The 57,671-nt window shown below is 64.3% G+C and carries 48 protein-coding genes and 1 riboswitch (1 of these 49 only partly in view); of the genes, 26 read left to right on the plus strand and 22 right to left on the minus strand.

The genetic code is table 11. From position 1 onward, the window contains the following. On the minus strand, positions 1-2,087 hold the 5' portion of the coding sequence (locus ACIGGF_RS05500) for a bifunctional lysylphosphatidylglycerol flippase/synthetase MprF (protein ID WP_397520461.1). It extends 436 nt beyond the left edge of the window; only the first 2,087 of its 2,523 coding nucleotides appear in the window; the start codon lies at positions 2,085-2,087; its stop codon lies beyond the left edge, outside the window. Between the two features lie 128 nt (positions 2,088-2,215). Further along, positions 2,216-3,517, minus strand: a complete 1,302-nt coding sequence (locus tag ACIGGF_RS05505; protein WP_397520462.1) for an alpha/beta hydrolase — start codon at positions 3,515-3,517, stop codon at positions 2,216-2,218. Positions 3,518-3,718: 201 nt separating this feature from the next. Between ACIGGF_RS05505 and ACIGGF_RS05510 the strand changes: the two genes are divergently transcribed. The 4 genes from ACIGGF_RS05510 to gndA all read left to right on the plus strand — a co-directional run bounded on the left by ACIGGF_RS05510 (position 3,719) and on the right by gndA (position 8,814). Further along, the gene (locus tag ACIGGF_RS05510) at positions 3,719-4,135 is read left to right on the plus strand and encodes a BlaI/MecI/CopY family transcriptional regulator (protein ID WP_397520353.1); all 417 of its coding nucleotides are present in this window, start codon (positions 3,719-3,721) and stop codon (positions 4,133-4,135) included. 23 nt (positions 4,136-4,158) lie between these two features. Then, positions 4,159-5,115 carry a M56 family metallopeptidase gene (locus ACIGGF_RS05515; RefSeq protein ID WP_397520354.1) on the plus strand — a complete coding sequence of 319 codons (957 nt, stop codon included), beginning with the start codon at positions 4,159-4,161 and terminating at the stop codon, positions 5,113-5,115. Positions 5,116-5,394: 279 nt separating this feature from the next. Then, positions 5,395-7,161 carry a DEAD/DEAH box helicase gene (locus ACIGGF_RS05520; protein ID WP_397520355.1) on the plus strand — a complete coding sequence of 589 codons (1,767 nt, stop codon included), beginning with the start codon at positions 5,395-5,397 and terminating at the stop codon, positions 7,159-7,161. A gap of 201 nt (positions 7,162-7,362) precedes the next feature. Continuing rightward, complete coding sequence (gndA, locus tag ACIGGF_RS05525) at positions 7,363-8,814, plus strand: NADP-dependent phosphogluconate dehydrogenase (protein ID WP_397520356.1); 1,452 nt, start codon at positions 7,363-7,365, stop codon at positions 8,812-8,814. A gap of 66 nt (positions 8,815-8,880) precedes the next feature. Here the strand turns inward: gndA and ACIGGF_RS05530 are convergent, their stop codons facing one another. Further along, complete coding sequence (locus ACIGGF_RS05530) at positions 8,881-9,342, minus strand: DUF4262 domain-containing protein (RefSeq protein WP_397520357.1); 462 nt, start codon at positions 9,340-9,342, stop codon at positions 8,881-8,883. 151 nt (positions 9,343-9,493) lie between these two features. On the opposite strand from ACIGGF_RS05530, the gene ACIGGF_RS05535 reads away from it, so the two are divergent. The 9 genes from ACIGGF_RS05535 (at position 9,494) to ACIGGF_RS05575 (ending at position 22,090) form a co-directional block, all read left to right on the plus strand. Continuing rightward, positions 9,494-10,849 carry a DEAD/DEAH box helicase gene (locus ACIGGF_RS05535; RefSeq protein WP_397520358.1) on the plus strand — a complete coding sequence of 452 codons (1,356 nt, stop codon included), beginning with the start codon at positions 9,494-9,496 and terminating at the stop codon, positions 10,847-10,849. Beyond that, on the plus strand, positions 10,846-11,745 hold the full coding sequence (locus tag ACIGGF_RS05540; RefSeq protein ID WP_397520359.1) for a DMT family transporter: 900 nt from the start codon (positions 10,846-10,848) through the stop codon (positions 11,743-11,745). Before ACIGGF_RS05535 ends, ACIGGF_RS05540 begins: the two co-directional genes overlap by 4 nt. A gap of 11 nt (positions 11,746-11,756) precedes the next feature. Beyond that, positions 11,757-13,193, plus strand: a complete 1,437-nt coding sequence (locus tag ACIGGF_RS05545; protein WP_397520360.1) for a GuaB1 family IMP dehydrogenase-related protein — start codon at positions 11,757-11,759, stop codon at positions 13,191-13,193. Positions 13,194-13,558: 365 nt separating this feature from the next. After that, positions 13,559-14,938 (plus strand): hemolysin family protein, encoded by a 1,380-nt coding sequence (locus tag ACIGGF_RS05550; protein WP_397520361.1) that lies wholly within the window; start codon positions 13,559-13,561, stop codon positions 14,936-14,938. After that, positions 14,931-16,061 (plus strand): hemolysin family protein, encoded by a 1,131-nt coding sequence (locus tag ACIGGF_RS05555; RefSeq protein ID WP_397520362.1) that lies wholly within the window; start codon positions 14,931-14,933, stop codon positions 16,059-16,061. Before ACIGGF_RS05550 ends, ACIGGF_RS05555 begins: the two co-directional genes overlap by 8 nt. Then, positions 16,062-16,976 carry a 3-methyladenine DNA glycosylase gene (locus ACIGGF_RS05560; RefSeq protein ID WP_397520363.1) on the plus strand — a complete coding sequence of 305 codons (915 nt, stop codon included), beginning with the start codon at positions 16,062-16,064 and terminating at the stop codon, positions 16,974-16,976. Between the two features lie 64 nt (positions 16,977-17,040). Beyond that, positions 17,041-19,215 carry a malate synthase G gene (locus ACIGGF_RS05565; protein WP_397520364.1) on the plus strand — a complete coding sequence of 725 codons (2,175 nt, stop codon included), beginning with the start codon at positions 17,041-17,043 and terminating at the stop codon, positions 19,213-19,215. A 16-nt stretch (positions 19,216-19,231) separates the two neighbouring features. Continuing rightward, positions 19,232-20,947, plus strand: coding sequence for a substrate-binding and VWA domain-containing protein (locus ACIGGF_RS05570; RefSeq protein ID WP_397520365.1), 1,716 nt, complete (start codon positions 19,232-19,234; stop codon positions 20,945-20,947). A gap of 3 nt (positions 20,948-20,950) precedes the next feature. Continuing rightward, positions 20,951-22,090 carry a metallophosphoesterase gene (locus tag ACIGGF_RS05575; RefSeq protein ID WP_397520366.1) on the plus strand — a complete coding sequence of 380 codons (1,140 nt, stop codon included), beginning with the start codon at positions 20,951-20,953 and terminating at the stop codon, positions 22,088-22,090. 55 nt (positions 22,091-22,145) lie between these two features. On the opposite strand, the gene gcvP is transcribed toward ACIGGF_RS05575, so the two are convergent. The 12 genes from gcvP to idi form a co-directional block, all read right to left on the minus strand. Further along, positions 22,146-24,998, minus strand: a complete 2,853-nt coding sequence (gcvP, locus tag ACIGGF_RS05580) for an aminomethyl-transferring glycine dehydrogenase (protein WP_397520367.1) — start codon at positions 24,996-24,998, stop codon at positions 22,146-22,148. 193 nt (positions 24,999-25,191) lie between these two features. Then, positions 25,192-25,289, minus strand: a riboswitch (glycine riboswitch). Positions 25,290-25,300: 11 nt separating this feature from the next. After that, the gene (locus ACIGGF_RS05585; RefSeq protein ID WP_157226114.1) at positions 25,301-25,840 is read right to left on the minus strand and encodes a MerR family transcriptional regulator; all 540 of its coding nucleotides are present in this window, start codon (positions 25,838-25,840) and stop codon (positions 25,301-25,303) included. Positions 25,841-26,251: 411 nt separating this feature from the next. Next, positions 26,252-26,725, minus strand: a complete 474-nt coding sequence (locus ACIGGF_RS05590) for a bifunctional nuclease family protein (protein WP_397520368.1) — start codon at positions 26,723-26,725, stop codon at positions 26,252-26,254. Positions 26,726-26,822: 97 nt separating this feature from the next. Further along, the gene (locus tag ACIGGF_RS05595) at positions 26,823-27,560 is read right to left on the minus strand and encodes a MerR family transcriptional regulator (protein ID WP_397520369.1); all 738 of its coding nucleotides are present in this window, start codon (positions 27,558-27,560) and stop codon (positions 26,823-26,825) included. Continuing rightward, positions 27,557-28,054: a glycogen accumulation regulator GarA gene (gene garA, locus ACIGGF_RS05600; protein WP_397520370.1), complete on the minus strand. Its 498-nt coding sequence runs from the start codon at positions 28,052-28,054 to the stop codon at positions 27,557-27,559. Before garA ends, ACIGGF_RS05595 begins: the two co-directional genes overlap by 4 nt. A 212-nt stretch (positions 28,055-28,266) precedes the next feature. After that, positions 28,267-28,671 carry a glycine cleavage system protein GcvH gene (gene gcvH / locus ACIGGF_RS05605; protein ID WP_397520371.1) on the minus strand — a complete coding sequence of 135 codons (405 nt, stop codon included), beginning with the start codon at positions 28,669-28,671 and terminating at the stop codon, positions 28,267-28,269. A gap of 40 nt (positions 28,672-28,711) precedes the next feature. After that, positions 28,712-29,461 carry a DUF881 domain-containing protein gene (locus ACIGGF_RS05610; RefSeq protein WP_397520372.1) on the minus strand — a complete coding sequence of 250 codons (750 nt, stop codon included), beginning with the start codon at positions 29,459-29,461 and terminating at the stop codon, positions 28,712-28,714. 3 nt (positions 29,462-29,464) lie between these two features. Beyond that, entirely contained in the window at positions 29,465-29,881 is a 417-nt protein-coding gene (locus ACIGGF_RS05615) for a small basic family protein (protein ID WP_397520373.1), read from the minus strand. Next, positions 29,878-30,720, minus strand: coding sequence for a DUF881 domain-containing protein (locus ACIGGF_RS05620; protein ID WP_397520374.1), 843 nt, complete (start codon positions 30,718-30,720; stop codon positions 29,878-29,880). Before ACIGGF_RS05620 ends, ACIGGF_RS05615 begins: the two co-directional genes overlap by 4 nt. Positions 30,721-30,741: 21 nt before the next feature. Further along, entirely contained in the window at positions 30,742-31,344 is a 603-nt protein-coding gene (locus ACIGGF_RS05625; protein ID WP_397520375.1) for a CDP-alcohol phosphatidyltransferase family protein, read from the minus strand. A gap of 69 nt (positions 31,345-31,413) precedes the next feature. Continuing rightward, positions 31,414-32,049: an NUDIX hydrolase gene (locus ACIGGF_RS05630; RefSeq protein ID WP_397520376.1), complete on the minus strand. Its 636-nt coding sequence runs from the start codon at positions 32,047-32,049 to the stop codon at positions 31,414-31,416. A 27-nt stretch (positions 32,050-32,076) separates the two neighbouring features. Then, positions 32,077-32,685: an isopentenyl-diphosphate Delta-isomerase gene (gene idi / locus ACIGGF_RS05635; RefSeq protein ID WP_397520377.1), complete on the minus strand. Its 609-nt coding sequence runs from the start codon at positions 32,683-32,685 to the stop codon at positions 32,077-32,079. 44 nt (positions 32,686-32,729) lie between these two features. Here idi and ACIGGF_RS05640 point away from each other — a divergent pair, with 44 nt between their 5' ends. The 3 genes from ACIGGF_RS05640 to ACIGGF_RS05650 all read left to right on the plus strand — a co-directional run bounded on the left by ACIGGF_RS05640 (position 32,730) and on the right by ACIGGF_RS05650 (position 34,505). Continuing rightward, positions 32,730-32,891: a hypothetical protein gene (locus ACIGGF_RS05640; protein ID WP_397520378.1), complete on the plus strand. Its 162-nt coding sequence runs from the start codon at positions 32,730-32,732 to the stop codon at positions 32,889-32,891. 97 nt (positions 32,892-32,988) lie between these two features. Then, a complete protein-coding gene (locus ACIGGF_RS05645) occupies positions 32,989-33,246 on the plus strand; it encodes a BatC protein (protein ID WP_397520379.1) in 258 nt (85 codons plus the stop codon). Next, complete coding sequence (locus tag ACIGGF_RS05650) at positions 33,243-34,505, plus strand: cupin domain-containing protein (RefSeq protein ID WP_397520380.1); 1,263 nt, start codon at positions 33,243-33,245, stop codon at positions 34,503-34,505. Before ACIGGF_RS05645 ends, ACIGGF_RS05650 begins: the two co-directional genes overlap by 4 nt. Before the next feature lie 3 nt (positions 34,506-34,508). Here ACIGGF_RS05650 and ACIGGF_RS05655 read toward each other — a convergent pair whose 3' ends face one another. After that, entirely contained in the window at positions 34,509-35,270 is a 762-nt protein-coding gene (locus ACIGGF_RS05655) for an SDR family NAD(P)-dependent oxidoreductase (protein ID WP_397520381.1), read from the minus strand. Positions 35,271-35,297: 27 nt separating this feature from the next. Beyond that, positions 35,298-37,094 carry an acyl-CoA dehydrogenase gene (locus ACIGGF_RS05660; protein ID WP_397520382.1) on the minus strand — a complete coding sequence of 599 codons (1,797 nt, stop codon included), beginning with the start codon at positions 37,092-37,094 and terminating at the stop codon, positions 35,298-35,300. A gap of 281 nt (positions 37,095-37,375) precedes the next feature. Here ACIGGF_RS05660 and car point away from each other — a divergent pair, with 281 nt between their 5' ends. Beyond that, the gene (gene car, locus ACIGGF_RS05665) at positions 37,376-40,903 is read left to right on the plus strand and encodes a carboxylic acid reductase (RefSeq protein WP_397520383.1); all 3,528 of its coding nucleotides are present in this window, start codon (positions 37,376-37,378) and stop codon (positions 40,901-40,903) included. A 206-nt stretch (positions 40,904-41,109) separates the two neighbouring features. Next, positions 41,110-41,406 (plus strand): DUF503 domain-containing protein, encoded by a 297-nt coding sequence (locus ACIGGF_RS05670; protein ID WP_397520384.1) that lies wholly within the window; start codon positions 41,110-41,112, stop codon positions 41,404-41,406. A gap of 16 nt (positions 41,407-41,422) precedes the next feature. Here the strand turns inward: ACIGGF_RS05670 and ACIGGF_RS05675 are convergent, their stop codons facing one another. After that, positions 41,423-41,986 (minus strand): dihydrofolate reductase family protein, encoded by a 564-nt coding sequence (locus ACIGGF_RS05675; protein WP_397520385.1) that lies wholly within the window; start codon positions 41,984-41,986, stop codon positions 41,423-41,425. Positions 41,987-42,067: 81 nt separating this feature from the next. Between ACIGGF_RS05675 and ACIGGF_RS05680 the strand changes: the two genes are divergently transcribed. The 3 genes from ACIGGF_RS05680 to ACIGGF_RS05690 all read left to right on the plus strand — a co-directional run bounded on the left by ACIGGF_RS05680 (position 42,068) and on the right by ACIGGF_RS05690 (position 44,056). Next, complete coding sequence (locus ACIGGF_RS05680; protein ID WP_397520386.1) at positions 42,068-43,219, plus strand: NAD(P)/FAD-dependent oxidoreductase; 1,152 nt, start codon at positions 42,068-42,070, stop codon at positions 43,217-43,219. A gap of 19 nt (positions 43,220-43,238) precedes the next feature. Beyond that, positions 43,239-43,541, plus strand: coding sequence for a hypothetical protein (locus tag ACIGGF_RS05685; RefSeq protein WP_397520387.1), 303 nt, complete (start codon positions 43,239-43,241; stop codon positions 43,539-43,541). Between the two features lie 86 nt (positions 43,542-43,627). Continuing rightward, on the plus strand, positions 43,628-44,056 hold the full coding sequence (locus ACIGGF_RS05690; RefSeq protein WP_397520388.1) for a VOC family protein: 429 nt from the start codon (positions 43,628-43,630) through the stop codon (positions 44,054-44,056). Between the two features lie 6 nt (positions 44,057-44,062). Here the strand turns inward: ACIGGF_RS05690 and ACIGGF_RS05695 are convergent, their stop codons facing one another. The 4 genes from ACIGGF_RS05695 to ACIGGF_RS05710 all read right to left on the minus strand — a co-directional run bounded on the left by ACIGGF_RS05695 (position 44,063) and on the right by ACIGGF_RS05710 (position 48,849). Continuing rightward, the gene (locus tag ACIGGF_RS05695; RefSeq protein ID WP_397520389.1) at positions 44,063-45,334 is read right to left on the minus strand and encodes an MFS transporter; all 1,272 of its coding nucleotides are present in this window, start codon (positions 45,332-45,334) and stop codon (positions 44,063-44,065) included. Between the two features lie 25 nt (positions 45,335-45,359). Next, the gene (locus ACIGGF_RS05700; RefSeq protein ID WP_397520390.1) at positions 45,360-45,980 is read right to left on the minus strand and encodes a GyrI-like domain-containing protein; all 621 of its coding nucleotides are present in this window, start codon (positions 45,978-45,980) and stop codon (positions 45,360-45,362) included. A 13-nt stretch (positions 45,981-45,993) separates the two neighbouring features. Beyond that, complete coding sequence (locus ACIGGF_RS05705; RefSeq protein ID WP_397520391.1) at positions 45,994-47,538, minus strand: alanine/glycine:cation symporter family protein; 1,545 nt, start codon at positions 47,536-47,538, stop codon at positions 45,994-45,996. Between the two features lie 93 nt (positions 47,539-47,631). Continuing rightward, the gene (locus tag ACIGGF_RS05710) at positions 47,632-48,849 is read right to left on the minus strand and encodes an EAL domain-containing protein (RefSeq protein ID WP_397520392.1); all 1,218 of its coding nucleotides are present in this window, start codon (positions 48,847-48,849) and stop codon (positions 47,632-47,634) included. 185 nt (positions 48,850-49,034) lie between these two features. Between ACIGGF_RS05710 and ACIGGF_RS05715 the strand changes: the two genes are divergently transcribed. The 5 genes from ACIGGF_RS05715 (at position 49,035) to ACIGGF_RS05735 (ending at position 57,336) form a co-directional block, all read left to right on the plus strand. Next, the gene (locus tag ACIGGF_RS05715; protein WP_397520393.1) at positions 49,035-50,387 is read left to right on the plus strand and encodes a protein kinase; all 1,353 of its coding nucleotides are present in this window, start codon (positions 49,035-49,037) and stop codon (positions 50,385-50,387) included. 28 nt (positions 50,388-50,415) lie between these two features. Next, positions 50,416-51,750, plus strand: a complete 1,335-nt coding sequence (locus ACIGGF_RS05720) for a flavin monoamine oxidase family protein (protein ID WP_397520394.1) — start codon at positions 50,416-50,418, stop codon at positions 51,748-51,750. Between the two features lie 130 nt (positions 51,751-51,880). Next, positions 51,881-53,329 (plus strand): alanine/glycine:cation symporter family protein, encoded by a 1,449-nt coding sequence (locus tag ACIGGF_RS05725; protein ID WP_397520395.1) that lies wholly within the window; start codon positions 51,881-51,883, stop codon positions 53,327-53,329. Positions 53,330-53,473: 144 nt separating this feature from the next. Beyond that, on the plus strand, positions 53,474-55,093 hold the full coding sequence (locus ACIGGF_RS05730) for an SLC13 family permease (protein WP_397520396.1): 1,620 nt from the start codon (positions 53,474-53,476) through the stop codon (positions 55,091-55,093). 179 nt (positions 55,094-55,272) lie between these two features. After that, on the plus strand, positions 55,273-57,336 hold the full coding sequence (locus ACIGGF_RS05735) for an AMP-binding protein (protein WP_397520397.1): 2,064 nt from the start codon (positions 55,273-55,275) through the stop codon (positions 57,334-57,336). Positions 57,337-57,671: the final 335 nt, after the last annotated feature.

Below are 57,671 nucleotides of genomic sequence, written 5' to 3' on the forward strand. Positions count from 1 at the left end.
CCGTCCTCGTACACCGGCATCCACGAGGTCACACCGTGTACGGTCCGCTGCTCGTCGACGGCGATCAGGCAACGCACGTTCTCGTCGTCGACCTCCTCGAGACCGCCGAGGGTGAACCCCATCTCGGGCATGCCCTTGTCCGCAACCCACTCCTCGGAAATGGCCGTGATCTGATCGGTGATGGCCAGTGGTGCCGACGGGAAACGAATCCATTCGGCTACGACACCCGCCTTCTTCGCCCGATTGAGAGCCGTCCGCACGTCCTGGAAACGCTTGCCGGTGAACGCAATCCCGTCCAGGTCCAGTACCGTCTCCTCCCCCACCTGAATACCTCCCCAGCCGAGGGAATCGGTGATGCGGCGAACATCGGGGGTCACGGAGTAGAAGCACGGTATCCAGCCGTTCTTCGACGCGAACTCGGCGAAATCGACGACGTTGTCGCGCAACGACTCTCGCGGACCCACTGGATCGCCCGTCGTCAGAGCCACACCCGAGATGACGCGATAGGCGACGTAACTGCGGCCGTCGGAACCGAACCAATACCTGTTTCCGCGCCAGGTCGTCATCCACGACAGCGCCGACCCACTGCTCGACATGAGCAATCCACGCGCTCGTTCGGTCGCGTCGGTCTCGGTGCCGTACACCGGGGCCAGGAAGGTGCTCGCGGCGAGCACGCAGACCGCAGCCCAGAACACCACGCCGGTCCACTCGAAGAGCAAGGTGGTGGGCACACTCTGCGGCAGCAGCGCGGGTTCGAGCCACTGCAGGTAGACGGGAGGAACCAGGCGCTGCGGGAAGTCCGCTACCAGATCTTCGAACGATGGCGAGTCGGCGAAGCCGTCACGCGCGAGGTAGCCGCCCAACGCGTAGAACGCGCCGAGTCCGGCGCCCACCCCGATCACCGACGCCGCCCACCGCCGGTACGTGCCCGCAGGCGCCGACACGTCGAAGAACCTGCGGGTGAGCAGGAGAATGATCAGCACGATCAGCGGCAACAGGAACGGCACGACGGTGCGATAGGCGGTCGGCGATTCGAGTCCGTAGAACAGTGATCGGTCGTCGCCTGTCTCCAGGAACCGGATGGCGAAGTTGGCGACGGACAGCGCGAGCAGGATCAACTGCGCGACCATGGCCATCGCCCAGGCTGAACGCCTACCGCGCCGTAGGCCATCGCTGATGACGAGCAGGAAAAGGGAGGGCATGATGCTCAGAATGATCGGACCGACACCGCCGAGCCTGAGATCGAGCAGGCCGCGGCGGCACTCCACCGGATCCGTGGTCGCATCGGCGCAGATCTCGCGCACCTCGGCTGCCGTGTAGGGGACTCCTCGAACGACGTCACGAAGGACAGCGAACGGGCCTACCGCGTTGGGGCTCAGGGCTGCCAGCACCGGACCCAACGCGCTCGCAGCAACGATCAGCGCAATCAGGACACGACCTTCGCGTTGCGTACCCGCGAGTCGCGGACCACGAGCCGATCGTCCGACGATCCACGGCCCCACGACGAGGCCGATCACCGCGGCGGCGAGTCGAATGACGTCCTGCAGGTGCCCACCGAACAGCGCCGAAATCAACAGCAAAGCGAGCACACCGACGCGGATCCGCCTGCGCCACAACGTACCCATCTGCGAGGTCGCAACGAGTAGCACGCCGACGATCCAGGTTGTCGGACCTACTGCGGTCCCGACGTGCAATCGGAAACCCCAATCGGCATCGAAGGTCTTGGCCAGCGCGGCCAGACCCAGACCGAGTAGCGAACCGGCTACCTGTGTGACCGAGGCAGCGATAGCGAACCGACCGGATCCCATCCGGCGCTCGATGGGCGCGGCGGCGAGCAGAACCCCGATCGTCGCCACCACACAACCGGCGATGCCGGGTGCCGTCAGTCCAGAGGTCAATGGAGTCCACAGGTGCCAGTGCTCGAACGGCATGATGCCCACGGCGAAATACTTGTTCACCTCGCCGCGGTCGTCGGCAACGGCCGCAGCGATTCCGGTCACCCACACGAGTGCGAGCAGCCCGAAGCTGACGGGGGCTCCGACCGCACCGAACACGACGAGTGACCACAATCGCCGAAGCTGGCGCATCACCGCGGACGAGCCGGATCGCACCTCCTTCGTACGTCTCGATATCCACGACGGTCCGGCGGGGTCACCCGAGCCGGACGCTATCGGCGATGCGTCGGCTGCTGCCGGTGGCTCGGACTCGGTCATGTTCACGAAGTCAACCCTGTTCTCGTCGCCAACCATGGCAGCTCACGTCGGAGGCCTTCCGACCACACCGAAAAGCTGTGTCCGCCCGGTACCTCCACGTATTGCACGTCCATTCCGGCGGCCTTCGCCGCGTCGTACATCTCCTGCTGACCCGGCTTGTAGTCCTTGTCGTCCGACCCCACGACGAAAATACCGGCCGAGTCGGGGTACCGACGTGATTTCAGCAGGTCGAGCGGATTGACTGCAGTGAACGCCGCAGCATTGCCTCCGAAGGCCTGCTGCACCGTTCGATCTCGATCGCCGAGAGTGGGTTCGCGCTGACCGGACAGGTCGAGGAACGTGGGATAGACATCGGGGTGATTGGTCGCCATCTGAATCGAGCACGTACCGCCGTACGACAGTCCACCGATTGCCCAGTGCGCACGATCGGTGTCCACCTGCAGCGCACTGTCGATCCAGTCGGGAACGTCCCGGGACAGATAGGTGTCCACGTTCCCGAGCGGTGAATCGACACAGAGCGGATTGGCGATCGACGAGCCGGTGCCGTCCGCTACGACTACGACCGGCGCGAGACCCGCATGGTCGCGGGCGAAGTTGTCCATCGTCTCGGCGAGTTTGCCGCCGTTGAGCCAGTCTTCGGGCGCGCCGGGTTGGCCGGCGAGCAACACCAGGACCGGTAGCAGTGGACGGGGATCGGCAAAATAGGCCGGCGGGAGATAGATCTGCGCGTCTCGCGCGGAAAAGTTGGACGCGGTGGCCGGAACGGTGGCCGAGGTGACGCGTCCTGCGGTTACCAGATCGGCGGGCGCAGTCCACACCGAATCCAACGGTGTGCCGCTGACGGTCTGCGCCACCGATGCCGGCACATCCGAGAACTGGATTCGGGCCGCGGACTCGACTCCGAGGGCATTGCCCACGGTGGGGTAGGCATCGAATTCCAGGTTGACGTGTAGAGCAGCCGCTGCCACCACCAGAACCGCCGCCCCCACCGTCGTCATTTTGCCCAGCACCCCATGGGATGCGAGCAGGCGGAAAACAACGGCGAACAGAGCGGCCAGACCCACGCCGATCCAGACGTAGATCGCGGTGGCGATCGGATCAGGAAACGGTCGCCAGACCTTCTCGACCACCACGTAGCCGATCGCCGTGGCGGCGATTGCCGTCGTCACGGCGATCGGGAGCCACCGTCTCGAGTAGGTCCGCGACGACGAGACGAGCAACCACAGGCCACCCAGCGCGCCGAGAACGGACACGATCACCGGAATCGGGCCGTCGATCAACGACAGAGAATCGAACCACTCCACGCTTACGTCTCCGCTCACTTCTCGACGAAACGGGCCGCGGGGCGGCACGTTCTCGTGAGAAGCGTATTCGCCCCGAAGTCCACTCGGTCGCAACCCGGATATTCGATGTGACACAACTATGACCGAGCCCACAGGGGAACGACGGACGGTACTACTAGGAGTAGTACGCATCCGCGTCGGAGTACCCGTAGACTGCGAAGAATGGCTGGTCTTGGTGAATTAGAGCGCGCAGTGATGGACCATCTGTGGGAGTCGTCGGATCCCCAGACCGTCCGACAGGTCCACGAGGCACTTGCGACACATCGCGAGCTCGCGTACACGACGGTGATGACGGTGTTGCAGCGCCTGGCGAAGAAGAAACTCGTCGTCCAGCAACGTGACGATCGCGCGCACCGCTACGCGCCGCTGCACGGCCGCGACGAACTGGTTGCCAGCCTCATGGTCGATGCTCTGTCGCAGGCCCCCGCGTCGGGAGGACGTGCTGCGGCGCTCGTGCACTTCGTCGGTCAGGTCGGTGCCGACGAAGCCGCTGCACTGCGTGAAGCACTTGCCGCTCTGGAAGTGGCACAATCGACGAGAGAGTCCCCTTCGGCTGGAGAAAGCCGTCCGACGGACTGACGCTCGCGGCAGTAAGTGAGGACATGAACTCGACGACTGCGCTGGTATTCGCAGTACTCGCGCTGATCCTGGCCGGCCCGGTTCCGGCAGTGCTCGCCCGCGCGAGCTGGCCGTACCGGTCACCGCGCGCGGCTCTCGTGCTGTGGCAAGCAATCGCCCTGGCTGCTGTGCTGTCGGCGTTCAGCTCCGGCCTCGCGATCGGCGGACTGTTGCTCGTCCCCGGTCCGGACGGTCGTCCCACGACGGCACCGACCGACGAGATCGACGCGCTCGGCCTGCCCCTGTGGATCCTGTACGTCGTCGTCCTCGCCATCACGCTGGGCATCGGTGCCAAGCTCATGTTCTCCGTCGTTCAGGTAGCGGTCAGAACCCGTCGTCGACGTTCCAGGCATCGCGTCCTCGTCGACCTTCTGGATCGAAACAATGTGGGTGACAACCCTTTCCGGGGCCTTCGCGATGCAGACATCCGCGTGCTCGACGCTGCCGAACCGATCGCATACTGCCTTCCCGGTCTCCGTCAGCGGGTGGTCCTCAGCCGGGGAACGTTGGCCAATCTGTCCGAGGCGGAAGTCACCGCCATCCTCAGTCACGAGCGGTCACACCTGCGCGCCCGTCACGACCTGGTGCTCGAAGCATTCACTGCCGTCAACGAGGCGTTCCCGCGGATCGTTCGTAGCAAGTCGGCTCTCGGCAGCGTGCAGCTGCTGGTCGAGTTACTTGCAGACGACTCGGCGGTCAAGGTCACCGGACCCACTCCGTTGGCCAGGGCACTGGTCACGTGCGCTGGGTCCACCGCACCCCGTGGCGCGATGGCGGCCGGAGGGCCGCACACCCTGATCCGAGTGCAACGCTTGAGCGGCCCGGGCAGCGATGTGCGTATCGCCGCGGCCGCCTACGCGGCGGCCGTGGTGATCCTCGTTCTTCCGACGATCTATGTGGCCATGCCGTGGCTCGAAGAGCTCAGCAAGCTGATCGGTTGAGTCCGCGCGCGAGCGGGGTCGCACAGGTCACATCGACTCGACTCGAACAAATCGAGATGCGTCCCGTACAGTAGAGACCGGTCGCCATCGCGACCTAGCAATCGAAATGGCACAAACAGCCCCACTTTATGCGGTTCTCATCTGCATTCTGATGGCCAGGTGACAGTGCCCTGGCTCGTATCAATGTGTTCTGGCTGTTCTTCGTGTTCCCCGGGGTTTCTCGGGTGCTCTCAGCTTCGGGCTTATTGGCGTGCCCGTAATCCGGAGAGGCTTTACTGCGTGACCCACGCTGTTTCCAACACACCCGTTTCCACCGCTTCCGACACCACGGCTGTCCCGACGCCCGTAGCGGCACCGGCGTTCACCTTCGCCGAGCTCGGACTGCCCGAGGCAGTCGTCGCCGCATTGGCGCGCAACTCGATCACCGTTCCCTCTCCTATCCAGGAGAAGGCACTTCCCGACGCGATCGCCGGTAAGAACGTCCTCGGCCGCGCGCAGACCGGCTCGGGCAAGACCCTCGCGTTCGGCCTGCCCATACTCCAGCGCCTGTCGCTGCACACCGACCGCCCGGCCGCCAAGCGCCCGCGTTCGCTCGTGCTGGTCCCCACCCGCGAGCTCGCATTCCAGGTTGTCGAGTCGCTCGCGCCGTACGCCAACGCCCAGGGTTTGCGAGTCATGCCCGCTGTCGGCGGCACCCCGTTCAACAAGCAGGTCGAACAGCTCCGACGCGGAGTCGACGTCCTCGTCGCCACTCCAGGCCGTCTCGCCGATCACTTGCGTCAGGGCACCTGCATCCTGGACGCCATCGAGATCACCGCGCTCGACGAGGCTGATCAGATGGCCGACATGGGCTTCCTGCCCGAGGTGCGCGCCGTCCTGGCCGACACCCCGGCAGACGGACAGCGCATGCTGTTCTCGGCCACCCTCGACCGTGAGGTTCAGTCACTGGTGCGCCAGTTCCTGCCCGATCACGTCGAGCACTCCACCCAGGACGGCAAAGCCAGCGTCCGCACCATGGATCACTACGTCCTCATGGTCGACCGGGGTCAGAAGGATCTCGTTCTTTCCGAAATCGGTGCCCGCGAAGGCGGTCGCACCATCATGTTCGCGCGTACCAAGCTGGGCTGCGACGGAATCACCGATCGCCTGCGCGCGCTCGGTATCGCTGCGGAATCACTGCACGGCGGCAAGGCTCAGAATCAGCGCACTCGCGTGCTCGAGCGCTTCAAGAACGGCCGCACCCCCGTACTCGTCGCCACCGACGTCGCGGCTCGCGGAATCCACGTCGACGGGATCGACCTGGTCGTCCACGTCGATCCGCCCGCAGACCACAAGGACTACCTGCACCGCGCAGGACGCACAGCGCGCGCCGGCGAGAAGGGCACCGTCGTCGCCATCGTGCTCCCCAACCAGCGTCGTCAGGTTCTGCGTCTGACCGGTATGGCCGGAGTCAAGGCCACCGCCGTCAACGTCTCCCCCGGTTCGGCCGAGCTCAACAGCATCACCGGAGCGAAGAAGCCCACCGGTGAGCCGTTGCGCGCCGAGTCGGCTCCCCGCGATCGCAACAGCCGTCCCGGCTACCAGGGGTCGAATCCTCGCAGCGGTGGTGGGTACCAGGGCTCCAACCCGCGCAGCGGCGGTGGATACCAGGGCTCCAACCCACGCTCGAGTGGCGGATACCAGGGGTCGAACCCCCGCAGCGAGGGCGGTTACCAGGGTGACCGTCCCCGCACCGGCTACCAGGGCTCCAACCCACGCTCGGGCGGCGGATACCAGGGATCCAACCCGCGCAGCGAGGGCGGCTACCAGGGCGACCGCCCGCGTCGCACCGACTCGAGTTCGTACCGCGGCTCCGAGGTCCGTAGCTATGAAGGCCGGGGCTACGAAGGACGCAGCTCCGACAACCGGGGCTCCGACAACCGGGGCTCCGACAACCGACGTCCGGCATCGGCTCCCCGCCAGGACGAGCATCGGTCGGGTGGCTTCCGCAGCCGCACGGATCGTCGCTCGTACGACGGTTTCGACGGCCCGGCGCGTAGCCACTGATCAGCTGGCAGTCACTGATCGGCTCGCAGCCACTGATCGCTTCGTAACCGTTCGGTCCTGAACCGACCGGAACATATATCGACGACACGAGGTGTCGCATTCTTCACGAATGCGACACCTCGTGTCGTTGTGTACCGGCATGTTTGGGACTTGCTCGGGGGTTGGGTCGCGCTACGTGGCCCGGCAGGGAAAGCTGTCTGTATGACCTCAGCAGCAGAATCGACAGAACTGGCTCAGATCGGAGTCACCGGACTCGCCGTCATGGGCTCCAACATCGCACGCAACTTCGCCCATCACGGTCACACCGTCGCATTGCACAATCGCAGTATCGCCAAGACCGATGCCCTCATCGCCGAGCACGGCAGCGAGGGCGCGTTCGTTCGCACCGAAACCATCGAGGAGTTCGTCGCTGCGCTCGCAAAGCCGCGCCGAGTTCTCATCATGGTCAAGGCGGGCGACCCGACGGACGCTGTGATCGAGGAACTCGCGAGCGCGATGGAAGAGGGCGACATCATCATCGATGGCGGCAACGCGCTCTATACCGACACCATCCGCCGTGAGGCAGCCATGAAGGAGCGTGGCCTGCTCTTCGTCGGTGCTGGTATCTCGGGAGGCGAGGAGGGTGCGCTCAACGGCCCGTCGATCATGCCCGGCGGCCCGGCCGAGTCCTACAAGGCACTCGGTCCGCTGCTCGAGTCCATTGCAGCCCAGGTGGACGGTACGCCGTGCTGCACTCACATCGGACCCGACGGGTCCGGCCACTTCGTCAAGATGGTGCACAACGGCATCGAGTACGCCGACATGCAGCTCATCGGCGAGGCGTACAACCTGTTCCGCGACGCCCTCGGGTACACCCCGTCGCAGGTTGCCGACGTGTTCACCGAATGGAACAACGGCGATCTGGAGAGTTACCTGGTGGAGATCACCGCCGAGGTGCTCCGCCAGGTCGACGCCAAGACAGGTCAGCCGCTGGTGGACGTCATCGTCGACGCTGCCGAGCAGAAGGGCACGGGCCGCTGGACCGTCAAGGCAGCACTCGATCTGGGCGTTCCCGTCACCGGCATCGCCGAAGCGGTGTTCGCCCGGGCCCTGTCGGGATCGCGGGCGCAGCGCAAGGCAGCCGTCGGGCTGGCCTCGGGCACTCTTGCCGACAAGCCCACCGACGAGGAGCAGTTCACCCACGACATCAGTCGGGCGTTGTACGCATCGAAGATCGTGGCCTACGCACAGGGCTTCGACCAGATCGCTGCGGGCAGCGCGGAATACGACTGGAATCTGCATCCCGGCGACTTGGCCACGATCTGGAGAGGCGGCTGCATCATTCGTGCCCGTTTCCTCGACCGCATCAAGGACGCATACGACGACAACGCCGAGCTGCCCAGTTTGATCCTGGCACCGTATTTCCGTGACGCTATCGAGAACGCGATCGACAGCTGGCGTCGCGTTGTCATCACCGCGGCCTCGCTGGGCATTCCCGTTCCCGCGTTCGCGTCCTCGCTCTCGTACTACGACGCTCTGCGGGCCGAACGTCTACCTGCAGCATTGACTCAAGGGCAGCGTGACTTCTTCGGTGCCCACACCTACGAGCGAACCGACTCGGAAGGAAAGTTCCACACTCTCTGGAGCGGCGACCGCTCCGAGATCGAGGCCTGACCGACCCTCGTCCAGCAGTGGTGCCGCGTGTTTCACGCGGCACCACTGCTTTTCGGAGGACGGCGCTCAGCTGGGCAGCGGACCGAGTACCGGCTGGACCACCGTCGAGGGCATCCCCTCCCAGGGCAACGATCCCTCCACGTCCTTCCAGACGGCCTGCACCGCGCTGAAGCATCCCTTGCCGTACACGTCCGAAGCCGCATGGAGAATTTCGGCACAATCCGGCACGTCGATGGTGAACAACTCGAATCCGGCTGCCCAGCAAGCCAATCCAGCTTCGGCCTCCAGAGTCCCAGAAGCCACCGACGCACCGAGCGCATTGAGGATTCGCGAGGATTCGTTCGGATCGCGGCCCGTCACGACGATCTCTGGACTCCCGTAACCCGTGAGGCCGACCGTGTAGCAGAACGCCGGATGAATACCGTCTCGGTCGACCTCCGATTCGACATACTGCAGAGCCCACCCGAATCGATCGATGGCGCTTTCCACTTCTCCGATGTACTCGTAGATGCTGCTGCCCTCACACATCCTGCACATAGCTCCCCCACTCGGCGGGCGGTCGCCCCCTCGGCAACCGCTGAGTCGAACGCATTCGAACGTGCGTTCTATATATGAGTATTGCGCGCGGCACCGACAAGAAACTTCAGTGCTTCCCCGGCGCAGTTGTACAGTCACAGCCATGCCGGGTAAATCACCGAAGGGTCGTTCCGCAGGCTCCACTCCACCCGGTACATCGTTCGCAGACCTGGGGCTTCCGGTGGTTCTCGTTCATTCGCTGAAGAACGCAGGTGTGTCCGAGCCGTTCCCGATCCAGATCGCCGCCGTTCCCGACGCCCTCGCCGGCCGCGACGTACTCGGACGCGCCCCGACGGGATCGGGAAAGACATTGGCGTTCGGACTTCCCCTGCTCGTGCGGCTGGCGGGCCGTCGAAGCGAGCCGGCCGCACCGCGCGGGCTCGTACTGGTGCCCACGCGTGAACTTGCACTCCAGATCCACGAGGTCCTCGACCAGCACGGTGCCACCTTCGGTCTGCGCACGCTCGGGGTCGTGGGCGGAGTCCCCCTCGAACGAAATGTGCGCGAGATCCAACGCGGTGTCGACATCGTGGTCGCCACACCCGGCCGTCTCAACGATCTGCTCGAGCGACGCTCCATCTCGCTCGATCGCATCGAGATGACCGTGATCGACGAAGCGGATCGCATGGTCGACATGGGGTTTCTGCCGCAGATCGAATCGCTTCTGGCGGCGACGCCTCCCGACGGCCAGCGGTTGTTGTTCTCGGCAACCCTCGACCAGGACACCGACCGCCTGGTCCAGAGGTTCATGGACGATCCGGCCGAACACTCCACCGCCGATTCGGTGAGCGTGCCCGACATCGCCCACTACGTGTTCGAGGTGGATCCCGCGCGCAAGACCGCCATAGCTGCTGCGCTGGCCAACCGAGACGGTCGAACCCTGTTGTTCGTACGCACCACTCATGCGGTCGACCGACTCACCGACGAGTGTCGACGACTCGGCGTACCGGTATCTTCCCTGCACGGCAACAAGACTCAGGCACATCGCACCCGCTCATTGGCCGCATTCGCGGACGGGAGTTCGCCCGCGCTGATCGCTACCGACGTCGCCGCTCGCGGTGTTCACGTCGATGACGTCACGCTGGTGGTGCACGTCGATCCGCCGGTCGATTCGAAGGATTACGTGCACCGTGCCGGCCGAACCGCGCGAGCCGGAGCCAGCGGAACCGTCGTGACGCTGGCGACCGGCGATCAGATGGCGCGCGTGCGAGCCATGGCAGAGGAAGCGAAAATTTCCCCCGTCATCGTCGACACCGAAGCGGACCCCACCTCGTGGCACCGCACGACGGGGGCTCGCACTCCCATCGGCAGACCACTGCCGGGTCCGGCCGACGCGTCGAGTTCCGCACACGGCGAACGGCCGGATCGAAAGGCACGCAGAGGAGCCGTGCCCAGTCGTCACGAGCGAGCGGGCCGAACCGGCGGCGGTCGAGGCGGTCACCGAGGTCGACGCGGGTGAACTCGCCCTGGTTGTCGGTTGCGCTCGCGCTGCTCTCGGCATTCCTGTTCGCCTGCGCGGCGGTGGCGCAGCAGAGCGCCGCTGCGTCCGTTCCGGAGGGAACATCGTTGATGTCGGCCCTGATCCGCAATCCCCGATGGTGGATCGGCGTGATCGGAGACGGAGGTGGCTACGCCGTACAGATTGCGGCGCTCTGGGTGGGTTCGGTTCTCGTCGTGCAGCCGCTGCTCGTCACTGCCCTGCTGTTCGCATTGCCGATGTCGGCGAAATTCGTGGGCCGCAGCCTCCCCGGTTCGACGTGGGCACTGGCTGTTCTGCTCGCCGCCGCACTTGCGGTCTTCATCGTGGTCGGTGACCCCAGCCAAGGCGCTACGAACGCACCGACGACCGAGTGGATCGTGCCGTTGATCGTGGCCGCAATCGCCATCGGCGGCGCTGCGGTGGGCGGTCTCGTATCGACCTCCCCCGGTGGACGCGCACTGTTGCTCGGAGCAGCGGGCGGCCTGTTGTTCGGCTTGGCGGCCGCTCTGACCAAGTACGTCACCGACCTCGTCGACGGTGATCCACTCGCGGCGCTGACGGCGTGGCAGACCTACACGCTGATCGGATCCGGTGTCGTGGGTTTCTATCTGCAGCAGCGTGCATTTCAAGTGGGCCCACTGTCTGCGTCGATGCCGGCCGTCACCATTTGCGAACCCCTCGGCGCAGCCTTCATCGGGCTGACAGTCCTCGGCGAGAGACTCAGAACCGAAGGCACCGCTCTGGCAACCATCGTTGTGGCGGTGGCCGTCATGATTGTCACGACCGTCCTTCTGTCGCGCACCCAGGCTGCGAACGCCGTCGATTCGTCATCGACGGACCGGGCGTCGAACACGGGATCTTCTTCGGACCGGTAGTCTCGATCAACGTGCAGTTCCTCGATGGTCACCAGCCGCCCTACGATCTCACCTACGACGATGTCTTCCTCGTTCCCAACCGAACCGATGTCACCTCGCGTTTCGATGTCGACCTGAGCACGGTCGACGGGTCAGGAACGACCATCCCGATCGTGGTCTCCAACATGACGGCAGTATCGGGTCGACGGATGGCCGAGACCGTCGCCCGCCGAGGCGCAATTGCCGTCATCCCACAGGACTTGCCGACCGACGCCGTGGCCGACACCGTCGCGTTCGTCAAGAGCCGCGACCTGGTCGCGGACACACCGGTGGTACTCGGACCCAACGCGTCCGTGTCCGATGCAGTGGCGCTGATACACAAGCGCGCTCACGGGGCGGTCGTGATCGTCGAACACGGCAAGCCCATCGGAGTCGTCACCGAGAGCGCCTGCTCCGATGTCGACAGATTCGCTCGGCTCAGTTCCGTCGCGTCGGCCGATTTCGTGCGCGTTCCTCGCAGTGCGTCGCCCAAGGAAGTGTTCGAGTTGATCGAGGCGGCACATGCCCACCTCGCAGTCGTCGTGGAGGACGACGGGTCGCTGGCGGGTGTCGTGACCAGAACCGGCGCGGTGCGAACGGGCATCTACGCTCCTGCCGTCGATTCGTCGGGACGCCTACGGATCGCCGCCGCTGTCGGCATCAATGGCAACGTGGCGGAAAAGGCGACGGCACTCGTCGAGGCCGGTGCCGACGTTCTGGTGATGGACACCGCACACGGTCATCAAGAGAAGATGCTCGACGCTCTTGCAGCTGTCCGCGCGCTCGATCTCGGAGTGCCCCTCGCTGCCGGGAACGTGGTGTCCGCTCAGGGCACCCGCGATCTGGTGCAGGCCGGCGCGGACATCGTCAAGGTCGGGGTCGGTCCAGGCGCGATGTGCACGACGCGAATGATGACCGGCGTAGGACGCCCCCAGTTCTCGGCTGTCGCCGATTGTTCGGCTGCGGCAGCCGAACTCGGGGCTTCGGTGTGGGCCGACGGCGGCGTGCGGCACCCGCGTGACGTTGCCCTCGCCCTTGCGGCAGGAGCGGCGAACGTGATGATCGGCTCGTGGTTCGCCGGCACCTACGAGTCCCCGGGGGATCTGCGAGTGGACGCGGCGGGCAATCGCTACAAGGAGAGCTTCGGCATGGCGTCCAAGCGAGCGGTGGCCGCTCGTACCGCGACCGACGGTGCATTCGATCGAGCTCGCAAGGCCTTGTTCGAGGAGGGCATCTCGAGTTCGCGGATGCGCCTGGATCCCGATCGCCCCGGTGTCGAGGATCTGATGGATCACATCTGTGCCGGAGTGCGCAGCACCTGTACCTATGCGGGGGCCCGGACGCTGCCGGAGTTGGCCCAGCGGGCGGTTCTCGGTGTTCAGTCCGCCGCCGGATTCGCAGAAGGGCGGCCCCTGCCGTCCGGGTGGTGACGGGCAGGCACGGTTAGACTCTCCGACAGCAGACAAGAAAGTTCGCGCTCGCCACTCGCCCTGAGAACATCGCACTCGATACGTCGACTGCACGGGCGAGTCGTCGGCTCCTCGTACGGAGGAACCGCAGCGCGAACCAGACAGAAGGGAACCAGGTGCCCGAGGCACCCACTATTTCGGTTGTCGATGCGGCAACCGGTGAACAGCACGACGAGAGTTCCACTTCGGAGGGCTCCTCTATCGAGCCGGGAGAGAAACCCGGCGACCCCGACTTCGACAGCGCTGCGCACTCCGGCGGCGCGATGCTCCTGTCCCAGCTGCGACGTCCCCGGCGTCGCCAATCTCAGCCCGGGCGGAGTTGATCCGTGGCCACGCTCATCTCGATCGTCAGTCTGCTCGGCTTCGTAGCCCTGACTGCGGGCACCGCATTGTTCGTCGCTGCCGAATTCTCTCTCACCGCCCTGGAACGTAGTGCGGTCGAGTCACAGGCGGACAACGGCGACATGCGTTCGCGCCAGGTACTGCACGCCCACAAAACTCTGTCGTTTCAACTTTCCGGTGCGCAGTTGGGCATCACGATCACCACTCTGATCACCGGCTATCTCGCCGAGCCGGTGTTGGCAGGCTTCATCAGGCCGGCGGCCGACGCGCTCGGTGCGTCCGAGGCGCTGGCGTCGGGCATCTCACTCGCCGTAGCACTGATTCTGGCCACCTCGTTCTCGATGATCTTCGGCGAGCTGGTCCCCAAGAACATCGCCATTGCGAAACCTATGTCGACGGCCCGCGTCACCGCGGGCGCGATGGCCGGTTTCTCGCTGATCTTCAAGTGGGCGATCAACGGGCTGAACGGCTCCGCCAACTGGCTCGTTCGACGGCTCGGAATCGAGCCCGCCGAGGAACTGAGATCGGCGCGCTCGCCCCAGGAATTGGGTTCGCTCGTGCGCACGTCGGCACAACAGGGGTCGATCGACGAGAACACGGCTCGACTGGTGGATCGGTCGTTGCAGTTCGGCGACCGCACTGCCGAGGAGTTGATGACACCGCGAGTCAAGATCGAGACGCTCGCCGCCGACGCGACCGTGGCCGATCTGATCGAAACGGCTGCGCGGACCGGCTTCTCGCGCTTTCCGGTGGTCGACGGCGATTTGGACGACACCATCGGTGTCGTTCACATCAAGCACGCGTTCACCGTGGCCGGAGCTCAGCGTCGCTCGACGACGGTCGAGTCCCTGGCGCGCGACGTTCCCGTTGTGCCGTCGAGCCTCGATGGCGACGCGGTGATGGAACGGGTACGCGCCGACGGCATGCAGGTCGCGCTCGTCGTCGACGAGTACGGCGGTACCGCGGGCATGGTCACGATGGAAGACCTGATCGAGGAGATCGTCGGGGACGTTCGTGACGAACACGACGAGCCGGAACTCGATGTGTCGCGTTCCGGGGACGGGTGGGACTGCGCCGGCCTGTTGCGTATCGACGAAGTCGCGTCGGCAACAGGCTACGGCGCGCCGGAGGGCGAGTACGAAACCATCGGCGGCCTGGTGCTGTCCGAGTTGGCGCGCATTCCGAGCGAAGGGGACGCGGTTCTCCTGCCGCCTCCGTCGCTCGACGATGCGCTCGATGGAGATGGCGGCTGGGTGGCGCGGGTGACCCGCATGGACGGTCGTCGGATCGACCGGGTGTTGCTGATGCCTGTCGACGCCGAGACGGTGGCTCGAATGCGATCGGAGGGCGAGATCGATGGGTGACGTGTTCGGAGTCGGTCTGGCAGTTCTTCTGCTGGCCGGCAACGCATTCTTCGTGGGAGCCGAGTTCGCGCTGATCTCCGCTCGACGCGATCGACTCGAAGCGCTGCTCGCGCAGGGTAAGAAGCGCGCACAAAGTGTCATCGAGGCCGGTCAGAATCTGTCGCAGATGCTCGCTGCGGCACAGTTGGGCATCACGATCTGCTCGATTCTTCTCGGCCGAGTGGCCGAGCCGGCGGTCGCGCACTTGATCGAGGTGCCACTCGAGGCAATCGGGATTCCCGAATCGTTCCTGCACCCGATCGCGTTCGCCATCGCGCTGACGCTCGTGGTCGTGCTGCACATCCTGGTCGGCGAGATGGTGCCGAAGAACATCGCGATCGCAGGCCCCGAGAGCACCGCCATGATTCTGGTGCCGATTCATCTGGTGTTCATCAAGGTCGCGCTGCCGTTGATCTCGTTCTACAACCTGTGCGCCAACCTGACTCTGCGATTGCTGCGGATCGAGCCCAAGGACGAGCTCAGTTCTTCGGTCTCGGCGGTGGAGTTGTCGCAGATGATCGGTGAATCGCGCTCCGAGGGGCTGATCGACGCCGAAGAGCATCGCAGGCTGCGGCAGGCGCTCGAGACGTCCGGTCGGACGGTAGGCGAAGTACTCATCCCCTACGACCAAGTTCGCAGTATCGAACTGTCCGGTCCCGATCACACTCTCGGACCAACCCTGGGCTCGGTCGAACGAGCCGTCATCGAAACCGGCTTCTCGCGCTACCCGGTACGCGACGCGGTAGGCGCGCTCGTGGGCTATCTACACCTCAAGGACGTACTCGACGACATGGCCGACGAGTCGGCCGGACCGGACACGGTCATCCCCCGAAGCGACGTTCGGTCGCTACCCGTCGTGTCCATCGATACCGTGCTCGACGACGCCTTGACCAAACTGCGACGTGCCAGCAGCCACCTCGGTTCCGTGCACGACGCGACGGGTGCCACGGTGGGAATCGTCGCCTTGGAGGACCTCGTCGAGGAGTTCGTCGGTACGGTTCGGGACGGCACGCACCGCGTGGCCGGTCCTCGCCCCGGTCAGTCGGCGTCGAGCTCGTCGAACACTGCGCCGCGGAACGTGTGAATGCCGGGCCCGGCATCGCTCACCGAAGCGGAATGGACCACCCGGCGGGCTGCGCACGCGGCACGGGTCGAGAACCTCGTCGGCGGCTACCTGACCGACCGAGGACATGGTGCCGCCCATCCCGTGCTGGACTTCCTGTTCACGTACTACAGCCACCGGCCTGGTCAATTGCGTCGCTGGAATCCGGGTCACGGCATCGTCCTGACCGGTGATCGCGCATACGAGTACGCCGAATTCGCGTCGTACGAACAGGTGGACACAGCCGAGGGCGTCGGTTTTCGGGTGCGGTCGGACCTGGTGGAGCGACGACGGTCGAGCATCGAGTTCACCCTCGGCCTGCTCGCCGCCACTCGAGACAGACCTCCGCTGCTCGGCTGTTTCGGACTGCACGAGTGGGCGATGGTCTATCGCGGCGGCATCTCGGCTCAGCGGCACGAGCAAGTGCCCCTGCGGCTCGGCCGTGACGGAACCGATGCCGTGGTCGATTCGATGACGCTGCGATGCACTCACTACGACGCCTTCCGGTTCTTCACCCCCGACGCCGTTCCGCGCAACGCTGTGCCGCTGTCCCCGCAGTCGCGTCTGGCGTCGGAACAACCCGGCTGCATTCACGCCTCGATGGATCTGTACAAGTGGTGCTACAAGCTGGGGCCGTTGATCGATTCGGAGTTCCTGACCGACTGTTTCGAGCTGGCTCTGCACGCGCGCACGATCGATATGCGGGCGAGTCCGTACGACCTGAGCGAGTACGACCTCGAACCCATCCGAATCGAGACTGCGGCCGGTCGAGCAGAATACGTCCGAGCGCAGGGAGAATTGTCGACCGAAGCGGCCCCGCTACGCTCGGCGTTGATCGAGCGGTGCCAGAATTTACTGATCGGCGGCGAGTTCGGCGACGGACTTACTGCCGAGTAACATCGACGTCGTTGTCGTGGGGACACCGTTGTCGGTGTCCGAGACCGGAAAGAGTGAGGATTTCATGACCGATCGTGTGCAGGCTGGTGGACTTCAGGTCGCCAAGGTCCTATTCGATTTCGTCGAGAAGGAGGCGCTGCCGGGTACCGATGTAGATTCCGATGCCTTCTGGGCCGGTGCCGCATCGGTGATCACCGATCTCGCTCCCAAGAACAAGTCTCTGCTGGCCGTCCGCGACGAGATCCAGGGCAAGGTCGACGCCTGGCACGGCGAGCACGCCGGCCCCGACTACGACCGCGCCGCGTACAAGGCTTTCCTGAAGGACATCGGCTACCTGCTCGACGAGCCGGCCGACTTCCAGATCACCACGGCCGGCGTGGACACCGAGATCACCACCACCGCCGGACCGCAGCTCGTCGTGCCGGTGCTCAATGCCCGGTTCGCCATCAATGCGTCCAACGCCCGATGGGGATCGCTCTACGACGCCCTCTACGGAACGGATGCCATTCCCGAGACCGACGGAGCCGAGAAGGGCTCGAGCTACAACAAGGTCCGCGGCGACAAGGTCATCGCCTTCGCGCGCGACTTCCTCGACGAGGCGCTGCCGCTGAGTTCCGGTTCTCACGTCGGTACCACCGGATACGTCGTCGACGCCGCCTCGTTGACGGTGACCCTTGCCGACGGCAGCACAGTGGGCCTGAAGGAGCCGGCACAGCTACTGGGGTATCAGGGCACGCCCGACGCCCCGTCGGCAATTCTGTTCGTGCACAACGGCTTGCATTTCGAGATTCAGATCGATCCGGAGAGCCCGATCGGCAAGACCGACGGAGCAGGCGTCAAGGATGTTCTCCTCGAGTCGGCTGTCACCACGATCATGGACTTCGAGGACTCGGTTGCCGCAGTCGATGCCGACGACAAGGTTCTCGGCTACCGCAACTGGCTCGGTCTGATGAAGGGTGATCTGACCGAAGAGGTCGCCAAGGGTGGTAAGACCTTCACTCGTGCGATGAACGAGGACCGCACCTACACGTCGGTCGATGGTTCCGAGCTGACGCTGCACGGCCGCTCGCTGTTGTTCGTCCGCAACGTCGGTCACCTCATGACGTCCGACGCGATCCTCGACGGTGACGGCAACGAGGTCCCCGAGGGCATTCTCGATGCCTTGTTCACCTCCCTCGCCGGCATGCATTCGCTCACCCCGGACAACGTGCTGTCGAATTCACGCACGGGTTCGCTCTACATCGTCAAGCCGAAGATGCACGGTCCTGACGAGGTCGCGTTCACGGCCGAACTGTTCGGCCGTGTCGAGCAGGTCCTCGGACTGCCCACCAACACGCTCAAGGTCGGCATCATGGACGAAGAGCGCCGCACGACGGTCAATCTCAAGGCATGCATCCAGGCCGCATCCGAGCGCGTCGTGTTCATCAACACCGGCTTCCTCGACCGAACCGGCGACGAGATCCACACCTCGATGGAGGCAGGCCCCGTCGTCCGCAAGGGAGCGATGAAGGGCGAGAAGTGGATTGCCGCCTACGAGGACTTCAATGTCGATACCGGCCTGGCCGCCGGCCTCGAAGGTAAGGCACAGATCGGCAAGGGCATGTGGGCCATGCCGGATCTGATGCACGACATGCTCGAGCAGAAGATCGGCCACCCCAAGGCCGGTGCCAACACCGCATGGGTGCCCTCCCCCACCGCGGCAACACTGCATGCCCTGCACTATCACAAGGTCGATGTGTTCGCCCGTCAGCACGAGATCGCTCAGGCCAAGCGCGCCACGGTCGACGACATTCTCGAAATACCTCTGGCTCCGTCCACCGACTGGACGGACGAAGAGAAGCAGAACGAACTCGACAACAACTCGCAGTCGATCCTGGGCTACGTGGTGCGGTGGATCGATCACGGCGTGGGCTGCTCGAAGGTGCCCGACATCAACGACGTCGCGCTCATGGAAGACCGTGCGACGCTGCGCATTTCGAGCCAGTTCATCGCAAACTGGCTGCGCCATGGCATCGTCACCGAAGAGCAGGTGCGCGAGTCGCTGAAACGGATGGCCCCGGTGGTCGATCGTCAGAACGAATCGGACCCGACGTACAAGCCGTTGGCTCCCGATTTCGACACCAACATCGCGTTCCAGGCTGCGAGCGACCTGATTTTCCAGGGCGCGAGCCAGCCCAACGGATACACCGAGCCGATCCTGCATCGCCGCCGACGGGAGTACAAGTCCGTCAACGCCTGACGGACTTGTCGACCGCGTGGGTGAACATCGGAACACCGGGCGCAGGCGTTCGATAGCCGCGGGACCCGTGGTCGTCGTGATCGCGATCGCAGTGATCGTTGCGGCCGTGTTCGGATGGTTTCAGCTGCGAGATCGCATTTCCGATCAAGGGGTCGAAGCTGCGAGCCAATGTGTGGAGGGATCGGCGGTGCTCACGGTCGCCGCCGATCCCGACATTTCCGGGCCGGTCGACGAGCTCGCGGCCCGGTTCAACGACACTGCGCCCGTGGTGCGGGATCATTGTGTGACGGTGCAAGTTCGGGCCACCTCCTCGGATGCGGTGCGGTCGGCCTTGAATTCCGGCATCGACTCCTGGGATGTCGGTGCGCTCGGTGATCGACCGGGTCTGTGGATACCGCAGTCCTCGGCCGACGTCCAAGCGGTGACAGAACGCGAAGCCGTCGACGGCACCCCACGGTCATTGGCCTCGAGCCCAGTGGTGATCGCGGCACCGTCAGCCGTCGCCGACGCGCTGACTGCGACGGGCTCGAGCTGGGCCGACCTGGTTCGGCTGCAACGCGACCCACTGGCTCTCGGATTGGGCGACTGGGGCGGACTCCGCCTGGCCGTACCGTCGGGATCCGATTCCGGCGCAACCACACTCGCGGTTGCTGCGATCGCAGCCGGTGTGCGTGGAGACCCGACTACTGCGTTGACCGTCGAGCAGGCCTCGTCGAGTGAGCTGATCTCGGCGATGTCGGAGCTGGCTGTCACCGATACCGGAGCCGCCGCACTGTCGACGTCCACGACGTACGACGCTCTGGCCGGCCTCGAGAATGCGGCAGGGCCCGACGCCCCCGTCCATGCGGTGCCGGCGACCGAACAGCAACTTGCGTCGACGGATTCGTCGACCCTGACCGCGTTCAGGCCCCAGGGTGCGACGCCCGTCGCCGACCATCCCGCAGTCGTACTCTCCGGCGACGAGACATCGACCAGAGCTGCAGCGACGTTCGTCGAATTCTTGCGGCAGCCGGACGGCACCCGAATACTTCGAGACGCCGGATTCGACGTCGACCAGGCCGAGTACGGCGGCGTCGTCGCCCCGCCGTCGGGACCGGTTGCCGAGGCACTGCTCGCCGTTCTGCGCGATCCCGTCCTGCCGCGTCGCGCCACCGTCCTTCTCGACGTGTCGGAGTCGATGGGCACCACGGAAGGCGGCGGGACGCGGCTGCAGAACACTGTGCGCGCACTGACCGAGCAATTCGAGCGGGTGCCCGATTCCACCGAGCTGGGTCTGTGGAGTTTCAGCGAAGATCTGAACGACGCACTGCCCTTCCGGGTGGATGTTCCGACCGGACCGATGACGGTTCCGGTCGGAACCACGCCCAGACGCGTCGCTCTCTCGTCGACTGCGGCGGCGTTGACGCCGGCAACCGGATCGTTCACGTACGATTCGGTACTGGCCGCGTACGTCGATGCCGTGGCGGGTTACGTTCCCGGCCGCGTCAACTCCGTCGTGCTCGTGACAGACGGCCCGGACGGCTCGTCCTCGTCCACGGAAGAACTACTCACCGACCTGACCTCCGCGTCGGATCCTGCGCGTCCGGTCGCGGTGAACATCGTGCGCATCGGGGACAACCCCGATGCCACCTCGATCGACGACATCGCAGCCCGAACCGGCGGCGTTGTGGAAGCTGTGTCCACGTCGGATTCACCAGACCTCATCGATCGACTCGGAAAGTTGCTGTACTAAAACATGTCTCGCGTACTTTTTGTCGGCGTCTTCCTTCTCCTCATCACCCTCTTCCTCCATTGGCGGTTTCTGTCCGTCACCCGGGCCCCGGCACGGCTCAAGCGGCCGGTGGACCTCGTCCTGGCACTGCTGTGGTTGTGCGCGGTGATCGGATTCGGCAGCGGAGTCGTGTTCGATCCAGCCTGGGCGCGAGGACCGGCCTTCGTCGGTCTCACGTGGCTGGCGGCCGTGCTCTACCTGTTCCTGGGCACGGTGGTCGTCGGGCTCGTCTGCACCGTCGTACGAGTCGTCTTCGGGGTGATGCGCCGCGACTCTGCTGCGGCGCGGCTGCGGGTGTCGAGAGTCGGCTCGATCATCACTGCGATCGTCAGCATCAGCGCAATGGGGTACGGACTCGTCGAGGCCGCGACTCCGCGGGTGACGAATACGACTGTCGCGCTGGCGGAGCTACCGGCCGAGTTCGACGGCGTTCGAGTGGCCTTGGTCTCGGACATACATGCCGGTCCGTCCCGCGGTGCGGGATTCGTCCGTCGGGTCGTCGATTCGGTCAACGCCGAGAATCCTGACCTCGTGCTGCTCGACGGTGATCTCATAGACGGGACGGTGCCACTGGTGGGAGCCGACCTCGAACCGCTGCGCGACCTCGACGCCCCGCTCGGAGTGTTCGCCGTCAGCGGCAATCACGAATTCTATGCAGGAGACGGCGGAGAGTGGCTCGACTTCTGGTCGACGCTCGGCATCGACGTCCTGCGCAACGACCGCACGACGCTCACCCGTGGCGACGCCGCGATCGACCTCGCCGGCATCAACGACGCCACGGCACCCGCTCCGTTCGAGCCCGATCTCGCGGCGGCATTGGCGGGAATCGATCCGGACCGCTTCGTGCTGCTGATGGCGCACCAACCGTTGCAGGCGGTGGAGGCGTCGGACCTCGGAGTCGACATGCAGGTCTCCGGTCACACGCATGGGGGCCAGATATGGCCGATCCGTTATCTGGTGCCGCTACAGCAGCCCAGTGTCGAAGGGCTGGACACGATCGGCAACACCACGCTGTACACCACCCGCGGTGCAGGTACGTGGGGCCCGCCGGTTCGGGTGGCCGCTCCGCCCGAGATCGCGATGCTCGAACTGACCCGAGGCTGATACCTCCGAACACGACTGAGCCCGCCACGTCGCCGTGGCGGGCTCTGTTGTCGGGTCAGGCGAACGCCTCGATCGGCGGGCACGAGCACACCAAGTTGCGGTCGCCGTGCGCACCGTCGATGCGCCGCACCGCAGGCCACACCTTGGGACGGTCGTGACCGGCCGGGAAGACTGCCAGCTCTCGCGAGTACGGGTGATCCCAGTCCGCGACGATACACTGGGCGGTGTGGGGAGCACCCCGAAGTGGATTGTCATCCACGGTCCACTCCCCGGATCCGACTCGATCGATTTCACCTCTGATGGCGATCATCGCGTCGCAGAACGCGTCGATCTCTTCGAGGTTTTCGCTCTCGGTCGGTTCGACCATCAAGGTTCCCGGCACGGGGAAACTCATCGTCGGCGCATGGAAGCCGTAATCCGCCAGTCGTTTCGCGACATCGTCGACGGTCACGCCGGTGTCCTTGGTGAGACCCCGTAGATCGAGAATGCACTCGTGGGCAACCATGCCGTTGTCGCCGGTGTAGAGCACCGGGAAGTACTCGTCGAGGCGACGGGCGATGTAGTTGGCCGACGCGATCGCCGTCAACGTCGCCTGCCGCAGGCCCGTCGCGCCCATCATCGCGATGTAGGCCCAGGTGATGGTCAGGATCGAGGCGCTCCCGTACGGGGCACCGGACACGGTCGGTCCCGCGCCGAGCTGCGGTGCCATCGGATGGCCGGGCAGATGCGCTTGCAGGTGCGATCGAACACCGATGGGTCCTACGCCGGGCCCACCGCCGCCGTGCGGGATGCAGAAGGTCTTGTGCAGGTTCAGGTGGCTGACGTCGCCGCCGAAACGGCCTGGGCGCGCGAGTCCGACGAGTGCGTTCAGGTTGGCTCCGTCGACGTACACCTGACCGCCGGCGTCGTGCACCGCCGCACAGATTTCGGATATCTCGTGCTCGTACACGCCGTGGGTGGACGGGTACGTGATCATGATCGCGGCGAGCGTGTCCGCGTGCTCGGAGATTTTCGAGCGCAGGTCGTCGACATCGACGTCGCCGTTGGGCCGGCACGCCACCACCACGACGCGCATGCCCACCATCACGGCAGACGCCGCGTTGGTGCCGTGGGCGCTCGACGGAATCAGACACACGACTCGCTCGGCATCGCCGTTCGCGAGATGGTACCGGCGAATGGCCAGCAGTCCCGCGTACTCACCCTGACTTCCCGCGTTCGGCTGCAGACTCACCGCGTCGTAGCCGGTGATATCGACGAGCCACCGTTCGAGGTCGTCGATCACCCGCAGTAGACCGGGCACATCCGAGGACGGCGCGAAGGGATGCTGGCGGCCGAACTGCGGCCAGGTGATCGACTCCATCTCGGCGGTTGCATTCAGCTTCATGGTGCACGATCCCAGCGGAATCATGCTGCGGTCGAGAGCGATGTCCTTGTCGGACAACGCTCGCAGGTAACGCAGCATCGCCGTTTCGGTGCGGTACCGGGTGAAGGCGGGATGGGTGAGGTACTCCGACGTGCGTGCCAGGCTTGCCGGCAACGATTCGGCACCGGAACCGGCAGGCTCGGCACCGAAGGCCGCGAGCAGGCTCGCGATCGTCTCGGACGTCGTCGCCTCGTCGCACGCGACCGAGACGTGATCGGCATCGACCGGCCGCACGTTGATCCCGCGCTGCTTGGCCTCGTCGATGACGGCCTGCGCCCGACCGGGTACCGCCACCAGGACGGTATCGAAGAAGTCGGCGTGCACCACGTCGATACCCGCACCCTGCAGGCCGGCAGCGAGGGATCGAGCGTGCGCGTTGACCCGAGTCGCTATGGCGCGCAGTCCATCTGCACCGTGATAACTGGCGTACATCGCCGCGACGATGGCGAGCAGAACCTGAGCGGTACAGATGTTCGACGTCGCCTTCTCGCGACGGATGTGTTGTTCACGCGTCTGCAGCGCCAAGCGGTAGGCCCGGTGACCGTCCGCGTCGACCGAGACCCCGACGAGTCGGCCGGGGAGCTGGCGCGAATGACCGGAGCGCACCGCGAGGTATCCCGCGTGCGGCCCGCCGTATCCCATCGGAACCCCGAATCTCTGGGTGGTGCCGAAGCAGACGTCCGCGCCGATCTCGCCGGGCGGAGTCACCACGGTCGCCGCCAGGAGGTCCACGCCGACGGCGACCAGCGCACCACGCTCGTGCGCTGCCTCGATGGTGGCTGCGTGGTCCACCAGACGTCCGGACGCTCCCGGCAACTGCGCCAACACTCCGAAGAAGTCACCCTCGGGCAGTCCGTCGGCGAGATCGGCATACACCAGCTCGATTCCGAGCGGTTCTGCGCGCGTGGCCAGCACGGCTTTCGTCTGGGGAAAGATGTCCGAGTCGACCACGAGGCGAGGAGACTTCGAGCTTCGGTTGGCGCGGCGCATCAGCGTCATGGATTCGGCTGCCGCAGTGGACTCGTCGAGCATGGACGCATTGGCCACATCCATGCCGGTGAGGTCGGCCACCATGGTCTGGAAGTTGAGCAGTGCTTCGAGCCGGCCCTGGCTGATTTCGGGTTGGTACGGCGTATATGCGGTGTACCAGGCCGGGTTCTCCAAGATCCCACGCGTCAGCACGGGCGGAGTGAGGGTGTCGTAGTAGCCCAGGCCGATCATGGACGTGGAGACGGTGTTCTGCCCGGCGAGGTCCGCCAACGCAGTCAGTACCTCGTGCTCACTCAGAGCCGGCGGGAGCGTCGCCAAACCGTCGGGAACGCCGTCGACCACGGTGTCGAGAATGGATGAGGGCACTGCTTTGCGAGCCAGCTCATCGAGGCTGTCGACGCCGATGGTGTGGAGGATGCGAACCAGTTCGGTGGCGTCGGGGCCGATGTGTCGATCGACGAAAGTGTGCGCGGACGAGGCGGTTCGGTCGGTCACGATGTGCTCCCAGGTGCGGAAAGACGAGGCGTCGGACGACCGAGGCATACGCTTCGGCCGCTCCTCCCCCTCTGTCGTGTGCCCGCTGACGCGTGCGCCTGAGAGATTCGGTTGGACACGGCGCGCTGATCCGACTGCGCCGGCACCTTTCCCCTTGGGCGGGTGGGTGCTCCCACCACTTTCCAGAGTTGTCGAAGCCCACACGGTCCGTGTGCCTGAGAGATTGGCGGGGAGGTATTGCTCCTTCGGCGTCCGAGACTGGATGCCTCGGAACTCTCCCGCGCGGGCGCGACGAGGAAAGTCTAGCCGGTCTTGCGGCTCGCGCGATTCTTGCGGCGTGAGGCGAGCTCGTCCTCGGGGCTGGGCTGACTCTCGCCGCCGTCGGCTCGCTCGGCCGGGAAGTCGGCGATGGTGCCGGTGAGCTCGCGCATAGCGCCGTTCACGGCGATGCCGAACACGCCCTGGCCGCCCTGGAGCAGATCCACTACTTCTTCGGCAGACGTGCACTCGTAGACGGTCGTGCCGTCGGAGAACAATGTGATGTTGGCGAGGTCGCCGACGCCGCGCTGGCGCAGGTGATCGACGGCGACACGGATGTTCTGCAGCGAGATGCCGGTATCGAGAAGACGCTTGACGATCTTGAGGACGAGCATGTCCTTGAAGGAATACAGCCGTTGACTGCCGGAGCCTGCTGCGCCGCGGATGGAGGGGACGACCAACCCGGTGCGGGCCCAGTAATCGAGCTGACGGTAGGTGATGCCGGCGATCTGGCACGCGCTCGGCACGCGGTAACCGACGAGTTCGTCGGGGACCGAATCGTCGGGGAACAGTCCGGGCTGGATGTCCTGGGGCGTGTCGACCCGGCTGGTCGACGCCTGGTCGGGGGTGTCTACCTCAACATCGGAAACGGACGCGTCCTCGGTCCGGCCTACGGCGTCGGACTCTCGACTGCCGTGATGCTGCTGCGGCTGATCTCCCACTGACTGCTCCCTCTCGGATGTCTCACTGCGTTCGGATCGAGTCAGTACTGCGATCCGTCCGAGACGCACGACGTCTCGGTGTACTCGCGTGAAGTCATGCCGTGTACCAGGCCAGAATACGCCTCGCCGGGAACCGACGAGGCGCGAAACTGCACCGAATCCGGCCGGCGGCGACGATGAACTTCACTGGCACGAACGTTATGGGGACGATCGCGCAGATTCAACGCAACGCGCCGTAAACCTGAACCTAAAGTTGAGGTTGAGACTCTTCCGTTACCCGCCGGTCGCTTTGAAGTCGTCCGGTGACACCGATTCGAGGAACTCCTTGAACTTTTCGACTTCGTCCTCACGCTCGTCGGGCATCACCAACCCGGCCTCGACGAGCACAGGCTCCTCCGCGTAGATCGGCACCCCGGCTCGCAGCGCGATGGCGACCGAATCCGACGGCCGGGCCGAGACCCGAACATCCTTGTCGAACACGAGATCGGCGTAGAAGGTGCCCTCCTGGAGGTCCACGATGCGCACTTCCTTGAGCTCGTGCCCCAGAGCCGAGATGAGGTTCTTGACGAGGTCATGAGTGAGCGGCCGGGCAGGCTGCACGCCCTGTTGCTCCAAAGCGATTGCAGCAGCTTCGGTTTGACCGATCCAGATCGGCAGATACCTGTCACCGTCGGCCTCACGCAACAGCAGAACAGGCTGATTCTGCGGCTGTTCGACACGAATACCGACCACGCGCATTTCACTCATCGTGTCTGCCTCCCACTTCGAGAACTCCGGGCTGTACTTCGTTCGTTCAGCTCGTTGCAACCGAGTCTATTGGAATTCGATTCGACGCGAGCGAGCGTCACCGGTCGAGCGCACCGCGCACCGCTGCCTTGACCAGACAGGTGTGCAACGTCAACGACAGCGCTGCAAGCTCTCGGATCATTTCCTCGGCGCGATCACGAGCACCGGCGTCTCGGCCCTTGGCGACCGGACCGGCTATCTGAGCAACCAGACCGGCCTCGCGATCCGCCGCCAGTTTGAACGCACGCAGGTGGCGTACTTCGAGACCGAACTGCAACATTGCATGCGCCGTGCGTGCGAGCGTGACGGCACCGTCGTCGTAGAAACCGGCCTGCCCGGGAGTGATCAACCCGCTGCGCAACAGCTCGGTCAGAAACGCGTCGTCGATGCCGGCCTCCCGCAGAAGGTCGGCCTTGCTGATTCGTACCTCTCGGTCCGGCAGAAACTCCTCGGGCGAGACCTCACCCGCTGCCACCGTCAGAGACCGGGGCCGTTTGGCCGACGCGTCGGCGCGCTCGACAGTTGCCACGCCGTGATCGATGGCTTCGAGCTGCTCCTTGATCACCTTGAGCGGCAAGTACTGATCACGCTGAGCGGTCAGAACGAACCGCAGCCGTTCGCAATCTGCAATGGAGAACCGCCGGTAGCCCGACGGGGTGCGCTCCGGAGAGATCAGACCCTCGGCTTCGAGGAATCTGATCTTCGAGATGGTCACATCCGGAAAGTCGGGCCGAAGTCGATCCAGGACGGAGCCAATCGACATCCCCCCGTTGGACTGCTGCCCGACGGCGGTCACTGGCTACCTGCACCCGCAGACGTGTCGTCGACCTGAGATCCGTTGCCGCCCCGCGGTCCGGTCAGGAAGACCAACCGGAATTTGCCGATCTGTACCTCGTCGCCGTTGGCGAGAACAGCGGAATCGACCGGCTCGCGGTTGACGTACGTCCCGTTGAGGCTGCCGACGTCGACTACCTGGAAGTCGTCCTCGTCCTGTCGGAACTCGGCGTGCCGGCGGCTGACGGTGACGTCGTCCAGGAAGATGTCACTGTCGGGATGGCGTCCGGCCGAGGTGGTCGGCTGGTCGAGCAGAAACCGCGATCCGGCGTTGGGGCCGCGCTTGACGACGAGAAGAGCGGCACCGACAGGCAAACCCTCGACACCCGAGACCGGAGCTTCGGTGCTCTGAGCGGCCGCGGAGTTGTCCAGCTCCTGGAGGAAGTCCGCGCGGAAGACCGAGGTGGTCTCGGCCGGCGACTCCCCGTAGTTGCTGTCGTTGTCGTTCTGGCTCACCGTTACTCCTTCTCAGTCCGTTCACCCGGGCAGCAATCGCCACGGGTAACGCAGTACATGGTCTTCACATCTGGTTTTGCGTTGCGCCTGGTGTCGCTTACGTCAGTACAGCTCGCTGGACCTTCGCCCCGACAGGGTATTCGCTCGGTGTCGACCGTACCCTGCGCAGTGGGGACGGTGTGGCCGGTTGGCCGGTGTCGACAGCCGGCCGATCACTCGGTTGTGATGAGAGCATATCCGGCAGCATCGAGCATCTGTGCCAGTGCCGCGTCCAACTCCTCGGACGACGCGACCTCGAGGTCGATCAGCCAGCCGTCGGTGTACGGTCCCGAGTTCACCTTCTCCGGTTCGCCGTCCAGATCCTGGTTCACGCCAGTCACTTTCGCAGTCAGCGGGCTGAACACATCGGACACGCTCTTGGTCGACTCGACTTCGCCGAGGGATTCACCCGCAGTGACGGTGTCACCGATTGCGGGAAGCTGAACGAAAACCACGTCGCCCAGCTGAGCCTGCGCATAATCGGTGATACCGATGCGTACGGCCGCCGGGCCCGTGCGCTGCACCCACTCGTGCTCGGGTGTGTAGTACAGATCAGCTGGTGTGTCGATGTCGCTCAACGCGGCATTCCCTTCGATCGTGGCCCGGGCGGTCGGGCGGTCAGTTACCGGGCTGAGCGTATTGACGCGGGCGCGGATCCCGCAAGGCGGAGACCGTGACCTGGTCCGACTGATCGATGCTCGACGACGCCCCGTTTCGAGTGACGGTGTCGACCACGCCTCCCGGAATGTTCAGCGCCGACGCGAGAGTGGGAGCGTCTCCGATTGCCGTGAACGTGTACGGAGCTCGCAGTTCTCGGCCGTCCACCACCACCCGACCGGCAGGCCCCGCGATCCACGAATCGACACCGATGCGGACGGCACCACCGCCACCCTCGATCTGGAGTGCCTCGGCTCCGGCGGCACGCAGTTCCTGCATGGCGTCGAGCAACACCTCGGACCCGACGCCCGAGTTCGGGTCGTCGATCACCAGGGTCACGCCAGGCCCCTCGGCGGCCACCGTGCCCACTTGAATCGACAACGCGGACAGTCGTTCCTGCGCCTCGGCCACTGCCGCCTCCGATCCCGAACCGGACTGGCGCAGAGTTGCCAAGGTGGCCTGCAGCGTGCCGATCTCGTCGCGAATCGACGCCTCACGCCGGGTGAGGGTGTCCAGCACCACCAACAGATCCTCCGGCCGGGAGTTCTCCAGATTGTCCGAGGTACTGGTTTCTCTCACCTGCGTGGCGATACCGACCCCGAGAACGCACAGCAGGGCCAGCGCGAGAATTCCGAACGCCGTACCGCGCCTGCGCCGATCTGCGTCCGATGCTCGACCGCGCCAACCGTGCCGCCCTTTTCTCGACGTCATCTTCTAAGCACCGAACAGCCGACGACGGAGAGCCGCTGCGTTGCCGAAGATTCGGATACCCAGAACGACGACGATGGCAGTGGACAGCTGAGTTCCTACTCCGAGCTGGTCACCGAGCCAGACGATCAAGGCGGCGACGAGAACGTTGAAGACGAACGAGACTACGAACACCTTGGCGTCGAAGATTCCGTCGAGAAATGCACGCACACCACCGAATACCGCATCGATCGCAGCAACGACGGCGATGGGCAGATAGGGCGCGACGACAGCAGGAACCTGCGGTCCAGCGACCGTACCGATGATCACTCCGGCGATCAGAGCAACGAGCGCGGCGATGGCGTACGCGCCGTGAGTGGTGGAGATCGGGGCGTCCACGGTTTCGTCGGCCGGTACCGCCCGGGTCGGGTCGTGCTCGGTCATCGTGGGCCTGCCTCCTTCGCCTCGAACGACTCTCTCACAATCGCGGGACCGAGTTCGAGATCATCGACCGGGCGCACCGAGAAGCCGATTCCGTACAGCTGCGCCACCGTACTCATCCGCAGATATGCGTCACTGACGACGAATTGGACTTGGATACGTTGCGGCGGTCCGATCGCGTGGACCTCGTAGGGTGAACCGATCGGGCGGTTGTCCAGCAGCATGGCCCCGCCGGCCTGCCTTATCGTCACGTTCGGTCCGACTCTGATGTCGTTCACGGACACCGCCTCCGCCCCGCTGGCCCACAGCGAGTTGACGACCGCGGCGATGTCGCGATCGAGTACTGCTGCGCCCGAGCCCGTGCGAACCGCCGAAGCTCTCGCGTCGGTCGGTTCTGTGACGACGACGGACAGTCCCGGACCGGAGACCGAATCGATACCCGCTGCGGATTCGACGGCGCTCAACCTGTCCAGGAGTTCGCCACCGGCGGCGTCGGACTCCAGAGCTCGATCCCGTTCGGCCGCAACCTGCTCGGACAGCTCGTCTCGCGTCGCTTCCAATTCGGCGCTCCGGTTCTGGGCAGCTCGGACGGCAGCCGACGCGTCGACACCTGCGCGGTCGACGGCGGCGGCACCGGATGCCAATCGGGACAGAGCGATACCGAATATCAGCCCGATCACGAGGGCTCCGGTCAACAACCACAGGGCCACCGGCACTCGCGACGCGCGGGTGTGTTGCGCCGAGCGTTCGGCAGCAGCCCCTGCGTATCCCGGATCGAGGTGGTCGGTCAGCAGCGAGGTCAACAACGATGGAACGGGATTCCTTCTGACCTGCTCCGCCATTGGTCGTTCCGCAGGCACCCGTCAGCTACCGGACACTGTCGGGTGGACCGCCCTGGCCAGCGCGATCGCCTTACCGAGGTAGAGCAGGCCCGTCCAGGAGTACAGCGCGGTGCCCCAGATCAGCAACGCATAACCGAGGGGGCCTGCGGCGTCGGCGACCGAGCCGGAACCCGCGGAGACCAACAGCACCGGCAGCGCGATCATGACGACGAAGGTTGCGGCTTTGCCCAAGTAGATGACATCCGGAGGTGGTAAGGATCGACGACGGTAGACGAACATGGTCAACCCCAGCACCGCGTCACGCCCGATCAGAATCGCGGCCACCCACCACGGAATGATGCCACGCAGAACGAACGCACCCAGAGTACTGACGACATAGAGCCGATCCACCAACGGATCGAGAACGGCACCCAACTTCGATGCCTGCCCGAGCATCCGAGCGAGTTTGCCGTCGAGCCAATCGGTTCCGCCGCTGACGAGCAGGATCACCAGTGCCCACCCGTCCGCACCGGGCCCGAGCAACAGGTACAGAAACAGAGGAACGCCGGCGAGCCGAATGGCGCTGAGCAGGTTGGGAACGGTCGCGATGCGATCGGACACCTCGACTTCACGGCCGTCGGTCACCGGCGAACACCTCCTGTTGCATCAGCTCGCCGTGCGCTCAGGTGCAGTCGGCGGGGCTTCGGTGCCAACTTAGCGCCACGCGAAGACGGGCTGCTCGAAGTCCGCGACTCTGGTGTGTCGACCGTGCACCGCCACCTCGCGAAATTGGTGAACGATCGCACCGGTCGGAGCGTGGATCGCGCCGGTTCGGAACGGCCACCGAATTACTCGACGGGTCGACTCGGGAATCGACACGAATTGCGCGTCGACGTCGAGCTCGTCGAGTGTCACCTCGAACACCTCGGCTACTTCGTCGTCGTTGGGGCGCAGCGTGGTCGAGTAGTCGCCCACCCACACCACGAACGGGGTGATGAGGTAGCCGGAGCGGGTGACGTAGTCGTCGAGCCTGCCCAGTACATCGGACGCATCAGCGCGAAGACCCACCTCCTCGTGCAACTCTCGCAAACATGCCTGCACTGCGGATTCCCCGGGGTCCACGCCGCCTCCAGGCAGTGCGTATTGGCCTGGATGCGCGCGCAATCGACTCGGCCGCTTGGTCAGCAGCATGCGACGGTCTCCCGGCGCTCCACCCAGCGCGACGGCCACCGCAGCCGCGCGCAATCCATCCGCGTCGGCGGTGCGATGAACGAACCCCCCGAGGGCACGCGCGATGGACTCTCGCTCGAGCGGGTCCCGGGCCGAGCCACCGGATGCGTCGTCACTCATCGCACGAACACCGATCGCCCGGGGAGGTCACGGTGTGTCGACACGGCGGGCGGCGGGAGGAAGCAGATCGTCGCCGGCGACAGGCCAGCCGAGCGGGTCGTCGGCGAGATCGCTCAGTTGCTCCACTTGCGTTCGGCACCAAGGGGATACGTCGATGCTCCCGTCGAGCACGCCGGCAGAGAATTCAGGCCACGACGCCCACCGTGTCTCGTCCACCTCGAGTGGGTCGGGATCGAGCGTCGCACTCGAATCTACGCGCACCCGATACACAGGACAGATCTCGTTCTCGACGATGCCGTTGTCCATGACGGCGCGGTACCGAAAGTGCGGCAACACCAGCTCGGCGGAGGCGGCGTGCAGCCCCAGCTCTTCACCTATCCGGCGCAGGACCGCGGCGGCAAGGTCCTCTCCGGGTGCGGGATGACCGCAGCACGTGTTGGTCAGCACCCCGGGCCACGTGGTCTTGGTCGATGCTCTGCGGGTGAGGAGAACCGCGCCGTCGGATCCGACCACATAGCTGGAAAATGCCAGATGAAGCGGCGTTCGAAGCGTGTGCACGGTCGTCTTGTCGTGGGTGCCGACAGCGCGGCCTTCGTCGTCGAGCAGCACCACATGTTGCGCCGGGGATCGATCCATCGTTCCATCGTCCCACGGCTCGTCGGACGGTCTACTGTCGAACCATGGGACGTCAAGAAAACGCAGACGACGAGACGACGAACGGCGAAGATGCGACCACTCCCGAATCACCGAAGGGCGGCAGACCCGGACCGGTGGACGGCGGAGGCGGCGGCGGGATGGCAACGCGCGAGAACGCACCCGAGGTCGCCGAGAATTCCGAATGATCTTCTCGGCACCGTTTGAAAGACAGAGTTTGCGTCAATACCTCCGAAGTTCTCGCGGTGCGCGAGGACACGAACCTCCACAACCGGAAGGACCTCGATGAGCATCAACGACGACGACATCTCCACCACGGGCGGAGCCGCAGGCGAAGGCCCAGCTGACGGCGGATCGAACCCCGGCGGTCACGACGGCGGCGCAGACGGCTCGGCCGGAGCCGGCGAAGGCCCCGCCGACGGCGGATCGAACCCTGACGGCCACGACGGCGGCGCAGACGGCTCGGCCGGAGCCGGCGAAGGCCCCGCCGACGGCGGATCGAACCCCGATGGCCACGACGGCGGTGCGGACGGCACCGCTTGATCACTGAGTCGAGCGACGAGCGCGGATCGGATAACCGGTCCGCGCTTCGTCGTCTCACCGGTGTCGATCTCGGAACCTTCGCAGATCACTTCTGGGGTTCGGCTCCCAAACTGACCAGATCCGCTGATCTCGCCGAATCGTTCGACGATCTGATGACGGTCGACGCGGTGGACGAGTTGATCTCCGAACGTGGAGTTCGCACCCCGTTCGTACGCATGGCCAAAGATGGTCGCCTGCTGGACAAGTCGCAGTTCACGGCGTCCGGTGGTTTCGGTGCCGAGGTGACCGACCAGGTGGACTCGGCTGCGGTTCTGGCAGCGTTCGCGGCCGGCAACACCCTGGTTCTGCAAGGCCTGCACCGGCTGTGGCCTCCACTGATCCACTTCGTCGGCGAGCTCGTTCGCGAACTCGGCCACCCCGTCCAGGTGAATTCGTATGTCACTCCGGCTGCGTCGCAGGGCTTCTCACCGCACTACGACGTACACGATGTGTTCGTGGTGCAGATCGCAGGTACCAAGCGGTGGACCATTCACGCGCCGGTGCACGTTCATCCGCTCGACAACCAACCATGGTCCGACCGGCGCTCGGCCGTCGAAGAGCGCGCGTCGAACGTGCCCGAGCTGGACTTCGTCCTCGAACCCGGCGATGTGCTGTACCTACCGCGCGGGTGGATTCATTCGGCTCAGGCGCTGGGCGAGACCACAGTTCACCTGACGGTCGGTGTCGCGTCGTTCAACGAATACGACATCGCCCGGCACGCGCTGAGGGAACTCGGTGACGTCGCGGAACTGCGGAGTCCACTGCCGGCCGGGCTTGTGCCTACCGATACCGAAGCCGTCGTTCCGCACGTGCAGCGAGTTCTCGACGCCATGCGCACGGCCCTCGACGACATCAGCCGAGATCCCGATGCGGTCCGCCGTCTCGCCGAGCGCCTCGGGGATCGATACGACGAGCTCGTCCGCCCGGAACCGGTGCGGCCGCTCCGCACCGTCGCATCCATGGGTGCTCTGCGAGGCGAGGACTCGATTCGATTACGACCTGGAATCCATGCGCGAATCGTGTATGGCGCGGTCGGGGTCTCGATGGTGCTCAGGAACAAGACGGTCACGCTGCCGTCCCAGTGCGCCGACGCGATCGAGAATCTGATGAAAGGTGCCCCGTGCCGTCTCGATGCGATGCCCGGTCTGGACGTCGACGATGCATCGGTGGTTGCTCGCAGACTCATCCGGGAGGGCATTGCCGTGACGGCAGCCGAGTAGCAGCTACGTGATCGTGATACCGCCGTCGACAGCGATGGTCTGACCCGTCACGTATCCCCCGGCGTCGGAAGCCAACCAGATCGCTGTGGCCGCCAGTTCCTCGGGATCGCCCTTGCGACCGAGGATCATGCGCGGAGCCATCGAATCGAGGTACCCGGGCTGATAGGAATCTGTCATCTCGCTCTGGAAGAAGCCGGGTGCAATTGCGTTGACCCTGATGCCTTTGCGCGCTCCCCACTGCTGCGCGAGGTCGCGGGTGAGGCCGACGATCGCAGCTTTACTGGCGCTGTATGCCGCCTGCGGTAGACCGGCGGTGGTGAGCCCCAACACGCTGGAAATGTTGACGATCGAACTGCCGGGTGCCATCACCCGTCCGCACGCCTGCGCCGCCCAGTAGGAGCCGTTCAAGTTGATGTCGATCACCGAGCGAAACTGCTCCGGTGTCTCCCGGGTTGCTGGGTAGGCGGTGCCGATTCCGGCGTTGTTGATCAGCACATCCAGCTTGCCGAACTCCGTCATCGCGGCGTCGACCATCGCGGTGCACTGATCCGGGTCGACCACGTCGGTGGCGACCGTGATCGAGCGCCCTCCGACGCTGTCGATCAACGCGGCGGTCTGCGCCAACTTCTCGACTCGGCGCGCGGCGAGCACTACGTCCGCGCCTGCCTCCGCAGCTGCTTTCGCGAACGCGACACCCAACCCGGAGGATGCTCCGGTGACGACGACTACTCGACCGTCGAGGCGAAATTTGTCCAAGATCGGCATTTACGTGACTCTCCTTGTAGCTGGTGTTCAGAACCAGTGGGGGGACATATCGAGCGTGGTGCGGTCCAATTTCGCCAGCAGATCGAGCTGCACATCCACCTTCGGCAGTTCGTAGACATAGAAGTACTTTGCCGCAGAACGCTTTCCGTCGTAGAAATCACCGGACTTCGTGCCGACGGCCAGCAGCTGCTCGAGCCACATCCACGCAATGACGGTATGCCCCACGGCTTCGAGGTATGCGGTGGAGTTCGCCAAAGCCACAGCTGCGTCACCCGTTCCCCACAGTGCCGCGGTGACATCGACGATTCTCGCGAATCGGTTGTTCAGTTCCGCGCCGTAGGTGGCCGCGTCACCGCCTGCGGCGTCGGCCTGCGCAACCGTCTTCGAGAACTCTTCACCGAGCAGCGCCAGACCAGCGCCGCCCTGCATCACGACCTTGCGTCCGAGCAGGTCCAGACCCTGAATACCGTGCGTGCCTTCATGAATGGGGTTGAGCCGGTTGTCCCGGTAGTGCTGTTCGACGTCGTAGTCGCGGGTGTATCCGTAGCCGCCGTGCACCTGGATGGCCAGACTGTTGGCCTCGAGGCACCACTGCGACGGCCAGCTCTTCGCGATGGGCGTCAGCACGTCGAGCAGCAATGTCGAACGCGCGGCCTCGGCATCGTCTGCCGCCGAGTCCTGCAGGTCGACCAGATACGAGCAGTACAGACCCAACGCCAGCGCACCTTCGACATAGGACTTCTGCGCCAACAACATTCGCCGGACATCTGCATGTTCGATCAGTGCTACCGGAGGTGCTGCAGGATCCTTCGCGCCGAGCGGTCGGCCCTGGGTACGCGTCTTGGCATACTCGACCGACTTGAGGTATCCCACGTAACCGAGGGCGATGGCCAGGAACCCGACGCCGATGCGAGCCTCGTTCATCATGTGGAACATGTACGACAACCCGCGGTTCTCCTCGGCCACCAAGAATCCGACCGCTCCGGGTTGCCCTGCCGGAGAGTGGGTTCCGTCGCCGAACGCGAGAAGAGTATTGGTGGTGCCGCGGTTGCCCATCTTGTGATTGAGACCGGTCAACACGATGTCGTTACGTTCGCCCGTACCGCCGTCGCCGTTCGGGAGAAACTTGGGAACGATGAACAGTGAGATGCCTTTGACGCCGGGAGGGCCTCCCGGTGTCTTCGCGAGCACGAGATGGACGATGTTCTCGGTCAGCTCGTGATCGCCGCCGGAGATCCACATCTTGGTACCGGTGATACGGAAACTGCCGTCGTCCTGCGGTACCGCTTTCGTCGTGATGTCCGCCAACGATGATCCGGCCTGCGGCTCCGACAGGCACATGGTTCCGAACCACCGACCGTCCAGCATCGGCGCGACGTAATCCCGTACCTGATCCGGTGTGCCGTATGTGGCGATCAGGTTGGCATTCGCCATGGTCAGAAAAGGGTACGACGAGGTCCCGGCATTGGCGGCTTGGAAAAATGCCATCGCCGCCCGAGAGACCGTGGCAGGCAGCTGCATTCCGCCGATCGACTCATCGAACTGCCCGGCGATCAGACCTGCAGACGCATACACATCGAGCGCTTCCTTCACCTCTGGGATCAGCTCGACCGAGCCATCCGGGTTCATGGTCGGCTCGTGCGCATCAGCCTTCTTGTTGTGCGGCGCGAAGTGCTTGCGGGCTATGTCCGCACTGAGGTCGAGTACTGCGTCGAAGGTCTCACGTGAGTGTTCCGCGAAGCGGGGACGATCGGTCAGGCCGGCCACGTTCAACCACTCGTACAGCAGAAAATCCAGGTCGCGGCGCGAGAGGACGTCCGACATTCACTTCTCCGATCGCGAGGGGTGACACGTGCGCACGAAGGTGATGAGCACTGTGACGCACGTGACTGTGGATTCACCATACAAGTCACGTGTTCTCGGATTCACCGAGTCCCCTCGCGAGCCGCCACCACAGATGGCCCCCCGATGTCCGGGCTCCGAAAGACCCGCCGGACACACTTCTACGACTCACCGGACTATGAGCAGCGTCACGATTGGAAAAGCCACCTCCGGCATATGCTTACTTTTGATAACGAATGTAATCACCGTGGAGGGAGTCGAGCATGACGCACACACTGGCCGTCGACAGCCGACAGGATCGTCAGCGCAGGCAGCACGATCGATTCCAGGAGTTGCACGAGACCGACGAGGAGTTTCGCGCCGCCGAACCCGACAGTGCAGTGGCCGACGCCGCCCAGGAGTTGTCTCCCAGTACGGCCAGAGTGGTCTTCGAAATCATGACGCGCTATTCGGATCGGCCGGCCTTGGGCCGTCGGGGTCGAGACGTGGTCCGAGACGGCGAAAGCAACGTTGTTCACCTGCTCCCACACTTCGAAACCGTGACCTACGGACAGGCATGGAACCACGCCGGTGCCCTGGCGTCGGCGCTGACGCACGACGAATTCGGGATCGCAACGGGAGACTTCTTCGCAACCTTGGGCTTTGCCAGTGCCGACTATGTCATTGCCGAATTGGCCACGATCCGCCTGGGCGCGATCGCCGTGCCATTGCAGGCCGGTGCTACCGCCGCCCAGCTCTCGGCCATCGCCGCCGAGGTCGAGCCCGTCGTCCTCGCGGCCGACATCGACAACCTGCCCGTCGCGGTACAGGTTGCTACCCATTGCCGGTCCATTCGGCGAATCGTCGTTCTCGACTACGACGGTGAGATCGACGCGCACACGCGAATCATGAACTCCGCGCAGAACGTCGCCGAGCAGACGGGGATTGCCATCCGTACCCTCACCGAGCTGGTTCGCGGCGGCGCGCAGCTGCCCGAGGTTCCATTACCCGATGGCAACGATCCAGACCGACTCGCGACGCTGATCTACACCTCCGGCAGCACTGGAACTCCCAAGGGAGCGATGCACACCGAACGAATCGTCTGCGGAGCCTGGACCGGAGCGTGGCACCACACCGGGGCCTCATCCGAATCCGGCGGTGGGCCTGCGTTCCCCGTGATCACCTTGGACTACCTTCCGATGAGCCACCTGGCCGGTCGGGGACTGGTGTTCTCGACACTAGCTGCCGGCGGGACGGTTCACTTCGCCGGATCCAGCGACCTGTCCACCCTGTTCGAGGACTTCTCGCTCGCTCGGCCGACGATGGCACTGCTGATCCCCCGGGTGTGCGAGATGATCCGGCACGACGTCCTTGCCGAGATCGACCGAGAGGTCGCGCGGTCCGATGGTGGCGACGAAGACCGCATACGGCACGGCGTTCTCGAGCGCTGCAAGAACGAACGATTCGGCGGGCGCATTCTCGCGGCGATGGTCGGCACCGCACCGATCGCTGCCGAGGTCAAAGATTTCGTCACAGAGCTGCTCGATATCCAGGTTCTCGACAATTACGGCTCCACCGAAGCCGGAATGGTGTTGCACGACGGGATCATCGCGCGCCCACCAGTTCTCGAATACAAGCTCGACGATGTGCCCGAGCTCGGCTATTTCTCGACCGACGACCCGTACCCACGCGGCGAACTCCTCCTCAAGACCACGTCGATCATTCCGGGGTACTACAAGCGCCCGGACGTCACCGCGGACGTGTTCGATTCCGACGGTTTCTATCGCACCGGGGACGTCGTGGCCGAGATCGAGCCGGACCGACTCGCGTATGTCGACCGCCGTAAGAACGTTCTCAAGTTGGCTCAAGGCGAGTTCGTCGCTTTGGCCCGTCTCGAGGCAGTGTTCGGCACCAGCGAACTGGTCGACCAGATCTTTCTGTACGGCAACAGCCAACGCGCCTATCTTCTGGCCGTGGTCGTTCCGGCTCAGCGCGATGCGACGCCGACCTCGATCATCGAATCGCTCCAGGGGATCGCTCGTTCCGAATCGCTGAACTCGTACGAAATTCCCCGCGACGTCACCATCGAGCACCAGCAGTTCACACAGGACAACGGACTGTTGTCCGGTGCTGGGAAACAACTGCGACCCAAGCTCGTCGAACGCTACGGTGCCGATCTCGAGCGTCGCTACACAGAACTGGAGTCGGGGCAGAACGACCGCCTGCGTGAGCTTCGACGCAGGGGTGCCGACGCCCCGGTGCTTGCCACGGTCGGCGATGCCGCGCAGGCACTGCTGGGATGCGACGGATCCGATGTCCGACCCGACTCTCACTTCAGCGATCTCGGCGGAGACTCGTTGTCCGCGTTGTCGTTTTCCACGCTCCTGCGGGACATCTACGGCATCGACGTACCGGTCGGTGTGATCACCGGACCCGCCATGGATCTGTCCGCTCTGGCCGAATACATCGTGTCTGCTCGCGACAACGATTCGGACACAGCAACATTCGCATCGGTACACGGCCGCGACGCCACTGTTGCACACGCCTCCGACCTGCGGCTCTCTGCCTTCCTCGACGACGCGCTGCTCGATGCCGCTCGGCATGCGTCGGGCGCACGCGTGCGAACCGAGACCGTGCTGCTGACCGGCGCCAACGGGTACCTGGGACGCTTCCTCTGCCTGGAATGGTTGGAGCGCATGGCCGAAATCGGTGGAACGGTGGTGTGCTTGGTACGAGGGCGTTCGGACGCCGATGCGCGTGCTCGGCTCGACGCTGCCTTCGACAGCGGGGACACGAAGTTGACCGATCGATATCGCGCACTGGCCGACGCCGCACTCGACGTGGTGGCAGGCGATCTGGGCACTCGCCGGTTCGGGTTGGACGACGATCTCTGGGAGCAACTCTCACGCCGCGTGGACCGCATCGTGCACCCCGCCGCGCTGGTCAATCATGCTCTGCCGTACGAACATCTCTTCGGACCGAACGTCGTCGGAACGGCGGAGGTGATTCGGCTCGCGTTGACCCACCACGTCAAGCCGGTCACCTACCTCTCGACGGTTGCGGTCGCGGTGGGCGTCGAAAATTTCGAGGAGAACGGCGACATCCGCGAAAACAGCCCGTCGCGGTCGGTCGACGATTCGTACGCCAATGGCTACGGCAACTCCAAGTGGGCCGGTGAAGTGCTGTTGCGCAACGCATTCGACGAGTTCGGGCTCCCGGTATCGGTCTTTCGATCCGATATGATCCTCGCGCACAGTACATGGTCGGGTCAGCTCAACGTGCCGGATGTGTTCACGCGTCTGGTCCTGTCGATCGTCGCGACCGGCCTTGCACCGCAGACCTTCTACGCCACCGACACCGGAGCACCGACAGACGAGAAGGGTCGACCGCTGGCTCACTACGACGGTCTACCGGCCGATTTCAGTGCATCGGCGATCACCTCGGTTGCGGCCGACGATCTGTCAGGCTACCGAACCTTCGACATCCTCAACCCACACGACGACAACATCTCGCTCGACACGTTCGTCGACTGGCTCCGCGAAGCCGGTTGCAACATCGAGATCGTCGAGAACTACGACGAATGGTTCGAGCGTTTCAGCGCTGCAGTCGAGTCTCTTCCGGAGAAGCAGCGCACGCACTCGCTGCTCCCCTTGATCGACTCGTACGCACGGCCCCAGCACCCGTCGTCCGGGGCGATGCTGCCTGCAGACGAGTTTGCCTCGGCCGTCGGAGACATTCCGCACCTCGGACGCGAACTGATCGAGAAGTATCTCTCCGATCTCGTGGCGCTCGACCTCGTGAGCAAGCGCTAGAGACGTTCCCGATGCGGGCCGCGCGGCCCGCATCGGGAAGCCCTACTCCCCGACCGGTTGTGGCTCGCTCGCCGGCAACATCCTGTGTTCCTCCGGCGCAGCCATGGCGTCAGTGCACGAAATCCTGCGCCGAATAGCGAGTATCCACCGACATCGCCGGGCGAAACAGGAGCACTCGGCAGCGACGGCGTTAAACTCGTAAGCCTATGTGGATTGGATGGATCGAATTCGACTTTCTTCTCGGCGACGTGCACTCACTCAAAGAGAAGCGCTCCGTGGTCCGGCCGGTGATCTCCGAGATGCACCGTAAATTCGCAGTGTCGGTCGCAGAAACCGACCATCGTGAGCTTCACAGGCGAGCAGGTGTCGGCGCTTCGGTCGTGGCAGGCGAACTCGATCACGTCACCGATGTTCTCGACCGATTGGAGCGTATGGCGGCCTCACGACCCGAGCTGCAACTCGTGTCGGTTCGTCGGCGCACAATCCGAAGCGACGACATCTGAGACCGGCCCCACCGGTTCACCGACGGACGTCGAACACCTGCTTCTGAATCCCGTTGCCGTATACCTCGTGTTCGACCAGTTCGAGGTGCGTGGTGTCCTTGTCGGCTGCACTGAACAGTCGCTTTCCGGCACCGAGCAGCAGCGGGAAGACGAGCAGGTGGTACCGATCGATCAACCCGGCGTCCGCGAGACTCCGCCCGAGGGTGGCGCTGCCGTGGACCGAGATCGGCCCACCGTCGGACTTCCTGAGCTCGGCCACATCGTCGATACTGCGCAGAATGGTTGCCGGCCAACGTGAGTCGTTCTGCTCGAGTGTCGTCGACACCACGTACCGCGGCATCGAGTTGTATCCCGCGAAGTCGTCCATGGTGGGCCAGATCGGCGCAAATGCCTCGTATGAGGTGCGGCCCAACAGCAGCGCAGTGGCCTCTTCCTGCTCGCGACCCTTGATCTCGTACGCTGCCGGGTCGAACTCGATGTCCTGGAACGTCCACCCGGAATTGCGGTAACCCACCTCGCCGCCCGGGCCTTCCATCACGCCGTCGAGCGAAACGAACGCGGTCACGATCACAGTGCGCATGGACGGTCCTTACCGGTGCTGGGATGCGGGTGCCGGAATCGTAAACCATCCGCCCGCCGAATCCGTCGATACGATCGACCGATGACCGCGAGCGACATGTCCCGCCCGGCGTGGGACGACGACCCGGTCGTGTCCGGTTGGGCGGGGTTGCCCACGTTGGACGGAGACTGCACCGCCGACGTCTGCGTCGTCGGCCTCGGGGGATCGGGTCTGGCCGCCGTCGCCGACCTCGTCGACCGTGGACTCGATGTGGTCGGTATCGACGTAGGACGGGTCGCTGCCGGTGCCGCGGGTCGGAACGGCGGCTTCTTGCTCGGTGGTCCTGCAACCTTTCTGCACACCGCGCTCGCGACGTGGGGTCCGTGCGCTGTCGATCTGTATCGAGCGACCCTGGCCGAGATCGACTCTCTGGAAGGGATTCTCGGTTCCGACGTCATCCGCCGCACCGGATCCATCAGGCTTGCGGGCATTCCCGATACGCCGACCGACCCCGCCGATGCGCAGGACTGCGCAGATCTGGAGAAGTGCCTGCGCGAGAACGGCATTGCCGTCGAACGGTACTCGGGCGAGCTGGGGCACGGTATCTATCTTCCCGACGATGCGATGATGAATCCTGCCCGGCGTGCAATCGGAATGGCTGCGGCACTGGCTGGTCGCGCCCGGCTACACGAGAACACGCCTGCGGTCGGCATCGGAGCCGGATCTGTCACGACGCCGACCGGTGTGATTCGCTGCGATCTGGTTCTCGTTGCCGTCGATGGTCGTCTCGAACAGGTACTCCCCCAGCTCGATGGCCGAGTTCGGACGGCCCGCCTGCAGATGCTCGCCACCACTCCCGTCTCGGCGAGACGGTTGCCGTGCCCCGTGTACGGACGGTGGGGGTACGACTATGCACAGCAGGACGCATCAGGACGCTTGTACGTCGGCGGCGGTCGAGACTTGTTCGTCGAGGACGAGTGGACTTCGTCCAGCGAACCGACGGCCGGAGTGCAGACCTATCTCGACTCGCTCGCCCGGTTGTTCGCCGGTGAACAAGTCTCGGTGAGTGCACGGTGGGCCGCGTCGGTCGGATTCACCGGGGACGGGCGGCCGGTGTGCTGCTACGTCGACGACGGAGTGATCGCGTTCGGTGGTTACAACGGAACCGGCAATCTCGTCGGACCTGTCACCGCTCGCGCTGCTGTCGCCCTGGGACTCGATGCGACCGACGTTCCGGGGTACCTGAGCAGTTGATTCATGACAGGGTGGACCCATGGCCGAAGAACCCGAACGCACCGAGGACGGTCGTTACATCGTCGTCAAGGGGCGACGCTGGCGGGCAACGGATCCCAACATACCCGAAGAGCGCAACGCAGAACTGCGGTCGATTCTCATGGCATGGCGTAGGGAGGTCAAGCGTACGTCGGGGGCCCCGGAATCTCGCGCCGGTGTGCAGGCCACCAAGGTCGCTCTCGGAGAACGGGGAACACCCTGGTGGGAGCAGTCCGACGAGGAACGACGAGCTCGCTGGGAATCCGAGGTACCCCGGCCCGACGGAACCGATGACGAGAACTGACCTTCTCCGGTGACTTTTCGTCGTAGCGCCGGTCTACCGTTTCGACCGATGCCGTCGGCGTACATCTGTGAAACAAGGAGCCTGCCATGTCCATTCTCAATCCGTATCTCTCGTTTCGCGACAATGCCCGCGAGGCCATGGAGTTCTACCGGTCCGTCTTCGGGGGGGAGCTCACCGTCACCACGCTGGGCGAGGCCCATGCCAGTGAGGACCCGGCCGATCAGGACAAGATCATGCACGGCCAGTTGACGACTCCGAACGGATTCACGCTGATGGGTGCAGACACGCCGTCCTCGATGGAACACACTCCGGGTAACACCATGAGCGTCTCGCTCAGCGGCGACGACGAAGACGAACTGACGGGCTACTGGAACAAGCTGACCGTCGACGCGCAGTTCACCATGGGTCTCGAGAAGGCTCCGTGGGGTGACGCCTTCGGAATGCTGACCGACAAGTTCGGTGTGCAGTGGATGGTGAACATCGCCGGCTCGACTGACGGAGGCGGACCTGAGTAGCCGAGACTAACCGGTGGAAGCCTTCGGCGGGATCACCTGCCGAAGGCTGTCGGGACCCCACCCTCGGTCCAGCGCAAGAATCAGTGCTGCACAGCCCATTCCGGACAGTATCAGCGCAGACCCGAACATCGCCGTGTAGCCGAACAGGTCTCCCACCACACCGGCCGCGATGCCTGCCGCTCCCTGCGCAAAGACGACCGCACAGGCCATCAATGTGTAATCGCTTCCAGCGAAGCGCTTTTCCGACGCGTCCATCATCAGAGCGAACACTGCGACCGTGGCCGCCCCGCCGAGCACGTGCTCGGTAACGTTCGCCGTGATCAGTAACGGGAAGCCACCGATGCCGAGGGATGCGACAACGTACAACGCGAGGCTCAGGGTCTGGCTCACGCCGCCTATCAGCAGCGCCCGACGACGTCCGTGCCGAAACGTCATCCACGCCCCGAGGGCCGCGCCCGCGAGTGCTGCCACCGAGGACAGTCCGCCCTCGACCAACGCGATCTGCGGCAGGGACAGTCCGCTGTCCGACAGAAATGGCCCCACCAGCGCCGATCCCATCGAGTTACCGAATTTGAATCCGATGATCAGCGCGATGAAGGCCACAATGCCGGGCCTGCGGAGTCTGGACCACCATGCGAACGCAAGTCTCGCCGGTGATTCCGGCTCAGTGTGCCGATCGGAATCGGCATCCGCTGCGTCGAGTTGCCGGCGCATCCACCACACCGGGATCGTCGTCAGCAGGATGAGCAGCGCCATCGCGGCGAACAACACCCGCCAACCGGAGACGGTGTAGAGCCACAACAGCAGCCCACCGCCGCATATCATTCCGATTCGGTAGGCACCGACCTGTAGACCGTTCCCCAGCCCGCGCTGGGCAGACGTGAGCGTACGCACGGCAATGCCGTCGGTTGCGATGTCCTGCGTCGCCGAGAGAACGTTCATGACGAATATCCCGACGAACAGCCAACGCAACGTCGACGACAGATCGAGGAACGACAGCGCCAGAGCCACTGCTGCGGCAGAACACTGCAACCACAGCAGCCACCGTCGTCTGGATCCGTATTTGTCGACGTACGGTGCCCAGAGGAATTTCAGCGCCCAGGGCAGAAACAACACACCGGTGGCACTGATTTCGACCAAGGACAAGCCCGATTCGCGCAGCACCACCGGAAGTGCCTGGGTGAAGAATCCGAACGGCAGTCCCTGCGCGAAGTAGAGCGCCCCGAGCAAGGTGAGGGTTCCGGCCGTGAACGACGCCGGACGCACCGCATTGGTCATGACGGCCATCGTGTCAGAGCGGCCCCTACTCCGCTGAATGCGCAACCGGCTGGCGAAGAATGGTGCGGAGCTTTGCGGGTTCGACCCGGCGCGCATCACTCAGGTAGATCTCGTGATGTTTGCCGGTCATCGTCAATCCGGAACGTGGGATGTATCGATGATGGAACTCGTCGAGTACCTGAGTCTCGTCGTCGTAGGACCCGACATGCAGCGTCTGCACGCACAGTCCCTCGTCGAAAGTCTCCAGTCGAATACGCCTCGACGCATCCGAGTTGCTCTTCGCGTCGGCGGACGCCACCGCCACCTCGAACATCGAGCGGTCGATCCAGTCGGGCACCATGATCATGGCCGTCCAGTGCCACTTGTTCTTGTCCCTCTCGGTGGTGAACGAAGCCATGTTGTCGGCCCACCACAATGCCTCGAGCGGCATGACGACGTAGTCGCGGCCGAGATCGTTCTTGCTGGCAAATTTCAGTGCATAGGCCACGGGGTAGAGCGACCCGATTGCTTCGGCAAACTCCGGAGCGGTGTTCGGATCGCCGTGTCCGTCGATCATCAGGTAGGTCAGCGGCGGAACGACAAGTGCGCGAAAGATGTTGCGCCGCGCCGAGTATGCATCCAGCGTCTTCTTGAAATCTGTCTTCATGCCGACTGCGGAGTTACATCTCGGCGTCGACCTTGCCCGGTTCGCCGCGCTTCATCGCCATGTACTCGGAGAGTTCACGCTTGACCACCGGCAGCAGCAAATACAGCCCGGTGATGTTGACCAGGGCCAGCAGGAACAGAGTGGCATCGGCGAAGTCCAGCACCGAGCCGAGCGAGAGCACGGTTCCGATGACGGTGAACGTGCAGAACATGAGGTTGAAGAAGGTGCGCGAGAAGCGGCTGCGGCCGAACAGCGACGTCCAGGCCTGCAGTCCGTAGTACGCCCAGGTGATTGCAGTCGAGAGGGCGAACAGTGCAACCGCCACTGTGAGCACGTACGGGAACCACGGAAGCACGGTCTCGAAAGCATCCGATGTCAGCGTCACACCACCTGCGGGAAGCTCACCCGTCTCGGCGACGATCGCACGTTGGTCCTGCCAGGTGACCGTGTTGGCGATCACGATGGTCAACGCGGTAGCGGTGCAGATGACGACCGTATCGATGAAGGGCTCGAGCATTGCCACGAATCCTTCGGTGACCGGGTGCCTGGTCTTGACGGCCGAGTGCGCGATGGACGCGGACCCCAGCCCGGCCTCGTTGGAGAACGCGGCGCGCTGGAATCCGATGATCATGACGCCGAGAACGCCGCCCGCCACACCTTCCGGCGAGAACGCACCCTCGAAGATCGCTGTGAACGCGGTGGGGACCGAGCGGAAGTTGACGGCGATCACGACGCCACACGCGACGATGTAGATCAGCGCCATCGACGGAACGAGCTTGGCGGTCACGGCCGAGATCGACTTCATCCCGCCGATGATGACCAGACCGATGATCAGCGCGATGACCAGACCGAAGACGGCCTTGGCACCGTCGGAGCCGAGGAAACCGTCCTCACCGCCGGTGACCGAGCGAACCTGCGCGTAGGTCTGATTCGCTTGGAACATGTTGCCGCCACTGATGGCGAAGAACGTGATGATGATGGCGTAGAAGACGGCCATCACCTTACCGACCTTCGCCAGACCACGTTCGGCAAGTCCCTTGGTGAGGTATTTCATCGGTCCACCGGAAACGGTGCCGTCCTCGTTGATGTCTCGGTATTTCACGCCCAAGGTGCACTCGACGAATTTCGACGCCATACCCAACAGGCCGGCAAGAATCATCCACAACGTGGCACCCGGTCCACCGAGCGTCACTGCCACGGCGACACCTGCGATGTTGCCGAGTCCGACGGTTCCCGATACGGCGGCCGTCAGGGCTCGGAAGTGGCTCACTTCGCCCGGCGCGTCGGCCTCGTCCTCCTTCCCGCTCACCAGGATCAACGCCCTCTTGATGCCGCGGAACTGGATGAATTTGAACGTCACCGTGAAGATGACGGCACCGAGGATGAGCCACAGCACGATCAAGGGGACAGCGGCACCACCGATGTCCACGGTGAAGAAGACGAAGTTCGACACCGCGGCGGAGATCGGATCGAAAGCGTTGTTGATCGCTGTCTCGATCGAGCTGAGTGTGCCTCCGTCCGCGGCCAGAAGATCGGTTGCGATGGGATGAGAGCTCATCCTCAAGAGTGAACAGCACCTGAAGTGTCATCGATGCCATTTGCCGATTTTCCGGCAATTATTTACCTGAATTTGACCGACCGGTCCGGCCGATCAGGAATTCGATCGAGCAGGAATTCGCCTGAGAAGCACTGTGGCCGCGTCGAGAACCACATCGCGGTCGTACGTGAGGCGATAGTCGTAGAGTGTCGTTCCCTCGGGGGTGGTACCGCGTTCCACAGCAATCAAGGCCACGCTCGACATCGGGGCCACGATCACGATCGAGCGTTCCATGGCCAGAGGTTCGTCCGTGCCGACGACAACGGTCCGGAAGCGGTGCCCGGCCGGCGCGGGCTGCGAGTCGAACACCGCCGTCAACGCGGTGCGCGCCACCAGGTCGTCGTAGATCGCAGCGCGGGCCGCCGACAGCCCGGTCGAGGTACTGAGTGTAGCCAGAACGACGGTTGACGACCCGCTGCCGAATGCACTGCTCAGCACACTGTTCTCGATGGCCTCGAGGAGAGATGCGTCGGCGTGTCTGCGAACACCGGAACCGTGGGTGAGGCCGAAGGGGGTCACCGCAACCGGAGCGCGCACGGTGACGGTCGCATCCAACTCGACAGCGTGAACAGGGTGCGCCGACTCGCCGAAGGCCGGTAGTGGACCCGGGGCGCCGTAGAGGTATCCCTGCCCCAGAACCGCACCCATCGAACGCGCATAGTTTTCGTGGAGCTCGGATTCGATCCCCTCTGCCAGCACCAGCGCGCCGGTTCGTTCTGCCTCGGCGGCGACCGCAGCAACTATGGCGGCCGTCTCGTCGGTCGAACGCCCCTGTACGAGTGCCATATCGAGCTTGATCACGTCGGGACGTAGCAACGGAATCAACGCCAGACTGGAAGAATCTGCACCCACGTCATCGATGGCAACCCGCCACCCCATATTGCGTGCGTGCTCGGCCGCCCTCAGCAGACCGGCCGGATCGCCCATCAGATCCCGTTCGGTGATCTCGACGGTGACGGACAACCGTGCGGCTTCGGCCAACAGCGGCAGGCAGTCTCCCGGTGGCGGCGCATCGAGTGCGGTGGGTTCGGCATTGACGAAGAGCGCCAATTCGGCGGGGTAACCGGCCTCGACGGCACCCTGGATTGCGCTGGTCCTGCACCGCCAGTCGAACTCGGCGGTCACACCCTGCTCTCGTGCCGCGCGCAGCAGTTCCGGCGGTGCTACCGAGGGGCCGTCACCGCTGGACCGGACGAGAGCTTCGTACCCCACCACTGCGCGATCGTCCAGCACGACAATCGGCTGGTAGACCGACGTGATGTCGATCGACATCGGCGATATCCGCGTATTCGTCGGCTGGGGACGCATGGAACCTTCCTCGATGCTGCTCGATCTGTCCCCACCCGGTGGACCATCATGCCCGATGCCGAGGCGGTGTCGAGAACGGACTGCACCTCGAACGAGGGTCGGTTGGTTATATGGTGCTCGGAGTGGTCGACGAACGGCGGTGAACATCGATGGAAGAGGATCCCCGTCCTCGCACTGCACAGCTCTTTGCCGGTCGATATCGGCTGGGGGCGGTTCTCGGGCGCGGCGCAATGGCCGACGTCGTTCACGCCGAGGACCAGGTCCTCGGCAGATCCGTCGCCGTGAAGATCTTTCGCCACGGCGAACCCGCGGACACCGTCCACCGCATCGACGCAGAAGTTCGCACCTTGGCGTCACTGTCGCACCCCGGTCTCGTCACGTTGTACGACGCAGGCACTGCCTCGGATGCGACGGGCGTTCCGGTGCCGTACCTGGTGATGGAATTGGTCGACGGACCGACCCTGAGCAACTTTCGCCGAGGCAGTCCCATGCCCGCCGCTCACGTCGCCCGCATCGGAAGTGAGATGGCGGAGGCTCTCGCATACATTCACCGCCGGGGAGTGGTGCACCGCGACATCAAACCCGCGAACATCCTGATCGCCCGGGCACCGGACTCGGGTGCCGGGCAGTGCGTCAAGCTGACAGATTTCGGCATCGCCCGCATCCTCGACTCCGAGCGACTCACCGAACACGGCACCACCGTCGGCACAGCACATTATCTCAGCCCCGAACAGGCGACGGGCACATCCGCGGGCCCGCCCACCGACGTATACACGCTGGGCCTCGTCCTCATCGAGTGCCTCACCGGCACAATGGTATTCGAGGGCAGCGCGGTCGCAGCCGCGGTCGCGCGATTGCACCGTGACCCGGCCGTCCCGGAGGAATTCGGGCCGGAGTGGTACTCGCTGCTCACCGCCATGACGTCGCGGCGGCCAGAGGATCGCCCGGACGCAGCTGCGGTCGCAACCAGACTGCGCCGAGTCGTCCGCAGTGCCACCCCCCTCCCCTCGACCGCCGCTGTTCCGATTCAGCGAAGTACGGAATGGGCGGTTACGGACTCGGTCAGCGCCCCGCCCCGACCGCCGCGTCGACGATGGGTCGTCCCCGGGGCGGCCGCGCTTTTCGTGGCACTGGGAGCGGGGATCGTCTGGCTCGCGTCCGGCACCGGCGACGACCCGGCTCAGGCGCCCAGCTCCCCGGTGCAACCGACACCGGACGAGCCGGCAATCGCCGAGCCCACGACGCAGGTGCCTGGACCTGCACCAACGTCATTGTCTAGCCCGTCGGCAGTGGTCGCGCCCTCGTCGATTCCGGTGCTGATCGAACCCATCGCGCCCGACCCACCGCCGCAGAATGCAAACCCCGGGAACGGCAACGGCAATGGGAACGGGAACACCGGCCCCGGTAATGCAGGACCCGGCAATTCCGGCTCTCCGAACGGGGGCCAGGGAAATTCCGGTAACGGCGCTTCGGGTTCGGGAAACCCCGGTCGAGGAAACTGAGCAGGGCCACCAGGCGAGCGGAGCGACTATGACCCAGTTCGACACGATTGTGGTGGGAGCGGGAATCTCCGGTTCGACTGCGGCCCGAATTCTCCAGCGCGCGGGTCAGCGAGTCGCTGTTCTCGAGGCTCGCGACCGCGTGGGCGGTCGTGTGTGGACAGTGAGTACAGATGTTGAAGACACCCAAGACGTCGGTGCGTCCTGGGTTCACGGAATCGACAACAATCCGCTGGCCGACGCTGTGCGCGCCTTCGGCATTCGAACGACCGAGTTCACCGTGGGCAGCTACCAACCGGATGGTCGTCCCATCGCGTACTACTCCCCCACCGGTACCCGACTGAGCGAGTCAGCAGCGGCGCGGTTCGCCGCCGACGTTCACGATTTCGACGCACGATTCGCCAGGGTGATTGCCGAGTCCCCGCCTCTGACCTCGTTCGGTGATGCGGTGGAAGCGACTCTGACCGAACTGGATTGGGACAATGACCGCCTGGACCGAGTACGTGAATTTCTTGCGCACCGAGCCGAAGAGCAGCTGGGCGTCGCGCAGGGGGATCTCGATGCTCACGGCCTGGACGACGACGCCATCGACGGCGACGAAGTCGTCTTTCCCGACGGCTACGGCGAATTGGCGGCATGTTTGGCGGAGGGACTGGATGTTCGACTCGAACATGTGGTGACGCAGGTTCGTTGGGACCCGGACGGGGTTGCACTGCGCATCGGGTCCCAGTGGTTCTCCGCTGATCGCGCCGTGGTGACGGTTCCCGTCGGCGTGTTGAAGTCGTCCGATTTCGTGATCGAACCACCGCTACCAGAACCCGTTTCGGGTGCGCTCGACCGTTTGGCGATGAATGCTTTCGAGAAAGTCTTCCTGCAGTTTCCAATAAAGTTCTGGGACGAGAACGTGTACGCGATTCGGCGCCAGGGCGAGGCCGGCCGATGGTGGCACTCCTGGTACGACGTCACTTTGGACGGACACCCCACACTTCTGACGTTTGCAGCGGGACCGTGCGCGCAGCAGACTCGAGAGTGGTCGGATGAACGCATCTCGGATTCGGTACTGGAGGCACTGCGCGGCGTGTACGGCCACCGTGTCGTCCCGCCGGACAGCGTGTATGTCACTCGGTGGCAGGACGATCCGTTCTCGTACGGTTCGTATTCGTACATGACGGTGGGGTCCAGGTCCCGCGATCACGACGATCTCGCCACGCCGATCGGCGGTGTTCTGCACCTCGCGGGTGAGGCCACGTGGACAGACGATCCGGCAACGGTCACCGCCGCGATGAAGTCGGGACACCGTGTTGCAGAACGCATTCTGGAACGTTCGGTTCCGTTCGGTGAGATATGGGAGCCATCGAGCCGTTGACGGGAGTCACCGAAGCCGGAAGGCCGGTGGTCTCGTTCGGTGCAAACCTTCGGCAATCTGCGAGTAGTGTGCTGTCGACGCACCCACACACCGAGCACTCCAGGATGGCACAGTGGATACCGTCAGTTCAGTGATCGACTTCTTGGCCGATCGCCTTTACAGCGTATTTCTCATCTACTTGTTGATCGGCGTCGGGCTGTATTTCACCGTCCGCACCAAGTTCGTCCAAATTCGACTGCTGCCGTCGATGTTCAAGGCGATCGGCGGATCTCGATCGGACGCAGAAGGCGGCATTTCGGCGTTCCAGGCGTTCTGTGTCGGTCTCGCATCCCGAGTGGGTACGGGAAACATTGCCGGTGTCGCCATCGCGATCACTCTCGGCGGACCGGGAGCCATCTTCTGGATGTGGCTGGTTGCGGCAGTCGGAATGGCGACGGCCTTCATCGAGGCGACGTTGGCACAGATGTACAAGGTGCGTAATCCGGACGGTAGCTTTCGAGGCGGTCCGGCCTACTACATCCAGCTGGGTCTGGGCTCACGCCGCTGGGGAATCGTCTTCGCCTGCTTACTGATCTTCGCATTCGGATTCGCGTTCAACATGGTGCAGGCAAACACGATCACCGAATCGTTCTCGTCGACGATGAACATCGACGCAGGCTGGATTGCCGTATTCCTCGTGGTGCTGTCGGCTCCGATCCTGTTCGGCGGGGTTCGCCGCATCGCCCGGGTGGCCGAGTACGTTCTGCCCATCATGGCCGTGGTGTACGTGCTGCTCGCCCTCGTGATCGTCGGAATGAACCTCGGCGAGATCCCCACGGTGTTCGGTCAGATCGTCTCGAGCGCTTTCGGTCTGAACGAAGCAATCGGCGGCACGACGGGCGGAATCCTGGCGGCCATGCTCAACGGCGTCAAACGTGGCCTGTTCTCCAACGAAGCCGGAATGGGCAGTGCCCCCAACGCGGCGGCGACCGCCACGGTGTCGCATCCGGTGAAGCAGGGCCTCATCCAATCGCTCGGAGTTTTCTTCGACACCATCGTCATCTGTAGCGCAACAGCATTCATCATCTTGGTCTCGGGCGTGTACGACATCAACAATCCGAGTGGTGTCGCCGGCGCCGTGCTGACTCAGGATTCGATCTCTGCGCAACTCGGAACGTGGACCACGATCCCGATGACGCTGCTGATCTTCACGTTCGCCTTCTCGTCGATTCTGGGCAATTACTCGTATGCCGAGGTCAACCTCAACTTCCTCGGTGTGGAGGGCAAGCTCCTGAATGTCTTGCGCACCATCGTCCTTGCCGCCATCGGCTTCGGGTCACTCTCTGCGCTCACGACAGTGTGGGCACTGGCGGACGTTGCCATGGCCGCCATGGCGACCGTCAATCTCGTGGCGATCGCCCTGTTGGGCAAGTGGGCATTCGGAGCGTTGGCAGACTTCGAGGCCATGCGAAAGGAAGGCCGTGACGACAAGTTCGTCGGACGCGGAAACAGCTATCTTCCCGGTGACCTGCCCGGGGACGTATGGGATCCGGTGCTCGACAACGAATCTGCTTCCACCAAGCCGAACACGACCAAGTAACACCGCGACGAACGCGAAGACGGGGACGACATCTCATACGATGTCGTCCCCGTTTTTGCGCTCGCCTGCACTCGAGCCGGATCCGGACTTTTCGGATAAGTGAGACGTTAGGCTGACGGGACGTCGAGCAAGAGGAGGTCCCCCGTGCCGAACCCGGGTGACGAAGAGCAAGCCGGCCGCCGGTCCGACGACACGACTTTCGACGAGATCGATCAACGATCCGCCGGTGAGCGCGACGACGAGGTGAAACCGGGACGCCGAAAGCGCCAGTGGGCCGGACTCGCCGGCGGCATTGCATTCGCGCTACTCGTCTACGCAGTTCTTCCGGACGATGTCGCCCACCCAGCACGATTGACCGCAGGCACAGCGGTACTGATGGGAATCTGGTGGATGACCGAGGCGGTTCCGATTCCCGCGACGGCACTGCTGCCGCTCGTCATATTTCCGGTCTTCGATTCCGGCGTCGCAGTCAACGATGTAGGTGCCTCCTACGGCAACAACATCATCTTCTTGTTCATGGGCGGCTTCCTCCTGGCACTGGCTATGCAACGGTGGAATCTGCACCGACGAATCGCTCTGCTCACAGTGAGCGCGATGGGTACGAAACCGACGATGGTGATCGCGGGCTTCATGATCGCCACCGGTTTCCTGTCGATGTGGGTCTCCAATACGGCCACCGCGGTGATGATGATTCCGATCGGAGTCTCTGTGCTGGTGCTCGTCCTCGACATCGGTGAGAAAGCGGGCGCGATCGATGGCTCTGACGAACCCGGCGGGGGCGAGAGCACAGAGCCGGACGAAAAGACGATCACGGACGCGGTGATCGAGAGCAACTTCGGAACAGCGTTGATGTTGGGAATTGCCTACGCGGCGTCCATCGGTTCTCTCGGCACGATCATCGGAACTCCTCCCAACACACTGTTGGTCGGATACCTGGAAGGCCAAGGGATCACGATCGGATTCCTCCAATGGATGATTGCCGGCGTTCCTCTCGCCGTCGTTCTGCTGGTGATCGCCTGGTTCCTGCTCACGCACGTGATGTTCAAGCCCGAGATCGACCACATACCCGGCGGCAGACAACTGATCAAGGGTGAACTGAACTCCCTGGGGAGCATGTCGCAAGGTGAAACACGAGTGGCGATCGTATTCGTGGCGGCGGCGGCTTCCTGGGTGGGGTTCCCGCTGCTCTTCGACAGTCCACCGATATCCGACACAGGCATCGCGATGACCGCGGCAATGCTGCTGTTTCTACTTCCCAGCGGAGGCAAGAAGGGTGTGCGACTCATCGATTGGGAAACAGCGGTCAAGCTGCCGTGGGGTGTGCTGTTGCTGTTCGGCGGCGGGCTCGCGCTGTCGGCCCAATTCGAGTCCAGCGGCCTGACCGACTGGATCGGCAGTGTTGCAGGCGGTCTCGACACGATCCCGGTGGTAATGCTCGTGGTGATTGCGACCGCGGCGATCATCTATCTGACCGAAATCACCAGCAACACCGCAACAGCGGCAACATTCTTGCCGGTCGCGGGCGGCGTCGCCATGGGGATGGGCATCGACATTCTGGTTCTGACCGTACCTGTCGCATTGGCCGCGACCTGCGCTTTCATGCTTCCAGTGGCCACCCCACCGAATGCGGTGTCCTACGCCAGCGGCTACATCACGATCGGCCAGATGATGCGGGGTGGATTCTGGCTCAATCTCATCGCCATCGCGCTGATCACCATCGCCGCGTACACGGTATTCGCGTGGTCGCTGGGCATCGAGTTCTGACCATTGGACGCACTCGCCGGCTCGGTGAAAAAGTTCGGCTGATTTCGCCCATCCTGCGTGCTTGGGGAATATCATAGCGATTTCATCCAGGGGCATGACCCGTTACACCTGCGCGCCACCATCCCCTGGTCGGTAACGGGACGGCTTTTCATCTGTCTCGGCGGGTACGGGGGTACAACATGGTTTCGGACGTCATCGACTGCAAGGTGGTCTTCGCACACGACATCGAGATGGTGTGCGGGGTGTTGAGCTCGATCGAGCTGTTTCCACGGTACTTGCCCGGTCTCGAATATTGTGTCCTTCGCGATTCCGCGAATGGATACCGATGCGGCGTCGGCGGCGTCGAACACAACCTCGAGCTCGTGGTGAACCGGCGCAATCAACCCATCATCACCATCGAGCACGTCGAGTCCGGTGGCTTCATCAGATTTACCCTCACCCGGCTCGCAGCAGGCGAGACGAAGATCGATGTCACCGTCTTCAGGGCAGGGCTCGGCGGTGCCTACGTACCTCAACCACAGCACAATCGCGCGGTTGTGGACTGGGTCATGGGAGGTCTGCGCAGACTCGAGAGTTCTCTCTCGGGTGCGACGACGTCGATAGTGTCCAACAGCGGGGATTCTCGGTCTCTGCAACTCGCGATCCTCAAAACGATGGTGGGCGTAGGTGTCGTCCGCGCCGCGCGCCCCGACCGCGCGTACAAGCAATTGAATTCGCTGGCCAAATGGGGCTTCACTCTGGGCGGCGGGTTCGCCGCTGCGGCAGCGAAGTCACCCGACGAAATCGGCGTGATCGACGACCGTGGGACTCGAACATTCGCGGAGATTCACCACCGGTCGCGCCGCATCGCAGCGGGTCTTGCCGCGGCCGACATTCGTCCGGGAAGTACTGTCGGAATCCTGGCTCGAAATCACTCGGCAATGATCGAATGCACCGTCGCGTGCGGCATGCTCGGAGTCGAAGTGGTGCTGCTGAACACCGGACTCGCTGCCCGTCAGATCGAGGTGATAACCGAGCGCCATCAGCTTCGAATGCTGTTCTTGGACGATGAGTTCGACTCGATCGTCCGCTATCTGCCGGACGGGGTTACACGGGTCAGCCTGTCATCTCGGACCGCAATTGCACAGCGGCGCACCTTGGAGAATTTCGTCGCACCGCCGTCGGCGACGTTCGACAGGCCAGACCGGCCCGGGTCTGTGGTCGTCTTGACGTCCGGCACCAGCGGGGCACCGAAGGGTGCGCTTCGTCCCACGCCGAGAGGCTTCGGGACCATCGCTGCCATGTTGTCTCGCATGCCTTTGCGCATGAACGAGCGGATGCTCATCGCAGCGCCGATGTTCCACAGTTGGGGGTTGGCCGCCCTGCAGATCAGTACGCCCCTTCGCGCCACGGTCGTACTCCAGGACCGCTTCGACCCCGAGGACTGCCTGCGCGCAATCGAGGAGCATCGATGCACATCGTTGATCGCCGTGCCGATCATGCTCCAACGAATTCTCGATCTGCCCGAGTCGGTTCGGTCGCGATACGACACCTCGAGCCTCAAAGTCGTGGCGTGTAGCGGGTCCGCGTTGACCGGTTCGACCGTCAGCCGCTTCATGACCGTCTTCGGCGACATCCTCTACAACTTCTACGGATCCACCGAGGTCTCCTGGGCAACGATCGCCAATCCCGAGGACCTGCGCGCGTCGCCAGGCACCGCGGGACGCCCACCACTCGGTACGACGATCGCGGTACTCGACTCCGAGGGCACTGCCCTGCCGATGGGGAGCCTCGGCCGAATCTTCGTCGGAAACGACATGCTGTTCGACGGCTACACCAATGCCGAGCCGCCGTCGACCGCCTCCGCCCGAGGCGCCGCCCTGATGGACACCGGCGATCTCGGGTACATCGACTGCAACGGCCGGCTGTTCGTCTGCGGCAGGGACGACGAGATGATCATTTCCGGAGGCGAGAACGTCTTTCCGGGCCCCGTCGAAGACGCTATTGCCAATCTCCCCCAGGTCGGTGAGGTCGCAGTGGTCGGTGTGCCCGACAACGAGTACGGACAACGCCTCGCGGCCTTCGTGGTGGGCCGCGGCGCAGCAGGACTCGATGCCGACATGGTGCGCGCTTACATCAAAAACCGGTTGAGCCGCTTCAGCGTCCCTCGCGACATCACATTTCTGGACGAACTGCCTCGCACCGCCACCGGCAAGGTGATCAAGCGGATGTTGATCGAACCGCCCACCGCCGCCGGGATGTAGTCATCGTCCGACTCTTCGACGCGTAGCCAGTGACTGCGCTGATTCACGAACGCCGTTTCTGACCCCGGTCGCCGATCGGGATTGGATACCTCTCGACAGCTCCCCCCGGGGGGTCGTCCTGTCCGTGGTCTGCTCCTCACTGCCCGACGGGTGCTGTGAACACCGCAGCCCCACCCGCGTCGACACTGACGCCGTGACCGTAATTCGGGCTGTGAGGGTGTCGCGTGAACACCTGCGAATGGTGCGGCGCAACGTCCCTGTCGAGCACCCTCGCCGCGCACGAACACCGCTAGGAGTTCCTCGATCGCCTGTTTACGGTCGGTCGACTGGTGGCA

The organism is Rhodococcus sp. NPDC078407 (genome assembly GCF_044542515.1).
In the GTDB taxonomy this organism is placed as follows: domain Bacteria; phylum Actinomycetota; class Actinomycetes; order Mycobacteriales; family Mycobacteriaceae; genus Rhodococcoides.

Excerpts from the sequence above, each read along its gene's own strand:
- ACIGGF_RS05715 (WP_397520393.1), top strand. The coding sequence starts at position 49,035 with ATGGAAGAGGATCCCCGTCCTCGCACTGCACAGCTCTTTGCCGGTCGA.
- ACIGGF_RS05660 (WP_397520382.1), bottom strand. The coding sequence starts at position 37,094 with ATGTCGGACGTCCTCTCGCGCCGCGACCTGGATTTTCTGCTGTACGAG.
- ACIGGF_RS05690 (WP_397520388.1), top strand. The coding sequence starts at position 43,628 with ATGTCCATTCTCAATCCGTATCTCTCGTTTCGCGACAATGCCCGCGAG.
- ACIGGF_RS05695 (WP_397520389.1), bottom strand. The coding sequence starts at position 45,334 with ATGACCAATGCGGTGCGTCCGGCGTCGTTCACGGCCGGAACCCTCACC.
- ACIGGF_RS05590 (WP_397520368.1), bottom strand. The coding sequence starts at position 26,725 with ATGAGTGAAATGCGCGTGGTCGGTATTCGTGTCGAACAGCCGCAGAAT.
- idi (WP_397520377.1), bottom strand. The coding sequence starts at position 32,685 with ATGGATCGATCCCCGGCGCAACATGTGGTGCTGCTCGACGACGAAGGC.
- ACIGGF_RS05610 (WP_397520372.1), bottom strand. The coding sequence starts at position 29,461 with ATGACGTCGAGAAAAGGGCGGCACGGTTGGCGCGGTCGAGCATCGGAC.
- ACIGGF_RS05535 (WP_397520358.1), top strand. The coding sequence starts at position 9,494 with ATGCCGGGTAAATCACCGAAGGGTCGTTCCGCAGGCTCCACTCCACCC.
- ACIGGF_RS05675 (WP_397520385.1), bottom strand. The coding sequence starts at position 41,986 with ATGCGCACTGTGATCGTGACCGCGTTCGTTTCGCTCGACGGCGTGATG.
- ACIGGF_RS05670 (WP_397520384.1), top strand. The coding sequence starts at position 41,110 with ATGTGGATTGGATGGATCGAATTCGACTTTCTTCTCGGCGACGTGCAC.
- car (WP_397520383.1), top strand. The coding sequence starts at position 37,376 with ATGACGCACACACTGGCCGTCGACAGCCGACAGGATCGTCAGCGCAGG.
- ACIGGF_RS05640 (WP_397520378.1), top strand. The coding sequence starts at position 32,730 with ATGGGACGTCAAGAAAACGCAGACGACGAGACGACGAACGGCGAAGAT.
- ACIGGF_RS05560 (WP_397520363.1), top strand. The coding sequence starts at position 16,062 with ATGCCGGGCCCGGCATCGCTCACCGAAGCGGAATGGACCACCCGGCGG.
- ACIGGF_RS05705 (WP_397520391.1), bottom strand. The coding sequence starts at position 47,538 with ATGAGCTCTCATCCCATCGCAACCGATCTTCTGGCCGCGGACGGAGGC.
- ACIGGF_RS05555 (WP_397520362.1), top strand. The coding sequence starts at position 14,931 with ATGGGTGACGTGTTCGGAGTCGGTCTGGCAGTTCTTCTGCTGGCCGGC.
- ACIGGF_RS05565 (WP_397520364.1), top strand. The coding sequence starts at position 17,041 with ATGACCGATCGTGTGCAGGCTGGTGGACTTCAGGTCGCCAAGGTCCTA.
- ACIGGF_RS05530 (WP_397520357.1), bottom strand. The coding sequence starts at position 9,342 with ATGTGTGAGGGCAGCAGCATCTACGAGTACATCGGAGAAGTGGAAAGC.
- ACIGGF_RS05700 (WP_397520390.1), bottom strand. The coding sequence starts at position 45,980 with ATGAAGACAGATTTCAAGAAGACGCTGGATGCATACTCGGCGCGGCGC.
- gndA (WP_397520356.1), top strand. The coding sequence starts at position 7,363 with ATGACCTCAGCAGCAGAATCGACAGAACTGGCTCAGATCGGAGTCACC.
- ACIGGF_RS05655 (WP_397520381.1), bottom strand. The coding sequence starts at position 35,270 with ATGCCGATCTTGGACAAATTTCGCCTCGACGGTCGAGTAGTCGTCGTC.
- ACIGGF_RS05515 (WP_397520354.1), top strand. The coding sequence starts at position 4,159 with ATGAACTCGACGACTGCGCTGGTATTCGCAGTACTCGCGCTGATCCTG.
- ACIGGF_RS05685 (WP_397520387.1), top strand. The coding sequence starts at position 43,239 with ATGGCCGAAGAACCCGAACGCACCGAGGACGGTCGTTACATCGTCGTC.
- ACIGGF_RS05510 (WP_397520353.1), top strand. The coding sequence starts at position 3,719 with ATGGCTGGTCTTGGTGAATTAGAGCGCGCAGTGATGGACCATCTGTGG.
- ACIGGF_RS05575 (WP_397520366.1), top strand. The coding sequence starts at position 20,951 with ATGTCTCGCGTACTTTTTGTCGGCGTCTTCCTTCTCCTCATCACCCTC.
- ACIGGF_RS05645 (WP_397520379.1), top strand. The coding sequence starts at position 32,989 with ATGAGCATCAACGACGACGACATCTCCACCACGGGCGGAGCCGCAGGC.
- ACIGGF_RS05680 (WP_397520386.1), top strand. The coding sequence starts at position 42,068 with ATGACCGCGAGCGACATGTCCCGCCCGGCGTGGGACGACGACCCGGTC.
- ACIGGF_RS05720 (WP_397520394.1), top strand. The coding sequence starts at position 50,416 with ATGACCCAGTTCGACACGATTGTGGTGGGAGCGGGAATCTCCGGTTCG.
- ACIGGF_RS05615 (WP_397520373.1), bottom strand. The coding sequence starts at position 29,881 with ATGACCGAGCACGACCCGACCCGGGCGGTACCGGCCGACGAAACCGTG.
- ACIGGF_RS05630 (WP_397520376.1), bottom strand. The coding sequence starts at position 32,049 with ATGAGTGACGACGCATCCGGTGGCTCGGCCCGGGACCCGCTCGAGCGA.
- ACIGGF_RS05620 (WP_397520374.1), bottom strand. The coding sequence starts at position 30,720 with ATGGCGGAGCAGGTCAGAAGGAATCCCGTTCCATCGTTGTTGACCTCG.
- ACIGGF_RS05710 (WP_397520392.1), bottom strand. The coding sequence starts at position 48,849 with ATGTCGATCGACATCACGTCGGTCTACCAGCCGATTGTCGTGCTGGAC.
- ACIGGF_RS05735 (WP_397520397.1), top strand. The coding sequence starts at position 55,273 with ATGGTTTCGGACGTCATCGACTGCAAGGTGGTCTTCGCACACGACATC.